The sequence below is a fragment of the Sphingobacterium sp. E70 genome (genome assembly GCF_019285695.1).
GTDB lineage: Bacteria > Bacteroidota > Bacteroidia > Sphingobacteriales > Sphingobacteriaceae > Sphingobacterium > Sphingobacterium detergens.
Genome location: NZ_CP079104.1, coordinates 5,337,326 through 5,394,996, shown reverse-complemented (window position 1 = coordinate 5,394,996; position 57,671 = coordinate 5,337,326). Strand labels below are relative to the sequence as shown.

Below are 57,671 nucleotides of genomic sequence, written 5' to 3'. Positions count from 1 at the left end.
AGGTTCCTTTTCTTCTGTAAGTCCTACGCATTTTGCATAACAACCACCTTCAAAGTTGAAAATCCCCTTCTCGCTCCAACCATGCTCGTCATCACCGATCAATTTCCTGTTTTTATCCGCAGATAATGTGGTCTTACCCGTTCCGGAAAGCCCGAAGAATAAGGCTGTTTTACCATCTTTGGACGTATTCGCCGAGCAGTGCATGGATAATACATTATGTTCATGCGGTAGAATAAAATTCAAAATGGAAAAGATACTTTTCTTGATTTCACCTGTATAACCCGTTCCCGCAATTAACACCATCTTTTTTGTAAAATCAATGGCTACAAAATTTTCGTTGCGAATACCGTAGTGTTGCGGATCCTCGATAAGTAATGTCGGCGCAGCGAGTATTGACCATTGCGGTTGACTATCGATATCACCCACAGATCTCAAAAACAGATTGTTGGCAAAAATACTCTGATAAGCTGTCTCTGTGATAACACGAATGGATAATTGATATGCTGGGTCAGCCCCTGCTGCACAATCCCGAACATAAATTGTTCTGTTACTCAAATGTGCAGCAACCTTTGAAAATAATGCATCAAAATTGGCCGAGGTCATCGGCTGATTGATTTCACCCCACCATACAGCATCCTTAGTTAAGGAATCCTCAACCAAAAACCGGTCTTTGGGGATCTTCCAGTAAATTTCCCTGTATCAGCGGCTAATGCTCCAGTGTCAGACAGTCTTCCCTCTTGATTCGCTAAAGCATGTTCGACCAACTCTGAAACAGGTAATTGATAAAATACATTTCCTGTATAATCAATTTTCAAATATTTCAAATCAGGCGCGTTTCCAATGTTACCCTTTTTCATATTTTTTGTTTGTTTTAAAATGTGCCCAAAGTTAAAGGCAAATTTCGCTAAAAACAAAACTTAATTATCTAAAAATCAGGCTTATTGTATAAAAAACACAAAACCAACAAGCTAACTATCAGTTATTTATAAAGGTAAAATAAATTAAACTTTTTAGCATATTTTTTTAGCACAATCCGTTCGTGTACCGTCCATATAATTTATATTTTTCGTAAATTGTTCCAAGCTTTACAAATATTAATAAGATGAAATTACATGCGATAGAAACAGGCTTCTTTAAATTGGATGGCGGTGCCATGTTTGGAGTGGTTCCCAAAAGTATCTGGAATAAAACAAATCCGGCTGATTCCAACAATATGTGCACATGGGGCAATCGTTTACTCCTCATTGAGGAAGGCAACAGATTACTGCTGGTGGACACAGGGCTTGGCGATAAACAAAACGAAAAATTCTTCAGTTATTACTATTTACACGGTGATGCTACCTTAGACAAATCTCTTAAAAATATTGGTTTTGACAGAAACGACATTACGGATGTTATCCTGACACATTTGCATTTTGACCATTGTGGTGGTGCGATTATCCGCGAAGGGGAAAATTATCTCCTGCTTTTAAAAATGCAGATTTTTGGAGCAATAGTGACCATTGGGCCTGGGCTACAGCCCCAATCCGAGAGAGAAAGCATCATTTCTAAAAGAGAATATCCTTCCTATTCAAGAAAGCGGCCGATTGAAATTCGTTGAAGATAGTGAAGATCCCTTTGGTAAGGAGATCAGCATCCGCTATGCCAACGGCCATACCGAAGCGATGATGTTACCACAGATTCAATATAAGGGAAAGACGGTGCTTTATATGGCAGATCTCTTGCCTTCTGTTGGTCATATCCCCATCCCCTATGTCATGGGCTATGATGTGAGGCCACTAGTCACGATGGAAGAACGTAATAGCTATTGGAATGAAATCGTCGAAAATGAATATATTCTCTTCTTTGAGCATGATCCGATTAATGAATGCTGTACCTTGCAACATACGGAGAAAGGAATCCGGGTAAAGGATATCTTTAAATTAAGTGATATTTAGGAAAACCTCGATTCGCTTATGAAATGATCTTGTTTCCCGATGGAAATATATCATAAGAAAGGGGCTGTTTTTGACAGCCCCTTTCCTATGATAGTATAAATTGAAATCGTTAGAATCTAAAGCCCAAGGCCCAATAGTTTTCAAAAAACCAGATTTGCTGTGTTGCTTTGTCAACACCTCTTCTACCGGTTGTGCGAATATTGTACAAATCTGTCCAACCTGTTTTAAAGTTTCCTTGTAAATAAAGTCCTTTATAAAAACGGTAGTGTAAACCAACTTTTGCCGAAGCACCATATCCGGCGATATTCCAGAAGTGGTTACCGCCTTCACCAAAAAGATGTACATCCGAACGCGGAATCAAAAGTCCTACGTCTACGCCAGACTCCATGGTGAGTACCTGTTGACCTTTACGGTTGTTGATAATATCATCGTATCGCTCCAACCCTACTGAGGCAAAGTTGTAGCCATCCGTATGTTCAAAAGTCAACATTGCAGAATCCACCGTGATCTTTTCGCCATTATATTGTCCCGCACGATTTCCGGTCGGTATGCCAGGTTTTGAGATTTCGTCACCAATATAACCTGTAATCTTAACCTGTTGTGGAATATCCACAACATATTTCATATGATCCCAGCCTAAGGAAATAGAGTAATTGTCCTTGATATAGTAACCGAAATGCAGATTAAATTGTGGAATAGTCAAACGCCCTGGATCAAAATAGGTCGATCCAAATTTCGTCGGGCGATCACCCGCTTTTACATCATGGAGGATGAAATCATAATTTGGACCTGTAAAATGTATATCAGATTTTGCGTAAGAAGAAAAGTTATACCCCAAAAAAAGAAAAAACTTCCCTTTATTACTTTCTGTCCTTAAATTCCTTGGTTTAAAAATGCTTTTTCCTATTTCTGGATTTTCCTGTGCAAATAAACTCGAAACACTTAATGCAAGTGCTCCAATCGTCAAAAATATTTTTCTCATATCGGCGCTAAAAACGTTGGGCAAAAGTACCCTCATTCTATTTTATAACCAAATAAATTATATGGAAATTAGGAAAATATGACGAAGATCACAGAAATGTTTCATCGCTTGAACTTGCATAAAAAAGCTGCTTTCGGATGAAAGCAGCTTTTTAACTAAATTTTTATGGAATCAATTTATTTCGCTTGATTCTTACGGATGATATTCAAAGCACCACCGGCTTTAAACCATTCGATCTGTTGTGCATTGTAGGTGTGGTTTGCCAAGATTTCCTCTTGCGTTCCATCTGCATGGTGCAAGACAAGAGTCAATGGTTTGCCAGGAGCAAACTCCGTCAAGCCAAGGATATCAATTGTATCATTTTCTTGAATTTTGTTATAGTCATCCTTGTTCGCAAAAGTTAAGCCCAACATACCTTGTTTTTTCAGGTTTGTCTCGTGGATACGGGCAAAAGATTTAACCAATACTGCGCGGACACCCAAATGACGAGGTTCCATCGCAGCATGCTCACGCGAAGACCCTTCACCATAGTTCTCATCCCCTACCACAATTGATCCGATGTTATGTGCTTTATAGTCACGTTGCGTTGCCGGAACAGGACCATATTCACCTGTCAATTGATTCTTCACATTATCGGTTTTCTCGTTGAAGAAATTAACCGCACCGATCAGCATATTATTGGAAATATTATCTAAGTGACCACGGTATTTCAACCAAGGACCAGCCATAGAAATATGATCCGTCGTACATTTACCTTTTGCTTTGATCAATAATTTCAAACCTTTTAAGTCTGTACCTTCCCAAGCTGCAAAAGGTTCCAACAATTGGAGACGGTCTGATGTCGGCGCTACGTCAACAACAACAGCACTTCCATCCGCTGCAGGGGCTTGATATCCCGGATCATCAACAGCAAATCCTTTTGTTGGTAATTCATCTCCCACAGGAGGATCCAACTTCACCTGCTCACCTTTATTGTTCGTTAATGTATCCGTAACAGGATTAAAGCCCAAATCACCGGAAATTGCAATTGCAGCAACCAATTCTGGAGAAGCAACAAATGCGTAAGTATTTGGATTCCCATCTGCGCGTTTTGCAAAGTTACGGTTGAACGAGTGAACAATCGTGTTTTTCTCTTGCTTGTCCGCACCCACACGATCCCACATACCGATACATGGACCACAAGCGTTTGTGAATATCGTTGCATTAAGATCTTCGAATGTTTTTAATAAACCATCGCGATCTGCAGTAAAACGAACCTGCTCAGAGCCTGGGTTGATACCAAATTCAGCTTTGGTGATCAATCCTTTGTCAACAGCTTGTTTGGCAATAGAAGCGGCGCGCGACAAATCCTCATACGAAGAGTTTGTACAGGATCCGATCAATCCCCACTCCACTTTCAATGGCCAGCCATTTTTATCAGCCTCTTCGCGCATGCGTGACACTGGCGTATATAAATCTGGCGTGAATGGGCCATTTAACGAAGGTTCTAGTTCCGAAAGATTGATTTCAATCAATTGATCAAAATATTGCTCCGGATTAGCATAAACTTCAGCATCGGCGGTCAAGTGTTGTTTGATGGCATTGGCAGCATCCGCAACTTCAGCACGACCTGTCGCACGAAGGTAACGCTCCATGGAGTCATCGTAACCAAATGTTGAAGTCGTGGCACCAATTTCGGCGCCCATATTACAGATTGTCCCTTTACCTGTACAAGATAAAGACTCTGCACCATCGCCAAAATATTCAACGATAGCGCCAGTTCCCCTTTTACAGTTAAAATACCAGCAACTTTTAGGATCACGTCTTTTGCAGCAGCCCAACCACTCAATTTACCGGTTAATTTAACACCGATCAATTTTGGAAATTTTAGCTCCCAAGGTAAACCTGCCATCACATCACAGGCATCAGCTCCACCCACACCGATGGCAACCATACCTAGACCGCCAGCATTTACAGTATGTGAATCCGTACCGATCATCATACCACCCGGGAAAGCATAGTTTTCCAATACAACTTGGTGGATAATACCTGCACCTGGTTTCCAGAAACCTATACCATATTTATTTGAAACAGAGCTCAAGAAGTTAAATACTTCCGAACTTTCGTTTTTAGCACGAGCTAAATCTTTATCTGCACCTTCTTTCGCCTGGATCAAGTGATCACAGTGAACGGTAGAAGGAACTGCTACCTTTGGACGTCCAGCCTGCATAAATTGCAATAAAGCCATTTGTGCAGTTGCGTCTTGCATCGCGACACGATCAGGGGCAAAATCAACGTATGAAACGCCACGTTTGTAATCTTCTGTCGCAGTACCATCCCAAAGGTGGGCATATAAAATTTTCTCAGATAAAGTCAAAGGTTTGTTCACCACCTGACGAGCCGCAGCAATGCGCTCATCATAACGGCTGTACACCTTTTTAATCATATCTACATCAAAAGCCATATCTCTCTTATTTATGTTATTTAATTAAGTTACTGAAATCCTGATAGCTTTTTACTTTGTCGGAATGGGTGCAAATTTAGTTAAGTTAATACCCTCGACAGCAGCTTTGTATTCTTCAATATTAGGAATACGTCCTAAAATAGCTGAAAGTACAACAACAGGTGTAGATGCTAATAGGGATTCTCCTTTTTTACCATCTCTATCCTCAACGACACGGCCTTGAAACAAACGTGTTGAAGTAGCCATCACCGTATCACCTTTAGCAGCTTTCTCTTGGTTACCCATACACAAGTTACAACCAGGACGCTCTAGGTACATAATATTTTCGTATTCCGTACGGGCCGTGCTTTTGGCAATGCATCACTGAACTCAAATCCAGAGTATTTTTGCAAGAATTCCCAATCGCCTTCAGCCTTCAACTCATCAATGATATTATAAGTCGGAGCCGCAACAACCAATGGTGCCTCAAAAGTAACAACACCTTTTTGCTGTTCGATATTCCGCAACATTTTCGAAACGATTTTCAAATCGTCCTTATGCACCATACATGAACCTACGAAACCTAGATCTACTTTTTTGTTTCCACCATAGTAAGAAAGATCACGAATGGTGTCGTGTGTATAACGCTTAGAAACGTCTGCGTTATTTACATCTGGATCCGCAATCATGGGTTCTTCGATAAGATCCAAGTCAACGACAACCTCAGCATAGTATTTCGCATTGTTATCTGGTGTCAACGCTGGTTTAGCGCCAGATCTGATTTCTTCGATACGCTTGTTCGCTTTATCGATCAAACCTTGCAAAACGTTGTTTTTATTTTCCATACCCTTATCAATCATGATTTGGATACGGTTTTTAGCAATTTCTAACGATTCAATTAATGTATCATCCTGTGAAATACAGATGGATGCTTTTGCTTTCATCTCCGCTGTCCAGTCCGTAAAAGTAAAGGCCTGATCGGCAAGTAATGTACCGATATGAACCTCAATGATTCTACCTTGGAAAACGTTTTCTCCAGCGAATTGTTGCAACATCTGTGCTTGTGTAGCATGTACAACATCACGGAAATCCATGTGTTCCTTCATGCTACCTTTGAACGTAACTTTTACAGATTCAGGAATCGGCATCGAAGCCTCACCTGTAGCCAATGCCAATGCAACAGTACCCGAGTCAGCTCCAAAAGCAACACCTTTAGACATACGTGTATGGGAGTCACCTCCAATGATGATTGCCCATTCATCAATCGTAATATCATTTAATACTTTGTGGATCACATCTGTCATGGAGTGATAAACTCCTTTTGGATCGCGTGCTGTAATCAAACCAAAATCGTTCATAAATTTCATCAATTTTGGAATGTTCGCTTGCGCTTTCTTATCCCAAACAGATGCCGTATGACAACCTGATTGATAAGCACCGTCAACCGTAGGAGCAATTACTGTAGCAGCCATTGCTTCCAACTCCTGTGCAGTCATTAAACCTGTCGTATCTTGAGAACCGACAATATTCACTTTCACGCGAACATCAGAACCAGCATGCAATACTTTACCTGGTGTTACACCTACTGCGTTTTTGTTGAAGATTTTTTACAGCAGTTAAACCTTGACCTTCAATGGTGATTTCTTTCGAAGGAGCAAATACTGTAGCTGCTTGTATACCTAGCGTTTGCGCTGCGAAAGTTTGGATTTTTTTACCAAATACGATAGCATAAGAACCACCCGCTTTGATAAATTCCATTTTTTGTGGTGTCAATGCCTTTGAAATATCAATTAGCTCCTGCTCACCATTATATAATTTTTTTGTTTTTGTATTGATCGTTAAAACAGTACCTGTAGCAACAGAATAAACCTCCTCTAAAACAGGCTCATTTTTGTCATTGCGAACTACATTTCCGTTTTCATCAACTTTCTTCACCCAGTTTTTAAGATCGATACCAATACCACCTGTCACATCCACTGTTGTCAAGAAAATTGGCGAAATGCCATTCGTACCACCTACAATTGGGGCGATGTTTACAAAAGGAACATAAGGGCTAGCTTGTTTACCAGTCCATAGAGCCACATTATTCACACCGGACATCCGTGAGGATCCCACACCCATTGTTCCTCTTTCGGCGATCAACATCACACTTTTACCTGGATGCTGCGCCTGTAGATCCTGGATTTGTTGTTGTGCTTCCGGCGTAATCATACATTTACCGTGCAATTCACGATCAGAACGCGAGTGTGCCTGGTTACCCGGAGATAGTAAATCTGTAGAGATATCACCTTCACCTGCGATAAAAGTAACCACCTGAATTTCTTCCGTTACTTCAGGAAGTTTCGTGAAAAATTCAGCTTTCGCGTAGCTTTCAAGATATCTTTTGCGATAGCATTGCCTTGTTCAAAAGCGTCCTTCAAGCGAGCAGTATCTGCATCATATAAGAAAACCTGTGTTTTAAGTACTTCCGCAGCTTGACTTGCGATCGCAGCATCAGCACCTAAAGCAAGATCCAATAATACGTTGATAGAAGGGCCTCCCTTCATATGAGACAATAGCTCAAAAGCAAAATCAGGTGTGATCTCAGCAACAACTGATTCACCCAGAATAATTTCTTTTAAGAACTGCGCTTTAACACCGGCTGCAGGGGTTGTGCCCGGCAAGGTATTATAGATAAACAATCTTAAAGATTCTGCTCTATTTTCATTATTTAAATCTTTAATCTGAGCAATTACTTCACTTAGTAATTCTGCTCCGTCAATAGGCTTAGGATGTAATCCTTGGCCTTCTCGTTCTACAACCTCTTGTACGTAATCGTTGTAAATACTCATAGATATCAATCTTTCTATTTTAAGGGTAGTTTAGCAGATATACTCCTATCTTCCTACACTACCGTGTCTGTAATATAATTAAGCGAATATATAACCTGTGTAGCCTTCCTACATTTAAATTATAAATTGCCCGTTCAGTTCGCATTTTTAAGTTGACTCATTTACCGTAAATCAACTATATTGACTAAATACAAAAATAGTGAAAATCCAACTTTAAACGCATGCATTCCATTTATTTAAATCAATTTGGAATTGTTCTAAACAGAACTTATGCAATCCAGCCATTTTTTTTGAAACTATTTTTTTCGTGTTATCCATCTAAAAAAAAAGAGGCGATTTATTTTACTAAATCACCTCTTCTTATCTTTATATATTTTCTATATTTATATCGATATCTTTCAGCGATTTAATGGTATCCAAAGGCGCCGCAGCATTGAATACAAAAGAACCTGCAACCAATACATCTGCACCAGCTTTTAATAGTTGAGCGGCGTTAGCAGTGGTAACTCCTCCATCAATTTCAATCAGCAAACCATCGTTGACACCTTTAGCCATTCCACGGAGTTCCTGTACTTTGGCATACGTATTTGTAATAAACTTCTGTCCACCGAACCCAGGATTGACAGACATCAGGCACACAAGATCTAGATCGGCCAAAACATCTTTCAAAAGTGCTACAGGTGTATGTGGGTTCAATGCAACACCAGCTTTACAGCCTAACTCTTTGATTGCCGCCAATGTACGGTGCAGATGCGTACAAGCCTCATAATGTACGGTAATTATTTCTGCTCCTGAATCCTTACATACCTGTAAATAACGATCAGGATCAACAATCATCAAATGTACATCCAATGGTTTGGTGGCATGTTTCGCAATAGCTTGCATAACCGGAAATCCAAACGAGATATTCGGCACAAAAACGCCGTCCATAATATCGATATGAAACCAATCAGCCTCACTATTGTTTACCATGATGATATCATCGTATAGTTTTGCGAAGTCTGCAGCAAGAACGGATGGTGCAATTAGATGTGATTTTGTTGACATGTTGTGTTTTTTTGCAAAGATAACAAGTATTTTCCGTTCAACACAGCATTCACTACATTTAACATGATTCAAATCGCATTCGGCAGAATCCACAAAAAAATAAATTATAACTACATTTGTATATTAACTTTATATAAAAACATCGTTCACTGTGGGAAGATTAAAAATAAAATATAAAAGAGAATTAAACACGACCGAAAATCTCATCCGAAAAATTGGACTAATATTGATCACCATCGTTCTGATCTGTATTTTTCTTCCCAAACAACCGCGATTCCGTTATGAATTCCAGAAAGGGAAAGTATGGAACCATGAAAATTTAATATCCCCTTACAATTTTGCGATCCTGAAGACGCAGGAGGAGCTCAATGCGGACAAAAAGGCATATTGAATACGATCCAGCCAATTTATAACGCCAATACAACAACAAGCAAAGAACAGATTGATCAGTTCAATACGGATCTGTCCGAAAAATGGCAAAGTAGCAAACTCGACACGACACATGAAAATATAAACGATTACCGCAGTGCCGGAAATGCGATATTAAACCATCTCTATGGAAAAGGGATACTCTCGTTGAATAATCGGTTTCAAAACCGCAACAACGAAAAATCTCCGGCTTCAAAACATTACAATTTTACCTTAATACAAGATAAAGTTGCCTCGCAAAAAAACACAGCGGATTGCTATACGATCGAAAGCTCCTATGGCTATATGGACGAATTAATGCCTAAGCTGACCAAAATAAAACAAAAAGGCTGGTTAGAGGAAACATTAAAAAACTATATCACGATTAATTATATTTATAACGACCAGCAGACCGAAGCCTTGGAACAAAATGCCATCGCCAATATATCCGCTACCCGGGGTTGTCCAAAAAGGTGAACTGATCGCTGAAAAAGAAAAGATTATATCCAATGAGACTTACCAAAAGCTAGAATCGCTACGCAAGGTATATGAAGACGAAGGGAAAATAAGTGGAAATCAAAACTATGTAACCCTAGGGCAATTTCTCATTATATCCCTTGCTCTTTCCATACTCATGGTATTTCTGTTTCTTTTCCGTAAAGACATCTATTTCAACAACAGGTTATTGATGATTATTATGATCGTCATCATCGGTATGCTTGCTGTGCTTTCCTGGGCTATCAAGATCAAAATACCAAACCTATACTATATTCCATTTTGTGCGGTCCCCATTATCATTCGTATCCTATTCGACACCAGAGTCGCATTGAACATCCATCTATTGATGGTCCTATTGGCGGGGCTATTTGTACCAAACAGTTTTGAGTTTGTCTTTTTACAATTTATGGCGGGCATCGTCGCGATATACAGCATCAAGACATTGGTCAAACGGGAACAGTTGTTCGTTTCATCAGCGATCATCCTGGGGACATACTGGATCGCTTACATTGGATTAGTGGTCACAAGAAATGGCTCTATTGATACCATTTACTGGACAGACCTCCTTCCTTTCCTGGTAAGTGTTATGATCACGCTGCTCGCCTATCCAATGATCTATGCCTTCGAGAAACTCTTTGGCATTGTTTCCGATTTAACTTTGATGGAACTTACCAATAGTAACTCCAAATTATTGCGGGAACTTTCTTTTAAAGCTCCAGGCACTTTTCAGCACTCCCTACAGGTAGCCAACCTGGCGGAAGCCGCAATTTATAAAATCGGGGTAATCCCTTATTGGTCCGTGCTGGTGCCTTGTACCATGACATCGGTAAATTGACCAATCCGCAATTTTTCATTGAGAATCAAAAAACAGAGAAAAATCCGCATGATGAACTCTCTCCCGAGCAAAGTGCACAGATCATCATCTCCCATGTCATCAAAGGTGTTGATGTCGCCAAGAAACATCAGCTTCCCGAGGTTATCCTTGACTTTATCCGAACACACCACGGTACCACACGTGTAGACTATTTTACAATTTATTTGTTAAAAATAATCCAGACAAACTCGTGGACGAATCTTTATTTACCTACCCCGGCCCCATCCCTTTCTCTAAAGAAACGGCAGTACTGATGATGGCCGACTCAGTTGAAGCAGCATCCAGAGCTTTAAAAGAACCCTCGGAGGAGTCTATCAATAATCTGGTTGATAAAATAATTGAACACAAATTGATGCGCGGACAGTTCAACAATAGTAATATCACATTGAAAGATATCACCGAATCGGCCGTTATTTTCAAGGCTATGCTCAAAAGTATCTACCATGTTCGGGTGGATTATGATTTGAGTAAAAAAACAATGTAATTTTAATTGCTAAACAACAAATTGAAATTCAAATGCTTATTGTAACGTTACGTTTTTTTGCATTTTTTTGATATTTAGGCTTTGCAGATTCAAATAATTGCCTTATGTTTGCAATGTCAAAACACGGAAGGGTGCCTGAGTGGCCGAAAGGAACAGTTTGCTAAACTGTCGTACTGGAAACGGTACCGCGGGTTCGAATCCCGCCTCTTCCGCCAAGACTACAAAAAGCTCAACTAATGTTGAGCTTTTTTTGTTTCTGCTGTAAGAAGCAAATGATCTGCTAAACCTCCTCTTCCTTTAACCTTTTTACAGCACATGATTCATGTTCAATCAGCGGTACTAGTTCAGCTTTCGATAAGGATGAGATGGCAGGGATAAATACAACTTTAGGATAAGCGATATATCGTTTGTAAAGAATTTGAGCCCTTTCAATATGAAAGTCAGACGTTATTATAATTAAGATGTCCGGGTTTTCCTCTACAATCAATTTCTTCGATAATTGAAAATCCGTTATGGTATTGGTCGAGGGACACCTGTGGCGATAGCATGATCCGGAATCCCTTTTTCGATAAGGAATTTTTGTGCATAAAAATAATGTGGTTTTTCCGTGGGATTAAAATGCGCTCCAAAACCTCCGGTGCATACAATCCGAAAACTACCATTTGCCTGATATAAATTGTAGGCACAATTCAGCCTGTCCTGAGCGATCTGAGATAGATTGCCCCTAGCATCATTTGGAGCACCAAGCACTATAATTATATTATTCATACCAGTAATCTACAGAAATTACTAAATTTTTGCAATGCCTTACCAAATCTGACATCGCCTGTGCAGTGGGAGTACCCAAAGACTTAACAACTTTATTCTTTAGATTTAGGTGGAAAAAAGAACGACTTGGGATTCATCTTAAAATAAATCCATACCGCTTTCGCCATTTTCGTCAGCTCTTTAGAAGACAGGTTTCTCGAACGGAATGCGAGTACCAACGACAGTCCAAAGCTCACCAAAAAATTAAAAAGTCCGATAATTCCTATACCCAGAATTCCCCATATCCAGATATCTGTGGATAATTCCATCTGATGCCCAAAAGACCAAGCGCCAAATTACCGCTTGCAAAAGTGATATGCCGAATATCCAAATTTAAACCGAGAAACATGCCTATGGAAGCTGTTGACCCCATAAAAACACCAAACCAAAGATTTGATACAATTCCGGCCCATTTCTTTTCATAAAAGGCGGCGATCTTATCGGTCTTTGTTTTTCCGAACAACTTCTTCAACCAGGGATGCTCCTGAATCCTATAGTAAACCGAATTATGTTTATCGCGATTTGAAATACTGCCGGCGATAATCCCCGACAGAAATAGAAATACGCCGGCAATGGAAGCATGCAAGATGACAGGTGTTTTGGCGGGATTTAAATCATCGACCAAATGCAACCATTTGGCACTTGCAATATTCACACCTGTGAGTTGCTGTATCCCCATACGAACAGCAGGCTGACGGGAAATGCCATAATCACGTTCCCTACAAAAGCGATAAACTGCGAGCGAAATAAACGCGCGAAATATTGCGCAAATATCAATACCGGTGCCTGTCGACACCTTGATCTGCCGCCCCCTGTTCGATAGCGCTCACCAGCGATGAGGCCGTCATCGCCGGTTGCTTGGTCGCTAAGGTAGCGCCAAAAAGATAAATAACCGTGAAGCCAATCGCATAATTCAGGCTATACAAAAATGCATGTCCGAATTCACTCGTACCGACTTTTCCCAACAGTAATTTCACAATACACATCCCACCAACAATTACGCCCCTCCACAGGCAGAGCGAAACATCTTCCAATATTCCTGGTTGGTTGAGGTAATATAATGTTCACCTGTCTGTGCGGTATGATGCGTAATTTCGTAAGCCAACAATTGAGTACTCTGCCCTATTAATTTACGTATATTGCTTTTTCTCGAATTATAACCAATAACCGTTTTCGCCAGATGAATCGTCTTCTCTACTTTTTGGGATTCCATATCAATCACCAAAAAGAGATCATCTCTTTGATACGCTCAAGTTGCTGACGGATCCGCAATAAGGACTGATTCACCTTAATAGAAATACCAAAACGGTGCGAATTACCAAATGCGGTTTCTATATAGGCCTCACATTGTCGATGAAGCACGAGTAACTGTTTATACGAAAGATCTTCTGAGCTGATGTATTTCCTCTCCGATTGCAAAATACGGTCATTTAACTCCGTAAACTCTCGCATAATTGCGATAAAGGGGCTATCGAAATTCTGAAACTCGGGCACCATTTTATTGACGTCAGTTTCCATTGCCCGGCCAGTAATACGTTGTACCAACAGCTCGATCCCATACAAGATCTCAATCATTTCAAAACCCGTTTGATCATCATAAATGGAATTAAACTCACATAGCCGAAATAGTTCATACAATTGCTCGGCTGAAATAGTGGATATCCAATCCGCATCTTTGGGGAGTAAAATACCTGATTCAGCAAATATTGTAAGGTTGATTTTGCTGGTTGATAGGGTAAATAACGTTCTGTTATCCGCTTCCTGAGCTCATAGATAAAATCTGCATAACTGATAATGCCCGTATCAGACACCAGTTGATCAAGATCTCTTTGCCTGAGAACCCGTTTAAGGTAGTAAATAAATTGATTCCTGCAATCCGCTGACTCCTGTAGAAAATCAAGAAAAAACTGGATATCAACCTGATAGAATAACTGAACTTTTTTGGGTCGAATTATCGCGACAATTAAAACCAAAAGTTCAATTTCTACATATTCGGGATTATCTAATTGATTCCTATAACGATCAAATAGCGCACTTACTTGCTGTTTTTGACCTTTTTTTTCTTTCATAAATTCCTATTATTCGTCTAAAATAGCATTTATTAGCTGTATAAACTTTCACGTCTTAAGATACCACATTTAAGACAAAATTGTTTTGAAAATCATAAAATCTATTTCCGCTGACCTGTTATCTTACAAGGCTTGCGATGCGTTATATCACTGGCAAGAAAATACCTGAAACCAGTGATAAGCATGCCCCTAAATTCTACTATTTTTGCAATAGTGAACAGAATAAAAATGAAAACGGCAAGTTTTGCGATACTATGTTTAGGTCTATTTCCCATGCTATTAAAAGCACAGGACGGCATCACATTTGAAGATGATTTTAACTTATGGAATATCGAAAAGGACAAACAGCTTCCATTTTTGTTGAAAAGGCCTACATACGCTCTGGGCCGGGACTCAACACGAAAGTGGTAGACTCACTGACACTTGGCAAAAATATCACCATTGCCAGTGCCCCTTTTAAAGGTAATACCATCAAAAATTTTTATGCTCCATGGTATCAGATCAGCTATCATAGCGATGGTCAGCTTAAACAGGGTTTCATCTGGCTCGGGTTATTGGCGCTCGGTAAGCAGACCAACAATGACGGCCTCCAGTATTTATTCGGCTTTGAACGTTTCATCAAACAACAAAATGAGGGACAACAGGACCACTATTTAACCACAGTTAAATTATTGGATGCACATGATTCATTAATCACCAGTCAATCTTACCCATTTGTATTCTCTGGTCAGCTAAGCTCACAAAGTAAGTTGCTACCAGCTATGGGACTAAATAACGTAAAGCAAATCTTACGCATGGAATTTTTATCCGGTGCCTGCGGAGTTCCCACCGAGTATAATTACATGGCCTGGACTGGTCAGAAATTGATCAACCTCCCCAATAGGTACTCCGTTAGTGATGCTGGCGTCTTTTATTACGATGAAAAAATCCTATTTCCCTCAGAACACAAAAAAGAAATAACCAATTGATCTATAAATACATCGAAGAAGGTGAAGCGAAAGATGATAGCACCCTTGACCCCGACTATCGCATTTTGAAAAGAGAAGAATATTTTCAATGGGATGGTGATAAGTTCGTAAAACTTACCCTATCGAAATAACTTTTCAATAAAATTTAACATATTAGTAAAAACAACAAAAGAAATAAGCAAATAATGGAAGAGAAAAATATTTACGATTTGTTCTACAGTGGTGACCTTGATCTGTTTATTATAGAAGGTGAAAATCAATTAAAGCAAAACGACCAGGATGTCCCACTCTGGACACATCTCGCGGTTGCCTATCATGACCAAGTATTTTACGATGGACACGAAGCTATTTTTGATATCATACAGGAGAAGATGATCCCCTACCTCCAAAAAGCACTCCAGGTAGAGCCAGAAAATGAAACAACGCTCTATCACATGCTCAATTACGTCTTAGGCAACCAAGCTAGCTTAGCGCAGATCAATCGTCCAAGAAAACACATCGACGAGAACAACAAAGACCAATTTATCGGTTACGCAAAAAAGTTGATCGAAATACCTAAAATGGCTCCCTATGGCTACGGCTTCCTTGCAGATATTTATGAGAGCCTTCAGGATGATACCGCCCTATTAGCTTTATTGGATGAGGGGATCGGTTATTTCAATGAAACTTTTAAGGACGATCGCGAAGCTGCCGATCAAAATTTCTCCATATTCTGGATAAAAAAATATACCTTCTAGACCGCAGCAAACAGATTTCAGGTGCAGCGCTAACGGCTTTAATAGGAGAGCAATTTGATCGTTTTGTCACTGGTAGTGAAATGCAATATGTGGACCTTGCAGAGATCGCTTATGAAAACAAAGATATAGATCTGGCCTTAAAAGCATTATTAAAACTTATTAAGGGCGATAATTCAGCGGCCCATATCCATAAGGAACTGGTCAAATGGCATGGTCGCTTTGAAGAGCTTATTGCCGACGGTTATGAAAATCCTGAGGTGTTCTATTACCAGCTTATCATTGAACGCAATTATTCAGAAGATATTGGGATACCGCTAGACTATTATTATCTACACGCACTAAAACTGATTGACGAATATCCCGACTTATACGTCGGCTATCATTTGCTGCCGCATACCTTTATGACGATGGACAACATCAAGCAGCCTTACCTTACCTCTATCAGTTGGGCGAAAGACATTGGAATGCAACATCTTGGCGCCGTCTTGTCGAATGTACGTACTTAGTAAAAGGCGAAGTATATACACAGGTTCCAACGTTCGATGACTTACCACGTGATCTCTATAATGAAGCGATTCACTTGTCTGACTTTGTCGATGAATTAGATACCCTGTCAGCTGAAGATACACTGGCGCTGAGACAGCTTTACCTTGCTGTTTACCGCCAAGCCTATGATGCCTTTGCAGCTTATTTCGAACAGGAAAATATGAAAGTGATTATTTCGGTGGAAACCACAATCGTGCAATGAATTGCAATAACCTGGCAATTGCATTAAAGAATGTGGATCTCCTCGAAGAGAGTTATCAAGTCGCAACTGAAGGGCTAAACTACTCAGACTTTGAAGAACTACATCAGACACGAACAGACGCATTGTCGAAATTGGAGGATTATGACCGTTTAAAAGACGCCCTCGTACTATATTTCGACACTTACCAAGTCACTTTGAGCGACCTTGATGAAATGCGTAATGAGCTAATGGAAGATCAATCTACTGAGGATGAATCAGATCTGGTATTCCCAAGTTGCTATCAAATGTTTGTGTATCAGCTTGAAGTAAATTATCATCTGGGACTTTCTTCTGATATACAGGGAGAAGCACAATATCTTCTGGAGCACATCTATCAGTTCTACATCAATCACCCTACGCTAAACGACTATCATTATAGGGATTTTGAGGCCGCTAAAAATGGAGTGGAGGGTATTATTTATGATATCCTTGAGCCTAACGATCGTGATTACCGTATCCAGTATTATTCAGATATGGCACAGCAATATCCGCATGAAGCACAACCGCAGTATATCCTCATGCAGCTTTACAATGAGATATCCGACTATAGCGCTATCGTTGCTGCAGCACAAACTTACCTCAAAAAAAAAGGAATTTATCATCGATGACTTTGACAAAGCAAAGACTTTATATCTGATTATCAAAGGGCACTATTTTCTCTCCGAATTTAGATCGGGTGCAGAAGTATTTCAACGTCATGATGCTTGGGTTGCCACCGTCATGGATCCCGAAGATTATGTACTTTGGTTAAAATTCGGAATCATGTTGCTTGCTGAACAGGAAAACCTGGCCGAAATCAATCGCAATGTAATGGTCTTTAACGGCATCTATGCACAAAATGAATGGGGCTATGATGACGACTGTGAATCCATAAAGTTGGCTGAAGCACTTGTTAATTACAAAACGGGGAACCTAAAAAAGCACACAGTTTACTCAATGAAGTACTGGCTTATTCAGACCATAGTGCACTGGCAGACGAATATAAAAAGACCTGGAAGAAACCGGGTTTCTTATCAAACTTTAAGTTCTAACGAATTCCTCGCCCAACTTAAATAATAAAAGAAGCGTAGTAAACCATTTGATCTGTTTACTACGCTTCTATGTAATATACCCCTCTCATTCCTACCCAGATTCTCCGCCCATAACATGCGTTTTCCATACTGCAACCACGAGCACTGCAAAGTCCGCACCTGGAATAAGAAACAGCCATCTCGATGGCGGATTTAATACTTATTCAAAAAAGCTATATTTGAACTGTGGTGGTACTAAAATATCTCATCGGACTAATTCTTTTTCTTGGCTTATGGGCCAAGCCGACTGCGGTATTTTCCTGCCATCAAAGCAAGGCAGAAACCTGTCCTATAGACAGTCGGGATCATGCAAGCAAAAAACTTGATTGCTGCCAAAAAGCGAAGAAAAAGCAGTTATGTCAGCACCACAAACAATGCCGGGATTGTAGTTGTCATTGCGCCTCAGCGACAAGTATATTAGCGATCTCTACTCCTCCCGTTCAGCTGCCAAAATTTCCTTTTCAATCTTTAAAAGATTATATAGCAGTCTATTGTCCGTCTATCTTTCAGATGGTTATTTTTACCCTTGGTTCCCCTAAAATAGCCTAGATAACACAGAGAATGCTTTTTTGGAAAAGTAAATCTCCTTATTAATTTAAAGAACCTGCCCTATCCCGATCAACGAAAACAGATCGCATTCCGCAGGGATCCATACACGTATTACAACATTCAGAACACATGAGACTTCTCAATAATATCATAACAGCCTGCCTTTTAGCTACCAGCATATACAGCTATGCACAGGATAATACGATGACAACCCAAACCGTCAAAATAAGCGGCAATTGTGGGATGTGTAAAAAAACAATAGAAAAAGCTGGAAACTCCGCGGACTCCAAAGTAGTTTGGAACGAGGATAACCAGACAGCAAATGTCTCCTTTAATGCCGAAAAAACCTCGCTGGATGCCATTTTGAAAAAGGTTGCATTGGCGGGTTATGACAATGAAAAATACCTGGCTCCGGCAACGACTTATGCCGACCTGCATGGCTGTTGTCAATATGACAGAACCTTAAGTGCTCCTCCCGCCAACCCTGAAAATACTCCTGAAAGCAAAGAAGAAAACATAGGATCCTCATCTGTCGCTAAGTCAGGCAACTTCCAGCCGATTTATGACCAGTATTTCCAATTAAAAGATGCACTGGTTGCCTCAGATCATAAGACAGTAGCGACAGGTGCTGCAAAACTTGCAGGCCTCCTGACGACGTTAAAATCGTCTGACTTAACTCCTGCCGAGCAACAAGCATGGAAAGCACAGGCAAACAGCATAACACAGCACAGCAAGGCGCTCCAGGAGGCGAATGATCTTGCAAAACAACGCGTGGCATTTGTATCGCTCTCCGAAGAGGTCTATAAGCTGGCAAAAACTCCAAACCTGCACTGCCAGTTTATCAACAAAAATGCCCCATGTTTAACGGTGGCAAAGGAGCAACTTGGTTGAGCCTCAATAAGGACGTCAAAAATCCATACTATGGCGCCCAGATGCTAACATGTGGAAGTACAATCCAAACGATACAATAAAAGAGACCAATATCTCGAAGAGATCGGTTTCCATACCAAAGGTTCGTCCGCAACGCAGACGGACCTTTTTATGACCTCTCCCATTTGGCCACTCTATCTTGACAGGGAAATATCAATTACCAACGAAATCCTTCAAAACTGTTTTTTTTGAAAGATAAACCTTAAATTATCCCTTCATTTATTGATTCAAAATAGTATATTAGGAGGAGCATCAGGCTAACCATACAAAAGATAATTAGGGAGAATAATAAAGATATCGAGATCAAATAAGTTGAGATTTAACCCATGGAAAAAGTAATCATTACAGGAGGAACAGGTGCCATTGGCCTTCATTTGACCAAATTACTGGTCGCCAACTTCTATGAAGTAATCATCTTCACACGGGATCCGAAGGCCTATCCTCCACAAGCTAACGTTCGATATGTTCATTGGAACCCCAGAAAACAAGTTATTGATATAAAGTCGATACAGGAAGCGGATTATATCATCAATCTAGCAGGCGCCCATCTCAATGGATCACGTTGGACCAAGGCCTATCAACAAGAAATTATATCGAGCAGAGTGGAAAGTGGACAACTGCTTTATCAGACATTAAAACAGGTCCCAAACCAAGTAAAAGCCGTTATATCAGCATCAGCAACCGGCTGGTATGGCGCCGATGACAGTTATCATAAAAAACCCTTTGAAGAGGAGATCCCCAAGGTGGTGATTTTTTATCCTGGGTCTGTAAGCTTTGGGAAGACAGCGTAAAGCCTATTGAAACCTTAGGAAAAGACTCGTTGTCTTCCGATTTGGTGTAGTGATCAGTAAAGACCAGGGATTATTGAAAGAAGTCAACCAACTGTTACGTTTTCGGGTCAACCCTATCCTGGGCTCAGGTAAACAGATGTTAAGTTGGATCCACATGGAAGACCTCACCCGAATGCTGCTATTTGCTATACAAAACAATGCCCTTGTTGGTGTATACAATGCCTGTTCCTCTGATCCGATGCCGCTTGGTCAATTCACCAGACGCATTGCAAGGCGGCGGTACGGAATATGCTACATACCTTTTCCTGCTCCTGCATTCTTGATTAAGCTGTTTCTTGGAAAAAAGGTCAGGAAATGATACTCAATGGCACATGGGTGAGTAATAAAAAGATACTTCAGGAAAAATTCCCCTTTAAATACCCGACTTTGGACAATAATTGTATAGATAATTTACACATCGGTTAACTGTTAATTCGCCTTAATTTCGACCCTTTTTGGGACAAAATCCGTATATTTGCGGCTTATGAAGATTTTTAGATATGGCGCAAAGGGCTCCGAAAAGGCGGGAGTCATTTTAAATGAAAAGAAATATGATGTTTCAGAAGGAAATTTTCAATATAACCGTGATTTCTTTGCAAATACGGCAAATTTGGAGAAACTTCAAGTATATGTAGAACAGAATCGTGAAAGTCTAAAAGAGATCGCTGCAGATGAACGTATCGGCACTCCTTTGGAGGCTCCTTCCAAAATTCTCTGTGTTGGACTCAACTTCGACGATCACGTTAAGGAAACCAAATTGCAGCAAGCAGCAGAACCTATTGTTTTCATGAAATCTGTTTCGGCATTTAACGGTCCTTTCGATGGTATTACACTACCTAAAAACTCCGTGAAATCCGATTGGGAAACAGAACTTGCTATCGTTATAGGTAAGAAAGCTTCCTATGTTAGTGAAGAAGAAGCCTTGGATTATGTTTTTGGCTATGTGCTGCATAACGATGTTACTGAACGGGAGTTTCAGATCGAAAGAGGCGGCACCTGGGACAAAGGTAAAGGTTGTGATACATTCGCTCCTATTGGTCCTTTTATCGCCACAAAAGATGAAATTCAAGATGTCGATAATATGAGAATTTGGCTTAAATTAAATGGCGACTTGATGCAAGATGGCAACACAAGCGATTTTATTTATCGTGTTCCAAAGCTTATATCGTATTTAAGTCAGTTCATGTCCCTACTTCCGGGTGACATCATCTCAACAGGCTCACCAGCCGGTTCGGGTATGGGAAAATCCCCACAACGCTTCCTTCGCGATGGCGATATTATTGAATATGGTATCGAAGGACTTGGATCTGGGAAACAAGTGATATCTGCTCACTCCCTATCCTAACATCCTGCTGCTATAGACCGATCTTTCCTGTTTTTATTTTTTGTCCGGAAAGATCGGTTTACGGCTATTTTTTTCGTCATTTCATTGTAATTTATCAACCGCATTTGTGTACATTTATATCGGCATCCACTTTGTTAACATAAATGCATAAATCCCTATAGGGTCAATGATTCAACTAAACAACATATCTAAATCATTCGAGGTTAAATCCAAACGAATAGATGCATTGAAGAGTCTCTCCTATCCATTGCCAAGGGAGAAATATTTGGCGTCATAGGGGCTTCAGGTGCCGGCAAAAGCACATTGATTCGTTGTGTCAATCTCTTGGAAAGACCGGACACAGGTCAAGTCATTATTGAGAATGAGGATCTGATGTCGATGTCTTCCAAAGATTTAATGATGAAACGAAGAATATCGGAATGATCTTCCAACATTTCAATCTCTTGTCATCACTAACAGTCTCTGAGAACATATCTTTTCCATTACAACTGGAACGTAAATCAAAGGCATTTATCCGTCAAAAAGTTTCAGAGCTGCTAAGCCTGGTTGGACTGGAAGATAAAGCGGAGAGTTATCCGGCAAATCTATCCGGAGGACAGAAACAACGGGTCGCTATAGCTCGTGCACTGGCAAATGCCCCCATATTCTACTCTGTGACGAGGCTACCAGCGCCCTGGATCCTGCAACAACAAAATCCATCCTCACCTTATTAAAAAAATCAATAAGCAACTTGGACTGACCATCTTATTGATTACCCATGAAATGGATGTGATCAAAGAATATGTGATCAAGTCGCAGTACTGGATCAGGGAATTTTAATTGAGAGCGGTTCTGTTGAAACCATTTTCGCAAATCCGCAGCAGGAAACTACCAAAAACTTTATCCAATCTTCTTTGCAGGTCGATATTCCCTTAGGTTTTCAGGAGCGGTTAAAAGACAGGGGCAATCCACTTGTCGAGATTTACATGACCTCCAGTGAAGATTCTATTCCGTTTATACAACATTTGGAACGCCAATATCAGGTTAAAACAAATATTATTACCGCACAGATCGATTACATTGGCGAAATGAAGTTTGGCGTTATATTAGCCGAATTGTCAGGTGATACCGACAACATAACGGCGAGTCTCTCCTATTTAAAAGAACAGCATCCGCAAACTAAAATATTAGGTTATGTCTGATCAAGTACTAGATTTACTATTATCAGGAACACTCGAAACATTAATGATGACTTTCCTGTCAGGTTTCTTTGGTTTTGTGCTCGGACTTCCGCTTGGAATCTACCTATTCTTGACCAGAAAACATCAGTTGTTGGAAAACAAAACCATGCACCAGATTGTTTCCTTGCTAGTGAACGTGTTCAGATCTATTCCATTCATTATTCTCATTGTATGGATGATTCCATTTACACGTCAGCTCGTAGGAACATCCATTGGTATGTCAGCAGCATTGGTCCCTTTAAGCATTGGCGCAGCTCCTTTTATTGCACGATTGGTAGAGAACAGCTTATTGAAATCCCCATGGATTAATTGAAGCTGCCAGAGCCATGGGCGCAAGTACACAGCAGGTGGTCTTTAAAGTGTTGCTTCCGGAGGCATTACCCTCACTGGTAAACAATGTGACAATAACGTTAATTACACTTGTAGGTTATTCGGCTATGGGTGGCGCTGTTGGGGCCGGCGGACTGGGACAGATTGGCTACCAATACGGCTATGTTGGTTATGATACCTTCATCATGAATGCTGTCCTTATTTTATTAATTTTAATTGTATTCCTGTTGCAATATACAGGCGATTACATAGCTAAAAAAGTAAACCATCGTTAACATTAATTGTATCATATGAAACCATCTTGATTTATTCGATCATACTGTAGAGTGAATAACCGAACAAAGCGAACTCATGAATCCCGCTTAAAACATACACTCGATGATTAAATCTGATAGCTTCATCACAACTGAAACCGCCGAAGGCAGCATGAATGCCTTAAAGGGAAAATTGATTAATGAATAAACAAATTAAACAGATGAAAAAAATTGAACTATGCATTTGCAATTCTAGCCTTTAGTCTGACGACTATTGTAGCTTGTAACAACAGGAAAAGAAAGAAAACACCCTTAAAGTTGGTGTGGTGACAGGTCCTGAAAAGGAACTTGCGGAGACGGCTAAGAAAGTTGCAAAAGAAAAGTTCAATCTAGATGTGGAACTGGTTGCCTTCAATGATTACGTCGTCCCCAATGAAGCCCTGAATCAAGGTGATATCGATGTCAATGTATTCCAGCATCAACCCTATCTTCAGGAACAATCCAAACAACGCGGTTTCACCAAACTGACCATTGTGGGAAATACATTTGTATTCCCGATTGTTGCCTATTCCAAAAGATCAAAACCATCACCGAACTTCAGCCCGGTGCGACTATCGCTATCCCAAATGACCCAACAAACGGCGGGCGTTCGTTATTACTTCTTCAGCGTGAGGGAATCATTGGTTTAAAGGAAAATGTTGGCATACAACCAAAAGTAACAGACATTGTAAGCAACCCAAAACAGGTTAAAATCATTGAAATGGAAGCCCCTCAGCTACCTCGTGTACTTGACGACCCTCAGGTTGTTGTTGCGATCATTAATAACAGCTTTGCCTCACAGGCCGGATTAGACCCCGAAAAACAAGGTTTATTTACAGAGGATAAAGAATCTCCTTATGTCAATTTAATTGTTGCTCGGGCAGATAATAAAAATGATGAAAAAGTACAGCAGTTTATACAATCCTATCAGTCACCTGAGGTAGAAGCAACAGCAAAGAAAGTATTTAAAAATGGTGCCATAAAAGGCTGGTAACCCAAAAAAGCATGATAGCAGCGACTCATTCATGCCCATGTGGCTCGGGTGCAACTTTTGGCGAATGCTGCCTACAAATTCACCATACCCATGCCAAGGCAACTACAGCCGAAGCGCTTATGCGAGCTCGTTACAGTGCTTTTGTTGTGGGAAACATTGACTTTTTGTACAACACATTCCACCCTACAACAAGAAGATTCCAAAATAAGAATGCTATTGAGCAATGGGCTAAAGAAAATAAATGGATGCAGTTAAGTATCCTGAAAGCTACCTTTTCAACCGTGGAATTTGAAGCCCATTATCTGGATGCAACAATGGAGGTACAGATCCATTACGAAAAATCGACATTTAAACAGCAAGGTAACCTTTGGTACTATGTAGATGGCCGATAAATTTCTGGCTTCAGTCTCCAAAAAAAGCTGCTCCAATACATTACGTATTGGAGCAGCTTTTTATAAGGTGATTGGCTGTATTAAACCAATTCTTCTGTATCTTCTCGGTAAGGTGCTTCTTCATCAAACTCACCCTCCCATTTGGCGACAACAACTGTTGCAAGACAGTTACCAACAACGTTGACAGAGGTGCGCGCCATGTCCATCAATTCGTCAATACCCAAAATAGCAGCGATAACGAAGGTTGGCAGACCGAACTGATCAGCTGTTGCTATTAGGATAATTAATGAAGCACGTGGCACTGCTGCCACCCCTTAGAGGTAATCATTAATGTGAAAGCAATCATGAGCTGCTGTCCAAACGTCAAGTGAATACCAGCTGCCTGCGCAACAAAAATTGCAGCTAATGATAAATAAAGGGATGTTCCGTCTAGATTGAAGCTATAACCAGTGGGGATAACAAATGAAACGATCTTACGCGGCACGCCAAATTTCTCCATTGCGCTCATGGCTTTAGGTAAAGCAGCATCCGAACTTGTCGTTGCAAAAGCAATAGAAACCGGCTCTTTGATAGCGTTGATAAAACGTTTGACAGGAATCTTTAAATAAAGTGCAACAGGAAGCAACACCAACGTCAAAAAAGCAAAACAAGGCAAAATACAACGTTGCCAACAGCATAAATAATTTTTCAAAATATCAACACCGAGATGCCCCACGGTGTATGCCATTGCTGCTCCTACCCCAACCGGAGCAAAATACATGATAATGTTCGTAAACTTAAACATCGTCTCAGACATACTCTCGGTAAAATCTACCAGTGGCTTCCGCTTCTTCTCATCGACCATCGCTAGGCCAATTCCGAATAACACCGAAAATACAACAATTTGTAATACCTGATTGTCAGCAACTGACTTTACAATATTCTCAGGAAAAAGATCACGGACGAATGCAGTGAATTTATAAACTGGATGTACATTATCCGGAAGGGATTTCAATACATGCTCGTCCAAACTTTCTTTAGGCACTGGCAGCTCTTCATGTGGCATATGGGCAACGTCTACACCTACCCCTGCCTTAGTCAGATTGATTGCACCTAAACCAATAAAAATAGCACAGGTAGTGGCACAAAAGAAATACAGCATGGACTTCCAGGCCATACGTCCTACTTGTTTCAAGTCAGAGTGGCCTGCGATACCATAGACAAGCGTTGCAAAAAGAATAGGCCCAACAATGGTCTTTACCAATTTGATGAAACCTTTACTCAGTGGTTGCAGGGAAATTGCCAGATTGGGAAAATCCAGTCCAACAAAAATGCCCAGGATCATACAGGTTAAAATCCATGTGGTCAAATTTTTCTTATAAAGCGCATTTACAACCAAAACGGTGGCAACTATCCAACGGACAGCCATTAGAAATTCATGCGAAAAGCCCACAACTTTAAATTCGTACAATACTGCAATGATACAAGCTAATGTAACTGTGATGAGGGTGATTAACCCTATTTTGGTTTTTAACATTTAAAAGATTTTAATGGTCAAAAGAACAAAAATAAAAAAATACTATGCTTTTGCAAATATTATTATTTAAATAGCCCAACTTTCGCAACAAAATACCGATTTTAACAAAAGCTATCGTACAAAAAAAAAAAAAAGCAGGATAATTTCTTACCCTGCTCTATATTTTAACGGAATAAAAAATTATTCCGCGTGTAACCAAGCTTTTTCGCTAGTAGTTCATCGTTGGATTCACGTACATCTTCGTCATCCACACAACAATCTACCGGACAAACAGCAGCACATTGTGGTTCATCATGAAAACCTACACATTCTGTACATTTATCCGAAACAATATAATAAACTTCATTTGAGATCGCTTCCTGTGATTCATTCGCGTCAAGCGTAACGCCATCGCCAAAATCAATAACACCGTCCAAAGCCGTCCCATCTGAGAATTTCCAAGTTACACCAGCATCGTATATTGCATTATTTGGGCATTCCGGTTCGCAAGCACCACAGTTAATGCATTCGTCTGTAATTTTAATCGCCATTTATAACCTCACAATTATGATAAATAAACTATTTTGCATTATCAATATGAAAACAAAGTCTGATTGTACAATAAGGCTAGTTGATTCACGTTGATTAATGTTAACAGCACAAATATAACACAAATTTGTGTATTCATCTTTTAAAAATTTAATATTTTGACAAAGCAACAACGAATAAATGCGTTTGTAAAACTGGGTGAACTGTTGAAAAAGCAGCCTGAAGATCTTACTCAGATCATTCAACTGGCGCAACATAAAAACCCTTGGTATACCGTAAAAAATGTTGAAAGTGCCCTTCTTGCAATCTCATCGAACTTAACACAAGAGCGGCTTAATCATTGGCTGCAAGCCTATCCAGATAGCGAGTCAGCTAAAACCGTAGGTTTAATTCTCGCTGGAAATATTCCACTTGTTGGTTTTCATGATATCCTTTGTGTCCTAATCAGTGGATTTAAAGCGAAAATTAAAGTATCCTCAGATGATGCCGGTTTAACGACTTGTGTACTCAATAGCTTAAAACAAATCGAACCCGCTTTTGAAGCAGCTTTTGAAATTGTTGATAAACTCAAAGACTTCGACTTGGTCATTGCCACTGGCTCAAACAATACAGCCCGTTATTTTGACTATTATTTTGGTTCTAAACCCCACATTATCCGGAGGAATAGAAATAGTGTTGCTGTCATTACAGGACAGGAATCTCCAGCACAACTGGAGGCCTTAGGTCACGATATCTTTGATTACTTCGGTCTCGGCTGTCGCTCGGTTTCCAAACTTTTCATTCCAAAAGATTATGCCGTAGCACATTTTTTCGAAGGAATAGCAGGTTTTAAAGATGTATCCGAACACTATAAATACAATAATAATTACGACTATAATAAATCGATCTATCTGATCAACGGAGACAAGCATTTTGATAATGGATTTCTTTTGCTCAAACAGGACCAACGTGCAGCCTCTCCACTATCCGTGGTTTATTACGAGGAGTACAACCGTCTTAAAGATGTCGAAAACGAGCTGAATCAGCAAGCTGAAAATATTCAGTGTGTTGTCTCCGAAGTCCAGTTGAACATACAGTCGCCAGTCTTTCATTTTGGTGAAAGTCAATGTCCGGCCCTGGATGATTATGCAGATGGCATAAATACGCTGGACTTTTTATTTGCAAACCAGTAAGCTTCCGTTAAATTCATAGTAAAGAAATTGCATTAAAAATACTAACTTTGAAATCATGTATATCATTAAAGTAAAAGGTGTCGCCAAAATTCCCGACTATGTTCAGCTGCGAGATGATGCCTTCACCTTGTTGGCATATTTTAGAGTGGATCGACCTGACAAATCCCTTGACAAAATCGGATTGGGAGAAAAGACGGAATATATCATGCAATTGGTAAGAGAAATGCCTTTTGGTCAAATTAAAAAATTAGAGTTTTAACGCCCATGATTGAAAATAAAGTAATTACATTAAAGAACGTTGATATCTTCCAACAGAAACATTTAGTATTATCCAATGTCAATTTAAACATCGGGAAGGGAGAATTTCTCTATCTTATCGGACAGTCTGGCAGCGGAAAAAGTAGTTTATTAAAAATCATCTATGGCGATTTATATATCGGTAATGGTGAGGGAATGATCGCTGGATTTGACCTCAAGAAACTTCACGAAAATGATGTTCCTTATTTACGCCGGAAATTGGGAATTGTTTTCAGGATTTTCATTTGCTATCCGACAGAACGATCGAGAAGAACCTCGAGTTTGCGTTAAAGGCGACGGGCTGGAAAGATAAAAAAATGATTGATGGACGTATTCTGGACGTGTTGGAAAAAGTTGGACTTCGTTCTAAATTAAAGAAAATGCCCCATGAGCTTTCCGGTGGTGAGCAACAGCGGATTGTTATTGCCCGTGCCCTACTGAATAACCCAGAGATTATTCTTGCGGATGAGCCTACCGGAAACTTGGATCCTGCCACCTCCGAGGAAATTGTCCTATTGTTGCGCGATATCGCCAATTCTGGAACAGCAATTTTAATGGCTACTCACGATTATACAATTATTCGCAATATGCCTTCCCGGATTATCAAAACTGGCGACGGCATTCTGCAGGATAATGTCAGCATCTAAACGAAAAACTGACAAGTAAAAGACATTTTTGCAAATTCCGACAAATTGTTAGGCTTTTTATTAAAATCTGACAAGCTGTCGGAATTTTATTGTTTGGCAAAAACTTTGAGAAAAGAAGATATAGAAAATTTTTGAATCTATTTTAGCATTGAAGATATGAATGAGCAAGATAATTATTATGATGAGAGTCAAGATCAAGTAGAAACTAATTCTTCTGATCAACAAGAGCAGCCTTCGGATAATCAGGTAGAATTGTCTACTGAAGAGAAGTTGGCAGCTGAATTGGCAGAGGCGAAGGATAAATACATTCGTCTTTCTGCTGAATTTGACAATTATAGAAAACGTACAAGCAAAGAACGTGTTGAATTGATTCAATCCGCAGGAAAAGATGTGATCAGTAAATTATTACCTACGTTAGATGATTTTGACCGTGCATTAAATGCGATGGAAACAGCTACAGACGTAGAATCCGTTAAAACAGGGATGGATATTGTCAACAACAAATTAAGACAAACCCTGTCTCAATTGGGATTAAAAGAAATGGAAACTGCCGGCCAGGCATTTGACCCTGAATTACAGGAAGCTATTACATCTATTCCGGCACCTACAGCAGATTTAAAAAACAAAGTAGTGGACGTAATCGAAAAGGGATACTATTTGGGTGACAAAGTGATTCGTCACGCTAAAGTAGTTATAGGTCAATAATATTAAGACGATGTCAAAAAGAGATTATTACGATATACTTGGTGTCGCGCGTTCAGCGGACGAGAAGGAGATTAAATCATCCTATCGCAAATTAGCGATTAAATATCACCCGGACAAAAACCCCGGTGATCATGAAGCGGAGGAAAAATTTAAGGAGGCTGCTGAGGCATACGATATCTTGAGCAATCCACAAAAACGTCAACGCTATGACCAATTTGGCCATGCTGGTAATTCAGCTAGTGGTGGCTACGGCGGTGGTGGTGGCATGAATATGGATGACATATTTAGCCAGTTTGGTGATATCTTTGGTGGCGGACACCCCTTCGAAAGTTTCTTCGGTGGTGGTGGCGGAGGTCAACGTGGTGGCCGTCGCGTAGCACGTGGAAGCAACTTGCGTATTAAAGTTAAATTAACTCTTGAAGAAATCGCTAAAGGTGTTGAGAAAAAGTCAAGGTCAACAAACAAGTTTCCTGTCATAGCTGTGATGGCTCAGGAGCGAAAGACAAATCTTCTTTCCATACCTGTAAAACCTGTGGTGGATCAGGATCAGTACGCAGAGTAACAAATACCATCCTGGGCCAAATGCAAACCACCAGCACCTGCCCTACCTGTAATGGTGAAGGTGTTGAAATTACCGCAAAATGTACAACCTGTAGAGGTGAAGGATTAGAGCGTGGTGAAGAAACAATCGCAATCAATATCCCCGCCGGCGTAAGCGAAGGAATGCAACTCTCTATGAGCGGCAAAGGAAATGCAGCTCCACGTGGCGGTATACCAGGGGATCTGATTATATTAATCGAAGAAGTTCCACACGAAAGCTTAAAACGTGACGGCCTTAATGTGATCTATGATCTGTACATTAATTTTGTCGATGCCACATTAGGTACAAGCGTAGAAGTTCCGACAATTGATGGAAAAGCTAAAATAAAAATCGAACCTGGAACACAAGGTGGTAAAATATTACGTCTGAAAGGAAAAGGTATTCCTGAAGTCAATTCTTACCATAAAGGTGATCAGCTTGTCTACGTGAATATCTGGACTCCAAAAGCGGTATCCAACGAAGAAAAAGAACTATTGAATAAACTCAAAGAATCACCAAACTTTAAACCACAACCTGGTAAAAGTGAAAAATCATTCTTTGAACGTATAAAAGAATATTTCGAATAAATTCGATTAACCCGATGTCAAAAGAGCCATTGATCCAATTGATCAATGGCTCTTTTTGCTTTCTTACATCAAACTGACAAATAATAACAAAAAGTCAATACAATATAGGCATTTAAAAATGAAAGGCCTATCGGTCAAAAAAATAGCAAAATTTAAACAATTGAACCACTATCAATTACGAGTTTGACAAAATATCTAGACAATCCAGTGACAATAAAATAAAATAACTTTCCGACATTTGACTAACAAATTAAAAAAGTCAGGAAGTAATTGCTGGCTTATTAGAACAAACTATTAAAATAAAAACACATGAAAAAAAGTTTTACTTACATTAGCTGCCATTGCAGGTTTAACAATCGCAGCAAACGCACAAACTGAAAAAGGTAAAATCATGGTTGGTGGTCAAGTTGGCTTCCAAACTTCTAAAGTTAAAGATACTGACTTCAAAAATAATTCATTCTCCATCAACCCCACTGTTGGTTACTTCGTTAGCGACAACTGGGCAGTAGGTACTGGTGTTGGTTACGATTGGAGTAAAAATGAAACGAACAAAGACAACAGCACAAAAACAGATGCTTTCCAAGTATCTCCATTCGTTAGAAAATATACCGCTGAAGGACCAGTGAGATTTTTCGCTCAATTGTCAGTTCCAATGGCATGGGGAAAAACAACCGTGGAATCAAATAACGTTGAGACAAAAACAAATTTGAAAGATACGGTGTTGAATTGGCTCCAGGTTTGGCGTACTTTCCTACGAGCAAAATCGGTATCGAACTAAAAGTTAGAGGTTTATACTACAACTACAACAAAGACAAAACTAACGATATTACAACAAACACATTCGGTTTGAACGTAAACTCTTTAGCGCCGACTTTAGGCGTGCAATTCCACTTCTAGTCAGTAGTTAATAACAAAAAAGGCTATAAGTATGAATACTTATAGCCTTTTTTATGGCTAGCGATAACGCTTCACAATACGTAGTTTATGCGAATATTTATTCAATTCCCGATTAAAGATCCCTTCATTATCCATTCGATCAATACGCACTTTAGCTGAAGCATGAATAATGGTATCCCTATCCAACATGATACCCACATGTGTAATGCGTCCATCCGCGTTGTCAAAATAAGCTAAATCTCCCGTCTTAATTTCCGAAATAAAATCAACAGTCTCCCCGATTTCCGCCTGCTGATATGCATCTCTTGGCAGGTTGATCCCAAAGCAACTATAAATCAGTTGAGAAAAACCTGAGCAGTCTATTCCCCATTGCGAGCGTCCACCCCACAAGTAGGGTGTATTCTTATAACTCATGGCGAGTTCAGCAACCTCAGTCTCAAAATCAGATCTGGAAAAGGGATTGACATGGCCTTGGTAAGCTAGATCCAGCTCACCTAAAGTAAACCTATTAGCCTTATCCATATAAAGTTTTGTGCCGTGGCATAGATGAAGTTGATTCTCATCATTAAAAAGCAATCCGCCTTCCCTTCCGACCAAACTTGGCGTTCCTGCAAAATAGTGCTCAATTTCTTCTGGATCAACGACTATAAACTGACCATTCTGGATCCAGCCCTCATAGTTTGTTTCCAACATCCTTATCGCTGTCCAGTCAGTCTCAACTTCCATAATTTCAAATAATTCACCAAATAACACCTGAGAAACCATCTCGCTCCGATGTGCCTGCTCCGAACGCAAAGGAACCAAAGCAAGTGTACAAATGCCATATTTCATAGGCCAAATAAAAACAAAATTGTCAAATCTATGATTATATATTATAAAACGAAGATAAATTAATTATAGTAGATATGGAGAATACAAATTTAAAATTCAAAAGAATACTCGTTGCAGTCGATGATGCTCCATGTTCTGAGAAAGCCATTCTATATGCTAGAGAAATGGCTCAGGTATTTGGTGCCTCTGTTGCCCTTGTCACTGTTATTCCCCCGACCTCCCCAACAAATTTCGGAGCAGATCCACTATTGGGTCAGCAGCCTATTATTGTGCCGGAAGTATCCGAAATGGAGCAGGAAAATGCGCAAAAATATCTTGAAAAATTAAGTCGGGAATTTACCGATTACGGTGAAGTATATCTTTTCAACCGAATTGGGTCCATCAAAGAAGAAATTCTTGCAGCCTCCCATGAATGGTCGGCAGACCTGATCATTATGGGATCAAATGGGAGAACCGGATTTGATCATTTCATTTCGGGTTCCGTATCTGAATCTGTGATTCGCAAAGCAACCTGTCCAGTATTGGTCATACCAAGCAAATGTGATTAATGGATATGCGATGATGAAATAGCTGGCACTAAAATAAAGCGCCTATTCTTTTTCTAAGAATAGGCGCTTCTATATTTTTAGGCCAATCTGGCTATTTTTGATCAACCGAGCAACAAACATGCTATCTGCTCTTTCTGTATAACCATCCAGACAACGCATACTTTCCAGTTCAAATCCCAAATTGTTTAAGATATAGTCCACAACATCCTCGTTCTCCGCTTTAAATACAGAGCATGTAATATAAACCAGCGGCTTACCTACTTTCACATATCCCGCAACATGGCTAGCGATAGTTTTCTGCAATGCACTAAATTCTTCAATCTTAGCCGTTTTAAATTCCCGGATCATCTCTGGTGTACGTCCCCAGGTACCCGAGCCTGTACAAGGTGCATCCAATAGTACCCCATCAAATTTCTCGTTCCCCAATATTGGATAAGGGTCTTTTGTCAGATCCAATATTTTCTTACGGTAATGTTTAATACCAGCATGATCAAATCGCTCATCCAGGTTACGAAGGATACTCATGCGAAGATCAGATACCAATAAATTAACAGAAGGGCATACATCCATTAATAAAAGAGATTTACCTCCCGATGCAGCACAAGCATCCCACCAGGATTCTCTATCCTCGGGTTTCATAAATTCAAGCGTACGCTGTGAGGATAAATCTTGTACTTCAATCAGTCCTTCCAATGTTGAAAAGCGCTGTAAAGAGGTACCATTGGCCAAAGAGATGGTCTGATCACTCAATTCACTATAAGGAATCTGATTTTCGTCCAAAATTGCGCGAACGATCTTAGTCTTACCTCGTTTTACCCGAATATACAGATGAGGCTGAACCAGTTGGCTCTTCAAAAATAGTTTGGTATCAATCTGAGGCGAAATAGGCTGTGAAAGGAAATAGGTCCTCACGTTTTAGCAGTCCTTCAGATTCAAGAAAAGCAATCTTCTTATCTAAAGATAGGCCCAGCTTATCACTATAAGCAGGTTCAAGTAGATTGACCAAAGGGCTCTCGTTTTCACATAAAAACTCCGCAAGCATCAATCGTCGTTGCTGTGACAACTGTGAAGCTGCTAGCCCCAAGCGGAAATAGTTATAACACAGACGGGAAGTGGACCGACGATCCGAAGACCCCATCTGTTTATTCTCCTTAAAAAAGTTGTTAAATACCGCGAAAACGGTTGATCTCCTTCGAAACCATCCATCGCCCGCTCAAAATTACGTATTTGTTGGTAAACACGTTTTTCACTGAATTCAGCCATTCAAAGATTATTTTCTTTCAAATTTCTTGTTGTGATAAACCATGATCCCCAAAGCTCTATTGGCATACCCCACTTCGGATAGAACTCAAACCTATAATCGCTATTGAGTCCAGAGAATTTCTCCTGAGTCATATGGCTTACATAATCAACACCGTATTTATGAAGTAGACGGCCAAAATAAACTGCTGCATCATAACCCTTATAAGAAAACTCAGAAGGATCTACTTTATACAGTGATTTGTAATTTGATATGAACTTTTTCGTATCACCATCGGAATCACTAGCTAAGCTCGAAGAAGTAACCGTCAAACTATAAAAATCCATGTTTTCAAAATTTTCAAAAGAAAGTTTTGAAAGATTTGGATGACCATACAACTTAAATTGGTTGCCAGAACTCAAAAACGCTCATCCATAGCATCCAACAATCCTTTTACCAAGTTCTTATTAGCGGTTCCGGATACAACATGATTTGTTCCAGTCTGCACGAGACTATTATTGAGCTCATTAACGCTCATAACCGTTTTTACTTTTGCTTGTGTATTCGCTTTTGTGACCTCGCTGGCAAAATTGACCAGGAATTGTTTGCTTTCATCATCTCCGGCATCATAGATCAAGATCTGATCTCCATTATAATACTGATCAGCGACATATTTCGCCATTGTTTCGGAATGCGTCCGTATCGATGGTGTCATGGACACCAAGTTAGGAACACTAAATTCCGAAGCCATGGTAGCTGCTAATGGAGACACCTGGAGAACATTTTTATTCGCAAAGGTCTGTGCAAAACTTCTGATTTCCCGTGGGTAAACGGGACCAACAACAAGTACAGCATCTTTTACCGTTGCTGCTGTCCCCAAAGACGCGTTATAAGCTACATTATCGCGCGAGTCGATGACCTGCAGATCAAACAGCATTCCATCTTTAGCAATCTTGTCTAGACCTGCTTGAAAACCTTGGTAAAAGTCCAATGCCAAAGCAGATCGCTCGACATCTTCAGTAGTCACCGTTTTAGCAATGCTATTTAGTTCAAACGGTAAAAGAAGTGCAATTTTATTGTTTTTAACCGAATGGCCGTTTACATCTTGCACATCGCCTACTTTGACAGCAGGCTTATCTTTCTCACTGTTTGGTTTGGTGACAGCAGTTTGCTGTTCGCCCCGACTAGAAGAGGGCGAACGCAATACCGTGCTCCTTTTGGTTGTACAGCTGGCAAGGCATAATGCCACGACTGCTGCAACCCATATTTTATTCCCACTCAATCGTAGCGGGTGGTTTTGAACTGATATCATATACAACTCTGTTTATTCCTTTCACATGGTTGATAATTTCATTTGAAATTTTTGCCAACAGGTCATATGGTAGATGTATCCAATCTGCAGTCATTCCATCAAGAGATCCTACAGCTCTTAAGCTCACAACATGCTCGTAAGTACGTTCGTCACCCATTACCCCTACCGAACGCACAGGTAAAAAGATTGTACCAGCTTGCCATACTTTATCATACCATCCTGATTCCTTCAAGTTACTGATAAAGATTGCATCTGCTTCCTGAACAATTCTTACTCTTTCGGCTGTAATATCACCTAAAATACGAATGGCCAAACCAGGACCTGGAAATGGATGTCTACCTAAAATCGCCTGATCTACCTCTAATGCCTTCCCAACTCTTCTGACTTCGTCTTTAAATAAAGTCTTTAATGGTTCAACAACTTTCAGTTTCATAAAATCAGGCAAACCGCCGACATTATGATGTGATTTTATTGTTGCGGAAGGTCCTTTAACCGAAACTGATTCTATGATATCGGGATAGATTGTACCTTGTCCCAACCATTTCGCTTCGATGCCCTCTGGCAATTCTTTTTGAATTTCCTTCGCAGCTTCGTCAAACACATCAATAAAGGAATTACCAATGATCTTACGTTTTTCCTCAGGTTCAGAAACCCCTGCCAAGCGACCATAGAATAGGTCTTTTGCGTTAATTCCCTTAATATTTAAACCCATATTTTTGTAAGAATCCAATACTTGCTCATATTCATCTTTACGAAGCAAACCATGATCCACAAAAATACAATGTAATTTTTGTCCAATTGCATGGTGTAACAATACTGCGGCAACAGTAGAATCCACACCTCCAGATAAAGCCATGATCACATGGTCATTACCCAACTGCTCTTTCAGTGATGCTACAGTAGTCTCCACAAATGCATCTGGAGTCCAGTCTTGCACACAACCACAGATACCAACAACAAAGTTTTTTAACAAGATAGCACCATCTGTACTATGTGTTACCTCTGGGTGAAACTGTATACCAAAAGTACGTGTTCCTTTAACCTGATATGCTGCAACACGCACTTTGTCTGTGCTAGCAATGATATCAAAATTTGCCGGCACCTCTTTGATCGTATCACCATGCGACATCCATACCTGAGACTGCACAGGTACACCTGCCAATAATTCATTTTCACTATTGACAAATTGCAGATTTGCACGACCATACTCACGGATTTCAGATGGTAATACATCTCCGCCCGATTGTTGAGCGATGTATTGTGCTCCATAACAAACTCCTAAAAGTGGAAAACGCTTCTGAATAGCGACAAAATCAATTTGAGGTGCATCCTCTTGTCGAACGGAAAAGGGACTTCCTGAGAATATAACACCTTTCACAGATTCGTCAAAATCTGGCAATTTATTAAACGGGTGTATCTCACAATACACATTTAGTTCTCTGACACGTCTTGCAATTAATTGCGTGTACTGAGACCCGAAGTCTAGAATGATAATTTTTTCTGGCATGCTGCAAAGGTAAGTATTACGAATGAATTATTAAATGTCAAATCAGGAAATAATACCGGCTTTTAACAGTTCAATTTCCATTTCTTTTTGTAGTTTTAGGGCCTCTTCACGTGCGCGTTCCGCAAAATCACGTCCTTTTGAAGCATATATAATTCCTCTAGTGCTATTGACCAAGAGTCCACAGTCTTTATTCATCCCATATTTGCAAACATCTTCTAATGAACCACCCTGTGCACCGACGCCCGGCACCAATAGGAAATGTTCTGGAGCATGCTCACGAATTTTAATAAAGCCCTCGCCTCTGGTTGCACCAACCACATACATTAAATTGTCGATATTGCCCCAGGTATTTACTTTATCAATGACTTGTTCAAATAACTGAAGACCTTTCTTATTTTCAAAATTCTGAAAATCTAAACTTCCCTCATTAGAGGTCAATGCTAATACAATGGCCCATTTATCTTTGAACTCCAAAAAGGTGTAACGGAATCTTTTCCCATGTAAGGAGCAATGGTTATACTATCGAATCCTAGACCGGAGTTTGACTCATCAAAAAAGCCATGGCATAACGACCTGAGGTATTTCCGATATCACCACGTTTGGCGTCAGCAATACTAAAACAATCTTTAGGTAATGCTGCCCAAGTTTTTTGAAGCGACTGCCATCCCTTTAATCCGTAACATTCATAAAAGGCAATATTAGGCTTATAAGCGACACATAAATCAGCTGTAGCATCAATAATAGCTTTATTGAAACTATAGATCGGATCCTCATCATCCAAAAGATGCTCAGGAATCTTAGTAAGGTCTGTGTCCAGTCCGACACATAAAAACGAACGTTTCTCTTTAATTTGATGAATAAGTTCTGCTCTGGTCATGCTAATGTATAGATCGTAATTATTTATTGATTAAATCTTGAATAAAGGTTGCCACATCGGGTGTAGAATAATCGGCCATACCCTCGTGCCGTGTAGCAAGGTTACCTCCCTTGTCCAAAATCACGGTACTTGGAATAGACTCTGAAAGCCATTCTTTGGGAATATCGCTGTTTGGATAACTGATCGGCAAGGTTAACTTCTCATTCTTGACAAAAGCAGCAGCTTTTTCCTTGTCACCCTCTATCTCCACAATCAGAAATACAATATTCGGATTGTCCTTAAATTTATCGTAAAGCACATTAATAGAAGGCATCTCAGCTCGGCATGGCCCACACCAGGTTGCCCAAAAATTGATAAAAACGACCTTGCCCTTTAAGTCTGCTACCTGAACGGTTTCGCCCAGATGGTTAACAAAAGAAACGGTATTGCTGGCAGATTTCCTCCAGCATCAATCGGCTCAGCAGCCTTTTTGGCACTTCCAATGTCGGTTTAAATAAACCAATTTTCATCAGCATCTGTTGAAAATAGCTCCTACTCGTTGGCCATATTAATAAACCAATAAGTATCACAAATACAACATTCCCGATTATCTTTTTTGTTTTTGGATTCATAAAGAATAATTACGGCAGGTTAAGCGTCAAATTTATCCAACAACTTGAGCAAAGTCGCGAAGTCTTTTGGATAAGGTGCCTCGAACACCATCTTCTCACCGTTCAATTCAAACTCCACATGTTTGGCATGTAGGGCAAAACGTTTCATGATCGGTTGCTCCTCTTCATCTTTGGATAAGGTATAGCCTCTTTTCTTTATTTGCGACAAATAAACAGGTTTACCACGGTACATACTATCTCCTACAATGGCAGCGTGCTGCGTTGCCAAGTGGATACGGATCTGGTGCATACGTCCAGTGATCGGTTTACACTCGACTAAGGTGTAATTCTTATAATATTTAAGCGAATTAAAGATAGTTTCAGCAGGTTTACCATTGGCACGGTCAATAGAAACACTTTTGTTACCCTGATTCAAAATAGGCAAATCAACCACGAGATCCTGAAAGGTGTGTGTACCACCAATGATTGCATGGTAGATTTTGTTGACTCTCCTCTTTTCGAATGCGATGGAAATCGAGCGGTAAGTTTCCGGATTTTTCGCAATCAACAAAATACCTGAAGTCTCCTTATCCAAACGATGGCAGACTTGAGCATCAGCATGATATTTCTTTGCCAAACGGAGAATGTTAATCTCTCCGCCTTCCCTCTCGTCCAAAGAAGCAACAAAAGGTGGTTTATTTATAACAATCAAATTTTCATCCTCATGGATTATTAATTCTGAAAATTTAGGAAATTTAAATAGACGGGTTTCATTCTGTATCATTTTACAAAAATACAAAACACAAGGCAGAATATTGGCCAATGTATGATAAAAACCTTACTTTTGGGCATATAATATAAGTTAAGATGTCTGTAAACAAAGAAATAAAACGAGTAAGCACAGCGATGCTACAAGCAATGAAAGATCGTAAAGAGAAGATTTCTATGCTGACGAGCTATGATTACTCCATGGCCAAAATGGTGGATAGCGCTGGCGTGGATGTCATTCTGATCGGAGATTCTGCAGCCAATGTATTCGCTGGTTATGAAACTACCCTGCCGATTACCCTCGACAATATGATCTATCACGCAGCAGCAGTGACCCGGGGTACCGAACGCGCCATGGTCTTAGCAGACTTACCTTTTGGTAGCTATCAAGGATCAGCCAACGAGGCTTATAATGCTGCTGTTCGCATGATGAAAGAATCCGGTGCCCATGCATTGAAATTAGAAGGTGGCCTGGAGATCATCGAAAATATCAGAAAAATTATTTCTGGTGGAATCCCTGTTTGTGGACATCTGGGCCTAACGCCACAATCCATTAATAAGTTTGGAAATTTTGGTGTACGTGCCAAAGAGGAACAAGAAGCCGCTAAACTTATTGAAGATGCCCTAGCTTTGCAAGAAGCAGGTTGTTTTGCCATCGTATTGAGAAAATCCCAGCTGCTCTGGCAAAGACAGTAACCGAAAAATTGGCCATTCCAACCATTGGAATCGGTGCTGGCGCCGATTGTGATGGACAAGTGCTTGTGATCAATGACATGCTGGGCATGAATGCTGACTTTAAACCTAAGTTTATGCGGCATTTCGCCAATCTACATGAGCAGATCACTACGGCAGTAAGCAATTATGTTGCTGAAGTCAAGGCAGTGCAATATCCTAACTCTGAAGAACAATACTAAGTAAAGCGCCATGAGATTGTTGATCATAGGACTAATTCTCCTTGTCGCCTACCTGATGCTTCGAAAAAGTTTAATTTTTTCGAAGCATCAGATACGAATTCCAAAAACTTAAAATCGGGTTTTCAATTGATAGAAGCACCAGCTGCGCTTATTCAATCCACCTTAAAGAAAACAATCTCCAATGTCATTATGGGCCTGGTGCTGATTCTCATCACGGTATTACTCTTTGTCAAAATTAAAATCGTGTTGCTTCTCCTCCCAATTGCCTTCTTTTTAATTGGGTACCTTTTTCTTTTCAACAATCACTTCAGCAAGATCAAAAGCCAACAAATTTGGTTTAACGCCAAAACAAATGAAGTTTTTGTTGAACAGCTTAAAGCGGAAAACTATGCTTTTAACATTTTCCAGGATGTACAGGCAGTGCAAAAAATCGAATCTGTTCAAACAACAAGAGGCTTGCTCTATGGCTATTATCGGATAAAACTAAAAGATCAGCTTTTGAAATCCCCTATTTGCTGGCTGAAAACAAACCGGCCAACAAGCTGTTTTTTGATACCCTCTCCCAAAACTTTAAAATTGAAACACAGAAAAGAATTTTCCCAATCATTTAACAGTTAGCTGATTGCAGATACAAAAGAAAAATGGTATATTTAGGTTAATCAAAAGTACATTGTTAAAACCAAAATATTTTATACTATGGGAAAAGGTGATATCAAAACCAGAAGAGGAAAAATATCAAATGGTTCTTTTGGAAAAAGAAGACCACATTTATCGAAAGCTTCCATCAAGCCAAAAGTAGGTGATGCCGCGCCAAAAGAAGTTGAAAAGAAAGCAACTAAAGCGAAAAAATAGTAAGCATAAAGCTAGAACATGTTTCTAGCTTTTTTTTTTTTTTTTGTTCTATGTAGTCCCGTTAACGGATATGCGGGCAAATTCATTGTTATCTTGCAGTCTGTATTGTAAAATCCTTTTGACAACCGGTATCATCATTAGAATAAACCTATCTTTATCCGTCAAATCAAAAAACCACATAAGGACTATACCGCATGAATAAAAAAACGACCCTCTACATCATTTTAGCCTGTGCTGTCATTGGAGGGGATATTTCCTCTTAAATCCAAAAAAGATAAGAAAGAAAGCGATAAATCTGCTGTCAAAAAGGATGCTCCTATCCCTGCACAGGCGATTATTGCAAAGTCATCTGTAGCGGATCGTTCCATCAATTTATCTGGAAGTATTGATGCCGAAGAAAAGGTGGAGATCAGAAGCGAAGTTAGTGGTCGAATTACAAAAATCTACTTTTCTGAGGGGCAGCGGATCCAACAGGGACAGCCCTTGATCAAGATTGATGATATCGAGTTACAGGCACAGCTTAAACAGGCGCAAACAACAAATCAGCTAAATGCTGAGAATGAGCGGCGCGCAAAACTGTTGCTTCAAAAAGGCGCGATCAGCCAGGAAGAATTTGATATCGCCAGTGCTGCACTTAAAACTTCACAGGCGCAGATCCAGCTGATTCAGGCGCAGATTTCCAAAACAACCGTACGTGCACCATTTAGTGGAATGATCGGCTTAAGGAATATTTCTGTTGGTGCTATCGTCTCATCCAATACACTGATTGCAAATTTAGTCAAGGACAATTCAGTTAAGATTACCTTCGCTATTCCAGAGAAATACAGCAACGTAATCAAACTAAACACCCCATCGAATTTAGTGTTGCCAATGACCCTACAGTCATCAAAGCGAATATCTATGCCATAGAACCCGAGGTATCCCTGAATACGCGTACCCTGACTGTCCGTGCACGGGCAGCAAACGAACAAGGTCGACTTCGGGTAGGCTCTTTTGTCAATGTCATCCTTCCGATAGAAGTAGAAAATGACGCCATTGCTATCCCAACAGAAGCGATAGTTCCAGTTCAAGATGGCAAAAAGTCTTTATATTACAGAATGGGCTGGCTAAAGAAACCAAAGTTGAAACTGGTGCCCGTACCGATAAGGAGATTGTTATCCTATCGGGTATAAGTGCTGGAGATACTGTATTGACAACAGGTGTTCTCGCATTAAAAGATGGAGTGAAAGTTAAAGTATCATTAGCTAACTAACTGTACATGAATTTATCTGCCGTTTTTATTAAGCGCCCTGTGCTAACCATTGTCGTCAATATTACGATTATTCTATTTGGCTACATTGGCTTTAGCTTTTTGGGTGTACGTGAATACCCTTCTATTGATCCGGCGATCGTATCGGTGCGCACCAATTATGCTGGCGCCAATCCCGATATTATCGAATCCCAGATCACCGAACCTTTAGAGAAAGCAATCAACTCCATCGATGGAATCCGCAACATATCATCCTCCAGCAATCAGGGATCCAGCAATATCACCATCGAATTTGATTTAAAGAAAAATCTGGAAGAGGCTGCCAATGACGTCCGCGATAAGGTATCCCAGGCAGTGAGAAGTTTGCCGCAGGATATCGATGCTCCGCCCGTAGTCTCAAAAGCAGATGCAGATTCCGACCCCATCATTACGCTCACCCTGCAAAGCGAAACGAGAGATAAACTTTCCTTGAGTGACTATGCCGAAAATGTTATCTCCGAAAGATTACAGACCATCCCTGGCGTCAGTAGCACGCAAATCTATGGCCAAAAACGATATGCCATGCGGCTCTGGCTCAATCCTGACCGGATGGCGGCCTATGGTATTACCGCCTCGGATATCCGTACCGCATTGAATAACCAAAATGTCGAATTACCTTCCGGTAAAATTGTTGGTAATACCACTGAATTAACCGTAAAAACCGTAGGTAACCTTTCCACACCCGAGCAGTTTAACAATATTGTCCTAAAAGCAGATAGCACGCGCTTGGTTAAGTTTATAGACATTGGCCGTGCAGAAATTGACGCCGAAAACTTGGAGACCAAAATGGTCAGTAATGGCAAACAACTGGTCGGCGTTGCCATTATTCCACAGCCCGGTACAAATTACCTTGATATCGCCGACAATTTTTACAAGATGCTCGATCAGATGAAAGAAGATATTCCACAAGATATCAGTATCAATATCGCATCTGATAACACCAAATTCATCAAAAAATCCGTTGTAGAGGTTGCTGAGACCTTACTGATTTCCATCATCCTGGTTACGCTGATCATCTATTTCTTCTTTCGCGATTGGGGAATAGCCTTGCGACCGCTATTGGATATCCCGGTTTCATTGATCGCAACTTTTTTATCATGTACATTTTTGGGTTTTCAATCAATGTACTTACCCTGCTTGCGATTGTATTGGCAACTGGACTCGTAGTCGATGATGGGATTGTCGTTACCGAAAACATTTTTAAGAAAGTTGAGGAAGGCATGTCCCCTATCGAAGCTGCGTTAAAGGGTTCAAAGGAGATTTTCTTTGCTGTTATTTCCATTTCCATCACACTAGCTTCTGTTTTCTTACCTGTCATATTTCTGGAGGGATTCGTCGGGCGACTGTTTCGGGAATTCGGTGTGGTCATCGCGTCGGCCGTACTGGTATCAGCCTTTGTTTCACTGACGTTAACTCCTATGCTAAATGCTTATCTGATTAAGGGCGGCGGCCACAAAAAGACCCGCTTTTATGAATGGACTGAGCCGATGTTTGTAAAAATGAACAAAGGTTACGCCAATTCCCTGGATAAATTCATGAGATTCAAATGGATAAGCTTTCCGATCTTATTGATCTGTTTTGTCATCATTGCGGTGATTTTCTCCTCGATCAAAAAAGAAACAGCTCCTTATGACGACCGGAGTGCCATCATGGTCAATGTTACTGGCCCCGAGGGCGCAACCTATGAATACATGGATCGCTATATGCAGGAATTAGATAAACTGGTTTACGATTCGATTCCCGAAAATAAGATCAGTTTGAATATCACCTCTCCAGGTTTTGGAGCCAGTTCGGTCAACTCTGGACGTATTCGGATGACCCTGGTCGATCCTGAAGAACGTACAAGGTCACAAGATGATGTGGCGAAAGAGCTGACCAAATGGACAAAAAAATACGATGGTGTTCGTGTCAATGTATCGCAAACACCAACCATTTCGATGAACCGTCGAGGCGGCTTACCTGTGCAATATATTATTCAGGCACAAAATTTTGAAAAGCTTCAGGAAAAAATACCGGAATTTATGAATGAGGTGAATAATGATCCAACATTCTCAACAACGGATATCAACCTGAAGTTTAACAAACCCGAACTTCATGTCGAGATCGATCGCTTAAAAGCCTTGAGTATGGGTGTATCTGTACTCGATGTATCGCAATCCCTTCAATTGTTGTTAAGTGGTCAGCGTTTTGCTTATTTTATGCGCGATGGCAAGCAATATCAGGTGATTGGACAGGTTGATAACAATAGACGGGCAACGCCAACAGATCTGACCTCAATTTATGTACGCAATAATATCGGACAGCTCATACAACTCGATAACGTTGTCAATGTCAAAGAGGAAAGTAGTCCACCCCAACTATACCACAATAATCGGTATATGTCAGCGACAGTTTCTGCAGGTCTGGCTCCGGGCATGAGTATGAGTGACGGTATTGCGGCGATGGACCGTATCAAGGAGAAAGTATTGGATCAAAGTTTTACCACTGACCTCAGTGGCGAATCCCGATTTTGTCGAAAGTAGTTCCAATACCCTATTTGCTTTTGGATTGGCCCTACTGTTGATCTATTTGATATTAGCCGCTCAGTTTGAAAGCTTCCTGGATCCTTTTATCATCATCCTTACCGTTCCAATGGCCGTAGCTGGTGCACTGATCAGTCTATGGTTATTTGATCAGACCTGGAATATATTCAGCCAGATCGGAACCATCATGCTGATAGGTCTGGTGACGAAAAACGGGATTTTGATTGTTGAATTTGCCAACCAGATGCGTGAAGAAGGAATGGAAAAATTTGAAGCAATCATGCATTCGGCCGAATCACGCCTGCGGCCGATCTTAATGACCAGTCTAGCCATTGCGCTGGGTGCATTACCCATTGCGATGTCCCTGGGTGCAGCTTCTACGAGCCGTATCGGCATGGGGGTTGTCATCGTCGGTGGCACCATATTCTCACTGATATTGACCTTGTTTATTATCCCGGCAATTTATTACATGTGGTCAAGACCAAAGAAACACAGACCTGAATTTGATAACATTAAAAGCTACGAATAGATCAGACATGAAGAGAAATGTAATCATAACACTGCTGCTTAGTTTCATCCTAATTCAAGCTCGTGCACAACAAATGTTGACGCTAGAAGAAGCATTAACAACAACTTTGAGCAACAACTTTAATATCCTTTTGGCGAAAAATGACAACAAAATAGACATTGAAAACACAAGCCTCGGTAGTGCCGGCATGCTTCCAGCGGTTACGGGTAATTTCAGTCGGAGCAACTCGATTCAAAACTCCCGACAGGTACGGGCTGATGGTCAGGTACAACAGATTTCCAATGCGAAAAACGACAATATGTCCTATGGTGTAAATCTCAACTGGACTGTCTTCGACGGGTTCGGTATGTTTGCCCGTCGGGATAGATTCAAAGAAATACAGCGCCAGGGTGAAGCCGAAATCAAATTTGAGGTAATCAGCCAATTGAGTGAAGTTATCGCTACCTATTACAGTCTAGTGCAACAAAAACGTTTATTGAATGCTTTAGACACGACCATTACCCTGTCTCAATATCGCGTTACCCTAGCCGAGAACCGTTTGGAGATCGGAAAAGGATCTAAATTAGATTTACTGAATGCAAAAGTAGATCTAAATACCGATCAGACGAATTTATTGCGTCAACGGGAAAGTTTTCAAAATACGAAGACCTACCTAAACCAGCTCATGACCCGTGATCTGGGCATAGATTTTCAGGTTGAAGACGAAATGAAACTGGATACCGACCTTAAGCTGGGCGATCTGATCCAGATTGCTGACCAACAAAATCCGCAGGTACAGCTCGCTCTTATCAATAGACGGGTTGCCGAACTGAACCTAAAATCTGTAAAGGCGGAACGTTATCCCAAAATAGGCCTGACTACAGGCTATAATTGGAATGAATCCCACTCCTCACTGGGTTTCTCCACCGAAAATAAAAATAAAGGTCTCAACTATGGCGTCACCGCTTCCCTGAATATCTTTAATGGATTTATTCAAAACAGGAATGAACGGATTGCCAAATTTCAGGTACAAAGCACCGAAATACAGATTCAACAACAAAAACAAAGTATACAGGCACAAGTTAGGACCCTATTTCAAACCTATATCACCAACATCGAATTAGCGGATGTAGAAAAAAGAATGAGGAGCTCGCCAAAGAAAATCTAAATATCACCATGGATAAATTTCGCATCGGAACAATCACGACACTCGAGGTTAGAACAGCGCAATTAAATTACATCAATGCCATGACGCGGAGCTATACCGCGCAATACGATGCAAAGGTTTCGGAAATACGTTTGAAAGAATTAACAGGCGAAACCTATTAATTCGCCTGAATTATTAGGCCGCCACCGGCCTGCAAAACCAATCCGTTCGCATTGAAATTAGGCAAGAAAAAAGCTCCTGAGAATTTCAGGAGCTTTTTTTATCGGAAGTCGTTCTTATTAATTAATAGTCAATTGCAATAATAGACCGAAGTGGGATCAATACGCCACTTTTGATCTGAATATATCTATCGGTTAATGACCACGGTGGTTTCGATACGCTTTGGTCCAGAATCTGTTTGAAAGGCTATTTCAGTTTTGGATTTAAATTCATTTCCCAACCGAAGGGCCCCTTTCAATTTATCCATAAAACTCGCTGACTTATCTTCACTCGCAGGGATAAATTTAAATTGAGGAATTTCCTCTTTAGCTATTAGTTCTCCAACCATAATATTAGCATTTAATGTGTAAATTTAATATTTCGCGCTATACTAGATATAACGTGATAAAACCAATCTTATTTTATTATTTTATGCCATTGGCTTATTTAAATCTACCTAATCTGATGATAATAATCAATTAAATAATTGAAAACTATCATTTATTTTACAATAAAAAAACGATTGGCAGCTTTCCGTTTTTTTGTCTATTTATGCCCAAAAACAGCCCAACAGTTCATATTATCTGAATATCTTAAAATTATGTCATTTCATTTTGAATTTAAGGCACAAATCAGTCATATTGCCTAATTTTGCAAAAAACTAAACAACAGATGGAAAAATCAGTCTTTGAGAAAAACTGGGAAATTTATTTCACACAATGTTACTCAATGGTCGTATCCGTTTCTCCGACTTGTCAAATATTCTTCAACTTACTGCGGGTGAACATGCAACCAATGTTGGTTTCGGTTTTAAAGAAATGGCCAAACACAACCAAACTTGGGTGCTCAGCCGAATGCGTATTGAAATCAACAGACTGCCCAAATGGATGGACATTGTTCAGGTAAGAACATGGATACAGGAACTGGAAGGTGCGCGCTCTACACGTAATTTTGAAATTTTGGTGAATGGACAGGTGTATGTTACGGCCACAAGCTATTGGGCGGTAATCAATACCGTAAAAAGAAGTTCCGAAGATCTGGCCATTTCAGCAGCAGGTTTTACAACTTACCCCGATCGCCCTGCGACACAACGACCATTCTCAAAACTGGATATTTCTCAGCTTGTCAAAAATATAGATCAATATATCGTCAAGTTATCTGATCTTGATATTGTTAATCATGCCAATAATGTCAAATACCTGGACTGGTGTATGGATAGACTCCCGATCGAACTCGTTCTGACCAATCAGATCAAGTCGTTGGAGATGAACTACCTCAGAGAACTGCGTTACAATGACACTGTGGACATTAACGGTGATTCGACGGATAAAGGCTATTTTATGACTGTGACGAAACAACAACGTATTCATTTTGCCCTCGAAGTAGAAACTAAATAACGATAAAATAACAAAGGAGGCTTGAGCCTCCTTTGTTATTTTCCGCAGCGCATAGTTACTATGCAAATGCTTTGTCTCCTTTTTGTAAGGAAAGTTCCCGTCATATTTTCCAGGAATTTTGACAAAACGTAGTGCTTTTGTACAACCCAATTCGGAGTTAAAGAAACCTGTCAATGTCAATTGCTTAAACATCGTGAACCAGTGTGGTGGATCATTTTCTACATAATTATACAATTGATTTTGTTTTTCTTTGTTTTCTCCAGGATGTCCTTTTGATCTTCAGCTTGTTTCTTATTGAACTCATTTGCTTCTTTATCCAAAGCTGCTGCTACTGCTGTACGATCTGCAGCCGAAAGCTCAAGGAAAGGTTTTCCTTTGACTTCTTTTGCTTTACTATCCAAGCTTGCAAGACCAGTTACAAATGCTTTCTGTTGTTTTTCAGTGTAACAGTCACGGACCATCACAGGAATAAAGCTTCCTACACCAGCTTCTTTAGCTCCAGGAGTAGCGGTTGCAGGTAAAATAGCCTCAGCTAAATCGCCCAACAAATCTGTCGTTTTTGCTTCAAATAAGCCTTCCACATCCTTTGTAGCCGAACGCGTACAGCCTTCCAAAAATAAATTGGCGCCGATAACGGTACCTCCTAAAATCAAGGCAACTCGTTGTAATGCTTCTCTTCTATTCATACTACTAAATATCTTAATTTTAGAAATTATATTTCATTTCCCAACCTTGTCTGTAATTACGTTTGACATATTGATTCACATGATCAAAGTTTGTCACACGCATATTGTCATTATCCCATAACAATTTTAGATTACGTCCTGGATATTTTCCATCTAAACGTAAATCAGCACCTCTGATCGCAAGGTTCGCCATCAACAAAGCTTCAGTCAATGGACCAGCAATTTCAAATGGTGAACTCACTTCTTTTTACCATAACCAGCTTGACAAGCTTCCACCCATTGTGCATAGTGACCAGATTCTTGTCCCGGTACACGTGCATATTTCTGCGCCACTTGATCTTTTCTTGATGTTGGTAACAAACGTGCATTTTGACCGTAGGTATCCGCAAGGATCTTACCTTTGGTACCGACTAGCAAAATACCATTACCACCATCACCGAAGATTTCATTTGGACCCAATTCATCCGGACGTGCAGGTTGAATACCACCATCCATCCAATGTAACGTTACAGGACCATTTGTACGTGGTGTTTTAGGGAATGTCAATGTCGCGTGACTCGATGGAGGGCAGCTCTCAGGGAAATAACCACGTTTGAACTCATCCACATAAACAGAACCTACAGTTGCCTGTACATCTTGTACGTAAGTCAGACCTAAAGTACTAAAAGGAACTTCCAGCAAGTGACAACCCATGTCACCCAATGCACCAGTACCATAATCCCACCAGCCACGCCAGTTGAACGGCACCAATTTATCTACATACTCCTTGTGAGGAGCAGTTCCCAACCAAAGATCCCAATCCAATTCTTTCGGAATTTCAGCTTTACCTGTAGGCCATGCAATACCAGAAGGCCATACCGGACGGTCAGTCCAACAATATACCGTATGTACATCACCGATTAAACCAGCTTCATACCATTCACGAACAAAACGTGGTCCATCATTGGAAGCCCCTTGGTTTCCCATCTGGGTGACAACTTTATATTTCTTCGCTGCATGTGTCAGTGCTCTTGCTTCCCAAACATCATGAGTCAATGGTTTCTGAACATAGACGTGCTTGCCAAGTTGCATGGCAGCCAACGCTTGAATTGCATGTTGATGATCTGGAGTAGAAACAGAAACAGCTTCTATGCGTTTATGCTCTTTGTCCAACATCTCACGATAATCTTTATAATATTTTGCTTTTGGGTAACGTTTCAACGCACCTGCAGCACGACGATCATCCACGTCACATAGGAAAGCAAGATCCGCTTTACCTGAATCATGAAACGAGTTAATGTCGCTGAACCCTTTACCCCCTACACCAATACCAGCTATTTGTAACTTATCACTAGGAGCGATGAAACCATTTCCTCCTAATACATGACGAGGAACGATCATAAAAGCTGCCGCAGCGGTTGCCGCAGTCTTTAAGAAATCTCTTCTGCTCGACTTATTTGAGTTATTTTCCATTGTTATCAATCTTTAGCTATTAGATATTACCTTTTTCAATTCACTAACCGCATAATCGACCGCACGTGCAGTAAGTGCCATATAAGTAAGTGAAGGGTTGACACAACCAGCAGAAGTCATACATGCACCGTCTGTAACAAATACATTCAATGCATCCCAAACCTGGTTATTACCGTTCAATACCGATGTTTTAGGATCGAGACCCATACGCGCTGTTCCCATCTCGTGGATACCTTGGCCAAGTCCATATACATTGTCATATGTATAGGTATCTTTTACGCCAATACTTTCCAGCATTTCCTTCATTTCATTTTGCATGTCAGCACGCATCTTCAATTCATTATCTTTGATTTCGGCATCAAATGATAATACAGGTAAGCCCCATTTATCCTTTTTGCTTTTATCAAGCGTAATTTTATTTTCATGGTACGGTAAGGTTTCTCCGAAAGCCGTGAAGCCCACGTTCCAGTCACCTGGTTCACAGATCGCATCTTTCCATGCGCCACCAACTTCCATCTCTGCGACAGCACCAGACCAACGGCCTCTGCCTGCAGCACCTTGATAGCCAAATCCACGGACATAATCACGTTTCTTTGTATCGCCATCAACGTTTACAAACGTGGCACATATAAACCTGTTGGACGACGACCAAATACATAACTGTCCAGGTAGCCCTCGACCTTACCACCGGCACCACAACGGAAGTGGTGATCCATTAGGTTGTGACCAAGCTCACCGCTGCTGCTTCCAAGACCACCCTCCCATACGTCGGTAGCAGAGTTCATCAATACCCAAGTCGAATTTAGTGCTGATGCGCACACAAAAATGACCTTCGCAAAGAACTCATAGGTTTTGTTTGTTTCAGCATCAACAATTTCAACACCCTTCGCCTTTTTCGTATTTTTATCGTAGATAATCTTTGTAACAATAGAAAACGGACGTAGTGTTAGGTTGTTCGTTTTCTTTGCTGCTGGTAAAGTTGCTGATTGCGTACTGAAATAAGCACCAAAGTTACAACCCAACCAACATTGATTTTGGTATTGACAGTTGACACGGCCCTCATGTGGCACGGTGATATTCGCAGTCCGTCCCATAATGAAATGACGCTTGCCACCATATTGTTTTTTCAATCGTTCAGCCAAATCCTTCTCGACAATATTCATTGGCATCGGTGGCATATAATCCCCGTCAGGAAGCGAAGCAACCCCGTCTCTATTTCCAGAGATACCAGCAAATTTTTCCGCGTAGCTATACCAAGGTGCAATATCTTTATAACGGATTGGCCAATCTACCCCATGCCCATCTTTCAAGTTAGCTTCGAAATCAAGGTCACCAAGGCGATAAGATTGTCTACCCCACATTAATGATCTACCACCTACATGATACCCACGGTACCAATCAAAACGCTTCACTTCTGTATAAGGACTGTCCTTCTCATTCACCCAAAAGTCAAGGTTCTTTTCGTTCAATGGATAATCTCTGCGCAATACTGGATAATCCTCAATCATCTGCTGGGTACGACCACCAGCATGAGGCCATTCCCATGGCATTTTGTTTGGCGCAGTATAATCCTTAATGTGTTCGATGTTACGACCACGCTCTAGCATAATTGTTTTCAGTCCTTTTTCTGTCAATTCTTTCGCAGCCCATCCACCACTTATCCCAGAACCGATTACAATCGCGTCATAAGTATTTGTTGCCATCTCTCTTCTAATTATTTGTTTTTAAATAGTTATTTTTTCTGTTTAGTGTGCAGCGTTGGCATTATCTACCTTCTCATCTTTAAAGAGCGCTAAAAAGATAAAAACACCACTGCGGCAATAATTGCGGAACGACCCAAGTATGATTCCAAAATGCAGCTAAATCTGTTGCTTTCAAATCTTTGTATTTATCACCTACATAACTTGCTACCCAGAAGCCGATCAACTGACCAACACCGTATGTTGCCAGTGTAATCAATCCTTGTGCTGCAGATTTGTATTTAATACCAGCTTTGCTATCTGTATAAATCTGTCCTGAAACAAAGAAAAAGTCATAACAGATTCCGTGTAATGCGATACCGATAAGCAACATGAACGAAAGTTCACCGGCATTGCCATAAGCAAACAATAGATAACGGATCACCCATGCCAACATTCCTACTAGGATCGTTTTCTTGAATCCGAATTTTGTAAAGAAAACCGGAAGAGCCAATAAGAACAAGACCTCTGAAGCCTGACCGATCGTCATCTTACCAGTTGGGTTTTCCAAACCAATTTCTGTAAGGAATAGATTCGCGTTTGAATAATAGAATGCTAAAGGAATACAGATTAGAACGGAGGATACAAAAAGATCAAAAAGTTTTTGTCTTTCAACAATTTGATGGCATCTAAGCCAATGATTGATGCAAATGATGGTTTCTCACCTTCATCCAGTTTAACTGGAGGTGTTTTTGGTAAAGCAAAGGAAAATACCCCTAATACCAAAGAAGCTACACCCGACATCAAGAATGTATTCTTCAGCGCGCCATCAGAAGCTGCCGCATCCCATTTGAAGATATAGCTAATTGCTAGACCTGCCACAATCCAACCAATTGTTCCCCAGATACGTATAGCCGAAAACTGCTTTTCTGGATTTGTTAATTGGCGAAATGAAACCGAGCTTGCTAAAGCTAATGTAGGCATATATAAAACCATATAGGCCAATACATAGGGATAAAAAGTAGACATATCGGCCGCACCGTACATCTGATACATTAATACGGCACCGACCAAGTGCAAAACACCCAAAATACGCTCGGCATTAAAATAACGATCGGCAATCATTCCTACGATAAAGGGAGCGATGATCGCACCCAATGACTGCGTCGAAAATACATTAGCCATTTCGAAATCCGTTGCGTGCAGATTTTTGCTCAAAAAAGTGCCTAATGTGACAAACCATCCCCCAAATAAAAAAATTCAAGGAACATCATGAAGGATAGTTTAAATTTTATTGTTGATGAAATCATAAATAAATGGTGTTTTACAATACTACTAATTGGTTTTACCTGCTCAATTTAAGAAATTAAATCTAATTGTCAATAGTACACTATTAAAATATTACAAAAAGCTATCGACCTCACGGTAGGCTGTTACCAATCTATCTTCACCCTCTTTACCAGGCTTAGAATTACCATGCTCCATACCCATTATACCCTTATATCCTTTACTATGAATATGTTTGAATACGTTTTTATAATTGATCTCTCCTGTAGTTGGTTCTTTACGGCCCGGATTATCACCAATTTGAATATACGCAATTTCATCCCAACAACGGTTCATGTTAGCAATCAAATCTCCTTCTGTACGTTGCATATGGTAGATATCGTACAATATCTTACACGAAGGACTGTTGACAGCCTTACACATGGCATAGGTTTCATGCGTTTGCTGTAAAAATAATTCCGGTGTATCACTTAAAGTCTCCAGTACCATCACCAGACCATGTGGTTCGAAGATCTCTGCTCCTCTACGCATCGCCTCAAGGATATTGCTGAATTGATTTCCCCAAGGTAATCTCCGCTCATAGAATCCGGGAACCACCGTAAGCCATTTTGCGTTACAGCGTTTGGCCGCTTCCACCGACTTATGACAGGTTTCACAAATTTATCTAAGAACTCCTTTTTGCCTGTTGCTAAGGAAGGCATCCAGTTTTGACCACCATCAACGACAAATACGCCCATCGTCATTCCCAACTTGGCCAGTAGGTCCCCTACTTTCTTTTGCTCATCCAATGTGCGGCCGAGGTAACCGTTATCTTCAATTCCCCGGAAACCCAAATCATGCATATAACGGATTTCGTCCAGGAAGTTGTCCCCTGCATGATTCTTGAACATCCCCTGATGTGGTGCATAATTTAGATTGAATGTCTTTCCTTTATCCATCATATTGGTTGCATTTTGGTTTGTTGAGGCAAATGTATGCCCAGATAATCCGGCTCCAGCGGCCAAAAGGCCACCTTTGATAAAATCAGATCTTTTCATTTTGTTTATAGTTGATTAATTTTTAAATAATTTACCAAATCCTTCTGAATAAATCGTCTGAATGGCTTGGTTTTTATTTTTATAAATGACAAAAACTTCCACGTCTTTCATTTTTTGGCCTTCGCGATAATCTCTGTCGGTTCCATTCCCATAAAGTAGTTGTCCAAAGCATCAGCATCCATGGCGGTTCTGGTATATACTGTAACACTTAATACACTAGTTGTATAAGGAAAACCTGTCACCGGATTGATATGATGCCCCATTTTTTTATCCTTATATTTAATAAATTTCTCAAAACTACCTGCTGTGGTTAGTGCACCGGTTTTGAGTTGGACAACCGCTGTCATGATATCCTCCTGCTTACTTTCGTCGGGTTGGACAATCCCGATGGAAAAGCCCTTTGTCCCGGCGGAGTTCCAGAAGTTCTAATTTCACCACCTACTTCCACCATATAATTGGAAATTCCTTTATGTCCGAGATAATCAGCCAGTACATCGACAGTATACCCTTGTGCGATACCATTGACATCAATCTTAACCCCTGCTTTTTTTTGATTAGCTGCTTGCGCTTGACTTTAAGATAATGCATACCTACAAATTGCTTGGCGGCATAAACTGTTGCCGAATCCGGAGCAACCGCGCTTTTTTAATACCAAAGCCCCAAAGGTTGACCAATGGGGCAATAGTAATATCGAATTGGCCTTTAGATAGTTTGTTGTATCGGAATGAAGCCGCAATGACATGAGCCATATGCTTATCCATTTCAATCTGCATAACGCTGTCTTGATTAAACAAGGATATTTTTGAATCCTTGCGATAGATCGACATGGATAGATCGATAACTTTTAAGATGCTATCAATCTCCGAGCGCCTAACAAGACTATCCGAGGCGAAATAAGTAACGTGAAATTGCGTGCCTTGTGCAGGGCCTTCCAGGCGAATCTTGCTTAACTCTTTTGAACCAGTCTGTGCCTGTAAACCAAGCGCTCCAATAATAAAAAGAATATACAGCAGATTTCCCTATTTAGCCCCATCACTGCACTGCTATTAAATATAAAGGCTTGTATTTTGACCAGGGTTTGCCACGGCATAAAAACCCTCTGTATCAGGAAGCAACTTTGGTTTAGCATCCCAAGCCAGTACATCTGGTCCCAATTTGATTGTTGATTTCAATGCCTCATCCCATTTGATAACCTTGCCTGTATAACAAGCAATACGCCCAATGATCCCCGTTAAAGTACTATAAGCGCCATACTCTGCGTTGTCAAACTTGTACTCGCCTTTCGTGATCGCTTCAAAAAGTTCCTTGTGCTCTTGTTGATATGGATTTGGATTACCTTTCGCGTCATGGCGATAGATCTCTTTACCTTTCCAATCATACAATACAGCCTGTCCACCAGCCGAAAGATATACGCGGCCTTTTGTTGCCTGAAACTGCTCATCAACACGGTTTTGTATCCCTTCAAAATGTCGACATTGGCTATACACCACACTGTTGTCCGCATAAGTCAGTTCAAGTGCAAAATTATCATAGATTTCGCCGTATTCTTTACCAGTACGGTGTGCTCTACTTCCTGTCCCCTGGATGGATACCGGATAAGAACCTTTCACCCAGTTAGCAATATCGATATTGTGTACGTGCTGTTCTACGATATGGTCACCACACAGCCAGTTGAAATAATACCAGTTGCGCATCTGATATTCCATTTCTGTTTGCTCCGGTTTACGTGGACGTACCCATACACCACCTGAATTCCAATACACCTGTCCAGAAGTAATATCACCGATTGCACCATCGTGAATACGCTTGATCGCTTCACGATAGTTGGTCTGATAACGACGTTGCAAACCGACGACAACATTTAATTTTTTGCGCTTAGCTTCAGCAGCGGCACGTATAACTTGTTGTACACCTGGAATATCAACAGCGACAGGTTTCTCCATAAAAACATGTTTTCCTGACGAATTGCCTCTTCAAAATGTGTTGGTCTAAACCCTGGAGGCGTTGCTAAAATAACAACATCTGCTAATTTGATCGCCTCTTTATAAGCGTCAAACCCTACAAATTTATGATTATCGCTGACATCGATTTTATCTTGCCATTTCTCTTTAAGCGTTTTATATGTACTATCTAAATTATCTTTAAATGCATCAGCCAATGCAACAACTTTAATATTTGCTCCTGAGCTTAAGGCGTCAAATGTAGCACCGGTACCTCTACCCCCACAGCCTACTAAAGCGACTTTGATAACATCAGAACCAGCAGCATAGGCTCCGGATAAAGGCAGCGAGCTTAACATGGCACCGCCAGCAACCACGGCAGAAGTTTTAATAAAATCTCTTCTTTCTAGATTTTCCATAACAGTTTTATATTGATTATTTTATTTTTTAAAAATCTTTAATTGGTTTTTTATCATAATAAGCCATTATTTCCTCATGGCTAGGTGGATTCAATGGTCGTACTAAACGCATACCGACAAATGGTGCCTCCGGAAACCACCAATTACTTTTTGGAACCTGAGGGTCCAATTGTTTCCAAACCGGGTCTGAGGCGTTCCGGGCAGCTGAACGGAGATCAGCTGCAACGTTATCGAAAGCTCCCCACGGACAACATGCGGATATAAGGTTGTTGGAACGACAACAGGATTCGTTAACACCTTATCCTTACCTTCATTATAGCTATCGGCTTTGTATTGATCATAGGTCCATTCACCCACATTACCATAAATATCATAAAGGCCCCATGGATTAGGTTTCTTCTCTCCTACAGCATGTGTTTTTTGCTCCGAATTATCTTTATACCAGGCATACTCACCCAGTTGAGCTTCTTTATCGCCAAAAAAGTAAGCAGTCTTAGCACCGGCGCGTGCAGCATACTCCCATTCCGCCTCAGTTGGCAGACGATAGAACACACCTGTACGTACATATAACCATTTACAAAATTGGATCGCATTATAGTGCGTCATGGCAAGTGCTGGATGCCCTTCTTTACCAAAACCAAAGGTCATATCAAGGTAGGGCTTCGTAGGTCTGGTTACAGCGTCTATTTCCGGCGCAACCTTCCCGTCCTTGCTTTTTGCGATTTCATAATCTTTGTACAGAAAGGGCTCAAACAAGTCCCAGGTCACTTCATACTGCCCCATCCAGAACGGATCGAGTTTAACCTCATGTACTGGCTTTTCATCATCCTTCCTCCAGTAACAGACCCCATTTTGAAGCTTCCGCCCGGAATTGCCACCATTTTAAACGAAAGATTGGTCCCTTCAATGGTTTGCTCA

61 protein-coding genes, 1 tRNA gene and 19 pseudogenes (2 of these 81 running past the window's edge) are annotated in these 57,671 nt (G+C 40.4%); 41 read left to right on the top strand and 40 right to left on the bottom strand.

The genetic code is table 11. The features are described 5' to 3' along the window. Window positions 1-857, bottom strand: a pseudogene (pckA, locus tag KUH03_RS38550) (phosphoenolpyruvate carboxykinase (ATP)) (it extends 759 nt beyond the left edge of the window). Between the two features lie 245 nt (window positions 858-1,102). Between pckA and KUH03_RS38545 the strand changes: the two are divergent. Further along, window positions 1,103-1,937: pseudogene (locus KUH03_RS38545) on the top strand (MBL fold metallo-hydrolase). 109 nt (window positions 1,938-2,046) lie between these two features. Here the strand turns inward: KUH03_RS38545 and KUH03_RS38540 are convergent. The 7 genes and pseudogenes from KUH03_RS38540 to rpe form a co-directional block, all read right to left on the bottom strand. Next, a complete protein-coding gene (locus tag KUH03_RS38540) occupies window positions 2,047-2,919 on the bottom strand; it encodes a hypothetical protein (protein ID WP_257089942.1) in 873 nt (290 codons plus the stop codon). A 176-nt stretch (window positions 2,920-3,095) separates the two neighbouring features. Then, a pseudogene (locus KUH03_RS38535) lies at window positions 3,096-5,362 on the bottom strand (aconitate hydratase). Window positions 5,363-5,413: 51 nt separating this feature from the next. Next, a complete protein-coding gene (locus tag KUH03_RS38530; RefSeq protein WP_257089941.1) occupies window positions 5,414-5,680 on the bottom strand; it encodes an aconitase family protein in 267 nt (88 codons plus the stop codon). Beyond that, the gene (locus KUH03_RS38525; protein WP_257089940.1) at window positions 5,671-6,903 is read right to left on the bottom strand and encodes an aconitase family protein; all 1,233 of its coding nucleotides are present in this window, start codon (window positions 6,901-6,903) and stop codon (window positions 5,671-5,673) included. Before KUH03_RS38525 ends, KUH03_RS38530 begins: the two co-directional genes overlap by 10 nt. 4 nt (window positions 6,904-6,907) lie before the next feature. Further along, entirely contained in the window at window positions 6,908-7,654 is a 747-nt protein-coding gene (locus tag KUH03_RS38520) for a hypothetical protein (RefSeq protein WP_257089939.1), read from the bottom strand. A gap of 14 nt (window positions 7,655-7,668) precedes the next feature. Continuing rightward, window positions 7,669-8,172 carry a hypothetical protein gene (locus tag KUH03_RS38515; RefSeq protein WP_257089938.1) on the bottom strand — a complete coding sequence of 168 codons (504 nt, stop codon included), beginning with the start codon at window positions 8,170-8,172 and terminating at the stop codon, window positions 7,669-7,671. Window positions 8,173-8,538: 366 nt separating this feature from the next. Next, entirely contained in the window at window positions 8,539-9,219 is a 681-nt protein-coding gene (rpe, locus tag KUH03_RS38510) for a ribulose-phosphate 3-epimerase (RefSeq protein ID WP_257089937.1), read from the bottom strand. 151 nt (window positions 9,220-9,370) lie between these two features. Here rpe and KUH03_RS38505 point away from each other — a divergent pair, with 151 nt between their 5' ends. The 6 genes from KUH03_RS38505 (at window position 9,371) to KUH03_RS38480 (ending at window position 11,698) form a co-directional block, all read left to right on the top strand. Beyond that, window positions 9,371-9,610, top strand: a complete 240-nt coding sequence (locus KUH03_RS38505; RefSeq protein ID WP_257089936.1) for a hypothetical protein — start codon at window positions 9,371-9,373, stop codon at window positions 9,608-9,610. After that, the gene (locus KUH03_RS38500; RefSeq protein WP_257089935.1) at window positions 9,607-10,104 is read left to right on the top strand and encodes a hypothetical protein; all 498 of its coding nucleotides are present in this window, start codon (window positions 9,607-9,609) and stop codon (window positions 10,102-10,104) included. Before KUH03_RS38505 ends, KUH03_RS38500 begins: the two co-directional genes overlap by 4 nt. Further along, window positions 10,058-10,960, top strand: a complete 903-nt coding sequence (locus KUH03_RS38495; RefSeq protein WP_257089934.1) for a hypothetical protein — start codon at window positions 10,058-10,060, stop codon at window positions 10,958-10,960. The genes KUH03_RS38500 and KUH03_RS38495 overlap by 47 nt, the downstream gene beginning before the upstream one ends. Further along, window positions 10,918-11,253 carry an HDIG domain-containing metalloprotein gene (locus KUH03_RS38490; protein WP_257089933.1) on the top strand — a complete coding sequence of 112 codons (336 nt, stop codon included), beginning with the start codon at window positions 10,918-10,920 and terminating at the stop codon, window positions 11,251-11,253. The genes KUH03_RS38495 and KUH03_RS38490 overlap by 43 nt, the downstream gene beginning before the upstream one ends. Next, window positions 11,253-11,483 carry a hypothetical protein gene (locus KUH03_RS38485; protein ID WP_257089932.1) on the top strand — a complete coding sequence of 77 codons (231 nt, stop codon included), beginning with the start codon at window positions 11,253-11,255 and terminating at the stop codon, window positions 11,481-11,483. The genes KUH03_RS38490 and KUH03_RS38485 overlap by 1 nt, the downstream gene beginning before the upstream one ends. A gap of 125 nt (window positions 11,484-11,608) precedes the next feature. Beyond that, a tRNA-Ser gene (locus KUH03_RS38480) sits at window positions 11,609-11,698 on the top strand. Window positions 11,699-11,763: 65 nt separating this feature from the next. Here the strand turns inward: KUH03_RS38480 and KUH03_RS49815 are convergent. The 6 genes and pseudogenes from KUH03_RS49815 to KUH03_RS38460 form a co-directional block, all read right to left on the bottom strand. Further along, window positions 11,764-11,970 carry a hypothetical protein gene (locus KUH03_RS49815; RefSeq protein ID WP_373564564.1) on the bottom strand — a complete coding sequence of 69 codons (207 nt, stop codon included), beginning with the start codon at window positions 11,968-11,970 and terminating at the stop codon, window positions 11,764-11,766. 23 nt (window positions 11,971-11,993) lie between these two features. Then, window positions 11,994-12,251: an ElyC/SanA/YdcF family protein gene (locus KUH03_RS38475; protein WP_257089931.1), complete on the bottom strand. Its 258-nt coding sequence runs from the start codon at window positions 12,249-12,251 to the stop codon at window positions 11,994-11,996. A 92-nt stretch (window positions 12,252-12,343) separates the two neighbouring features. Then, complete coding sequence (locus KUH03_RS49810) at window positions 12,344-12,559, bottom strand: hypothetical protein (RefSeq protein WP_373564563.1); 216 nt, start codon at window positions 12,557-12,559, stop codon at window positions 12,344-12,346. Next, window positions 12,514-13,067 (bottom strand): annotated as a pseudogene (locus KUH03_RS38470) (hypothetical protein). The gene KUH03_RS49810 and the pseudogene KUH03_RS38470 overlap by 46 nt, the downstream one beginning before the upstream one ends. Continuing rightward, window positions 13,064-13,503, bottom strand: a pseudogene (locus KUH03_RS38465) (hypothetical protein). The pseudogenes KUH03_RS38470 and KUH03_RS38465 overlap by 4 nt, the downstream one beginning before the upstream one ends. A gap of 5 nt (window positions 13,504-13,508) precedes the next feature. Next, window positions 13,509-14,359: pseudogene (locus KUH03_RS38460) on the bottom strand (hypothetical protein). Window positions 14,360-14,682: 323 nt separating this feature from the next. Here KUH03_RS38460 and KUH03_RS38455 point away from each other — a divergent pair. The 19 genes and pseudogenes from KUH03_RS38455 (at window position 14,683) to KUH03_RS38380 (ending at window position 24,804) form a co-directional block, all read left to right on the top strand. Further along, a complete protein-coding gene (locus KUH03_RS38455) occupies window positions 14,683-15,327 on the top strand; it encodes a hypothetical protein (protein ID WP_257089929.1) in 645 nt (214 codons plus the stop codon). After that, complete coding sequence (locus tag KUH03_RS38450) at window positions 15,324-15,458, top strand: hypothetical protein (RefSeq protein WP_257089928.1); 135 nt, start codon at window positions 15,324-15,326, stop codon at window positions 15,456-15,458. Before KUH03_RS38455 ends, KUH03_RS38450 begins: the two co-directional genes overlap by 4 nt. A 54-nt stretch (window positions 15,459-15,512) precedes the next feature. Beyond that, complete coding sequence (locus KUH03_RS38445) at window positions 15,513-16,064, top strand: hypothetical protein (RefSeq protein WP_257089927.1); 552 nt, start codon at window positions 15,513-15,515, stop codon at window positions 16,062-16,064. 80 nt (window positions 16,065-16,144) lie between these two features. Then, window positions 16,145-16,570 (top strand): hypothetical protein, encoded by a 426-nt coding sequence (locus tag KUH03_RS38440; protein WP_257089926.1) that lies wholly within the window; start codon window positions 16,145-16,147, stop codon window positions 16,568-16,570. Next, window positions 16,510-16,812, top strand: coding sequence for a hypothetical protein (locus tag KUH03_RS38435; protein WP_257089925.1), 303 nt, complete (start codon window positions 16,510-16,512; stop codon window positions 16,810-16,812). Before KUH03_RS38440 ends, KUH03_RS38435 begins: the two co-directional genes overlap by 61 nt. After that, the gene (locus KUH03_RS38430) at window positions 16,809-17,459 is read left to right on the top strand and encodes a hypothetical protein (protein ID WP_257089924.1); all 651 of its coding nucleotides are present in this window, start codon (window positions 16,809-16,811) and stop codon (window positions 17,457-17,459) included. The genes KUH03_RS38435 and KUH03_RS38430 overlap by 4 nt, the downstream gene beginning before the upstream one ends. Beyond that, window positions 17,410-17,907 (top strand): hypothetical protein, encoded by a 498-nt coding sequence (locus KUH03_RS38425; protein WP_257089923.1) that lies wholly within the window; start codon window positions 17,410-17,412, stop codon window positions 17,905-17,907. The genes KUH03_RS38430 and KUH03_RS38425 overlap by 50 nt, the downstream gene beginning before the upstream one ends. Window positions 17,908-18,674: 767 nt before the next feature. Next, window positions 18,675-19,361 carry a DUF3347 domain-containing protein gene (locus KUH03_RS38420; RefSeq protein WP_257089922.1) on the top strand — a complete coding sequence of 229 codons (687 nt, stop codon included), beginning with the start codon at window positions 18,675-18,677 and terminating at the stop codon, window positions 19,359-19,361. A 365-nt stretch (window positions 19,362-19,726) separates the two neighbouring features. Further along, window positions 19,727-20,191: an NAD-dependent epimerase/dehydratase family protein gene (locus KUH03_RS38415; RefSeq protein ID WP_257089921.1), complete on the top strand. Its 465-nt coding sequence runs from the start codon at window positions 19,727-19,729 to the stop codon at window positions 20,189-20,191. A 49-nt stretch (window positions 20,192-20,240) separates the two neighbouring features. After that, window positions 20,241-20,549 carry a hypothetical protein gene (locus KUH03_RS38410; RefSeq protein WP_257089920.1) on the top strand — a complete coding sequence of 103 codons (309 nt, stop codon included), beginning with the start codon at window positions 20,241-20,243 and terminating at the stop codon, window positions 20,547-20,549. Next, window positions 20,546-20,656 carry a DUF1731 domain-containing protein gene (locus KUH03_RS49805; protein WP_373564562.1) on the top strand — a complete coding sequence of 37 codons (111 nt, stop codon included), beginning with the start codon at window positions 20,546-20,548 and terminating at the stop codon, window positions 20,654-20,656. Before KUH03_RS38410 ends, KUH03_RS49805 begins: the two co-directional genes overlap by 4 nt. A 58-nt stretch (window positions 20,657-20,714) precedes the next feature. Beyond that, entirely contained in the window at window positions 20,715-21,575 is an 861-nt protein-coding gene (locus KUH03_RS38405; RefSeq protein ID WP_257089919.1) for a fumarylacetoacetate hydrolase family protein, read from the top strand. Window positions 21,576-21,782: 207 nt separating this feature from the next. After that, a complete protein-coding gene (locus KUH03_RS47400) occupies window positions 21,783-21,998 on the top strand; it encodes an ATP-binding cassette domain-containing protein (protein WP_306429874.1) in 216 nt (71 codons plus the stop codon). Beyond that, a complete protein-coding gene (locus KUH03_RS47395; RefSeq protein ID WP_306429307.1) occupies window positions 21,995-22,288 on the top strand; it encodes an ATP-binding cassette domain-containing protein in 294 nt (97 codons plus the stop codon). The genes KUH03_RS47400 and KUH03_RS47395 overlap by 4 nt, the downstream gene beginning before the upstream one ends. Before the next feature lie 180 nt (window positions 22,289-22,468). Continuing rightward, complete coding sequence (locus tag KUH03_RS47390) at window positions 22,469-22,756, top strand: NIL domain-containing protein (RefSeq protein ID WP_306429306.1); 288 nt, start codon at window positions 22,469-22,471, stop codon at window positions 22,754-22,756. After that, window positions 22,749-23,108, top strand: coding sequence for a methionine ABC transporter permease (locus KUH03_RS38395; protein ID WP_257089918.1), 360 nt, complete (start codon window positions 22,749-22,751; stop codon window positions 23,106-23,108). The genes KUH03_RS47390 and KUH03_RS38395 overlap by 8 nt, the downstream gene beginning before the upstream one ends. Before the next feature lie 13 nt (window positions 23,109-23,121). Then, complete coding sequence (locus KUH03_RS38390; protein ID WP_257089917.1) at window positions 23,122-23,400, top strand: ABC transporter permease subunit; 279 nt, start codon at window positions 23,122-23,124, stop codon at window positions 23,398-23,400. A 302-nt stretch (window positions 23,401-23,702) separates the two neighbouring features. Further along, a pseudogene (locus tag KUH03_RS49800) lies at window positions 23,703-24,412 on the top strand (MetQ/NlpA family lipoprotein). A gap of 11 nt (window positions 24,413-24,423) precedes the next feature. Beyond that, window positions 24,424-24,804: a YchJ family protein gene (locus tag KUH03_RS38380; RefSeq protein WP_257089916.1), complete on the top strand. Its 381-nt coding sequence runs from the start codon at window positions 24,424-24,426 to the stop codon at window positions 24,802-24,804. Between the two features lie 80 nt (window positions 24,805-24,884). Here the strand turns inward: KUH03_RS38380 and KUH03_RS38370 are convergent. Both KUH03_RS38370 and KUH03_RS38365 read right to left on the bottom strand, forming a co-directional pair. Continuing rightward, a pseudogene (locus KUH03_RS38370) lies at window positions 24,885-26,128 on the bottom strand (dicarboxylate/amino acid:cation symporter). Window positions 26,129-26,500: 372 nt separating this feature from the next. Further along, a pseudogene (locus KUH03_RS38365) lies at window positions 26,501-26,850 on the bottom strand (4Fe-4S dicluster domain-containing protein). A 156-nt stretch (window positions 26,851-27,006) separates the two neighbouring features. On the opposite strand from KUH03_RS38365, the gene KUH03_RS38360 reads away from it, so the two are divergent. The 6 genes and pseudogenes from KUH03_RS38360 (at window position 27,007) to KUH03_RS38335 (ending at window position 31,614) form a co-directional block, all read left to right on the top strand. Then, window positions 27,007-28,020 carry an acyl-CoA reductase gene (locus KUH03_RS38360; RefSeq protein WP_257089913.1) on the top strand — a complete coding sequence of 338 codons (1,014 nt, stop codon included), beginning with the start codon at window positions 27,007-27,009 and terminating at the stop codon, window positions 28,018-28,020. A gap of 55 nt (window positions 28,021-28,075) precedes the next feature. Next, window positions 28,076-28,279 carry a fructose-6-phosphate aldolase gene (locus KUH03_RS38355; protein ID WP_120258058.1) on the top strand — a complete coding sequence of 68 codons (204 nt, stop codon included), beginning with the start codon at window positions 28,076-28,078 and terminating at the stop codon, window positions 28,277-28,279. Between the two features lie 5 nt (window positions 28,280-28,284). Then, a pseudogene (locus tag KUH03_RS38350) lies at window positions 28,285-28,964 on the top strand (cell division ATP-binding protein FtsE). A gap of 156 nt (window positions 28,965-29,120) precedes the next feature. After that, a complete protein-coding gene (locus KUH03_RS38345) occupies window positions 29,121-29,669 on the top strand; it encodes a nucleotide exchange factor GrpE (protein ID WP_120258060.1) in 549 nt (182 codons plus the stop codon). A 10-nt stretch (window positions 29,670-29,679) separates the two neighbouring features. Beyond that, window positions 29,680-30,836: pseudogene (dnaJ, locus tag KUH03_RS38340) on the top strand (molecular chaperone DnaJ). Window positions 30,837-31,176: 340 nt separating this feature from the next. After that, window positions 31,177-31,614, top strand: coding sequence for an outer membrane beta-barrel protein (locus KUH03_RS38335; protein WP_306429872.1), 438 nt, complete (start codon window positions 31,177-31,179; stop codon window positions 31,612-31,614). A gap of 176 nt (window positions 31,615-31,790) precedes the next feature. On the opposite strand, the gene KUH03_RS38330 is transcribed toward KUH03_RS38335, so the two are convergent. Then, window positions 31,791-32,564: a C40 family peptidase gene (locus KUH03_RS38330; protein ID WP_257089912.1), complete on the bottom strand. Its 774-nt coding sequence runs from the start codon at window positions 32,562-32,564 to the stop codon at window positions 31,791-31,793. Window positions 32,565-32,638: 74 nt separating this feature from the next. Between KUH03_RS38330 and KUH03_RS38325 the strand changes: the two genes are divergently transcribed. Continuing rightward, complete coding sequence (locus KUH03_RS38325; protein ID WP_120258064.1) at window positions 32,639-33,112, top strand: universal stress protein; 474 nt, start codon at window positions 32,639-32,641, stop codon at window positions 33,110-33,112. 69 nt (window positions 33,113-33,181) lie between these two features. Here the strand turns inward: KUH03_RS38325 and KUH03_RS38320 are convergent, their stop codons facing one another. From KUH03_RS38320 to KUH03_RS38280, 9 genes and pseudogenes are all read right to left on the bottom strand, one after another. After that, window positions 33,182-33,967: an RsmB/NOP family class I SAM-dependent RNA methyltransferase gene (locus KUH03_RS38320; protein ID WP_257089911.1), complete on the bottom strand. Its 786-nt coding sequence runs from the start codon at window positions 33,965-33,967 to the stop codon at window positions 33,182-33,184. A gap of 13 nt (window positions 33,968-33,980) precedes the next feature. Then, the gene (locus tag KUH03_RS38315; protein ID WP_257089910.1) at window positions 33,981-34,250 is read right to left on the bottom strand and encodes a hypothetical protein; all 270 of its coding nucleotides are present in this window, start codon (window positions 34,248-34,250) and stop codon (window positions 33,981-33,983) included. Between the two features lie 125 nt (window positions 34,251-34,375). Continuing rightward, entirely contained in the window at window positions 34,376-34,750 is a 375-nt protein-coding gene (locus KUH03_RS38310; protein ID WP_257089909.1) for a hypothetical protein, read from the bottom strand. A gap of 20 nt (window positions 34,751-34,770) precedes the next feature. Then, entirely contained in the window at window positions 34,771-35,634 is an 864-nt protein-coding gene (locus KUH03_RS38305) for a hypothetical protein (protein WP_257089908.1), read from the bottom strand. Next, on the bottom strand, window positions 35,621-37,171 hold the full coding sequence (gene guaA, locus KUH03_RS38300) for a glutamine-hydrolyzing GMP synthase (protein WP_257089907.1): 1,551 nt from the start codon (window positions 37,169-37,171) through the stop codon (window positions 35,621-35,623). Before guaA ends, KUH03_RS38305 begins: the two co-directional genes overlap by 14 nt. Before the next feature lie 42 nt (window positions 37,172-37,213). Next, window positions 37,214-38,048 (bottom strand): annotated as a pseudogene (gene pyrF, locus KUH03_RS38295) (orotidine-5'-phosphate decarboxylase). Window positions 38,049-38,067: 19 nt separating this feature from the next. Continuing rightward, entirely contained in the window at window positions 38,068-38,451 is a 384-nt protein-coding gene (locus KUH03_RS38290; protein WP_373564889.1) for a TlpA family protein disulfide reductase, read from the bottom strand. Window positions 38,452-38,455: 4 nt separating this feature from the next. Further along, window positions 38,456-38,659, bottom strand: coding sequence for a hypothetical protein (locus KUH03_RS38285; protein WP_257089906.1), 204 nt, complete (start codon window positions 38,657-38,659; stop codon window positions 38,456-38,458). A 19-nt stretch (window positions 38,660-38,678) separates the two neighbouring features. Further along, window positions 38,679-39,422 carry an RluA family pseudouridine synthase gene (locus tag KUH03_RS38280; protein ID WP_120258070.1) on the bottom strand — a complete coding sequence of 248 codons (744 nt, stop codon included), beginning with the start codon at window positions 39,420-39,422 and terminating at the stop codon, window positions 38,679-38,681. An 83-nt stretch (window positions 39,423-39,505) separates the two neighbouring features. On the opposite strand from KUH03_RS38280, the pseudogene panB reads away from it, so the two are divergent. The 4 genes and pseudogenes from panB to KUH03_RS38260 all read left to right on the top strand — a co-directional run bounded on the left by panB (window position 39,506) and on the right by KUH03_RS38260 (window position 42,081). Further along, a pseudogene (panB, locus tag KUH03_RS38275) lies at window positions 39,506-40,320 on the top strand (3-methyl-2-oxobutanoate hydroxymethyltransferase). A 126-nt stretch (window positions 40,321-40,446) separates the two neighbouring features. Beyond that, entirely contained in the window at window positions 40,447-40,938 is a 492-nt protein-coding gene (locus tag KUH03_RS38270) for a hypothetical protein (RefSeq protein WP_257089905.1), read from the top strand. 78 nt (window positions 40,939-41,016) lie between these two features. Further along, the gene (locus tag KUH03_RS38265) at window positions 41,017-41,172 is read left to right on the top strand and encodes a 30S ribosomal protein THX (RefSeq protein ID WP_257089904.1); all 156 of its coding nucleotides are present in this window, start codon (window positions 41,017-41,019) and stop codon (window positions 41,170-41,172) included. Window positions 41,173-41,403: 231 nt separating this feature from the next. After that, entirely contained in the window at window positions 41,404-42,081 is a 678-nt protein-coding gene (locus KUH03_RS38260) for an efflux RND transporter periplasmic adaptor subunit (protein ID WP_257089903.1), read from the top strand. On the opposite strand, the gene KUH03_RS38255 is transcribed toward KUH03_RS38260, so the two are convergent. Continuing rightward, entirely contained in the window at window positions 42,071-42,208 is a 138-nt protein-coding gene (locus KUH03_RS38255; protein WP_257089902.1) for a hypothetical protein, read from the bottom strand. The genes KUH03_RS38260 and KUH03_RS38255 overlap by 11 nt on opposite strands. A gap of 222 nt (window positions 42,209-42,430) precedes the next feature. On the opposite strand from KUH03_RS38255, the pseudogene KUH03_RS38250 reads away from it, so the two are divergent. The 3 genes and pseudogenes from KUH03_RS38250 to KUH03_RS38245 all read left to right on the top strand — a co-directional run bounded on the left by KUH03_RS38250 (window position 42,431) and on the right by KUH03_RS38245 (window position 46,819). Then, a pseudogene (locus KUH03_RS38250) lies at window positions 42,431-44,982 on the top strand (efflux RND transporter permease subunit). Further along, window positions 44,954-45,511 (top strand): efflux RND transporter permease subunit, encoded by a 558-nt coding sequence (locus KUH03_RS49795; RefSeq protein ID WP_373564561.1) that lies wholly within the window; start codon window positions 44,954-44,956, stop codon window positions 45,509-45,511. The pseudogene KUH03_RS38250 and the gene KUH03_RS49795 overlap by 29 nt, the downstream one beginning before the upstream one ends. Window positions 45,512-45,518: 7 nt before the next feature. Further along, window positions 45,519-46,819, top strand: a pseudogene (locus tag KUH03_RS38245) (TolC family protein). Window positions 46,820-47,004: 185 nt separating this feature from the next. On the opposite strand, the gene KUH03_RS38235 reads toward KUH03_RS38245, so the two are convergent. Next, entirely contained in the window at window positions 47,005-47,205 is a 201-nt protein-coding gene (locus KUH03_RS38235) for a hypothetical protein (protein WP_257089899.1), read from the bottom strand. A gap of 370 nt (window positions 47,206-47,575) precedes the next feature. Here KUH03_RS38235 and KUH03_RS38230 point away from each other — a divergent pair, with 370 nt between their 5' ends. Further along, on the top strand, window positions 47,576-48,253 hold the full coding sequence (locus tag KUH03_RS38230; RefSeq protein WP_257089898.1) for an acyl-[acyl-carrier-protein] thioesterase: 678 nt from the start codon (window positions 47,576-47,578) through the stop codon (window positions 48,251-48,253). A gap of 218 nt (window positions 48,254-48,471) precedes the next feature. On the opposite strand, the gene KUH03_RS38225 is transcribed toward KUH03_RS38230, so the two are convergent. From KUH03_RS38225 to KUH03_RS38170, 12 genes and pseudogenes are all read right to left on the bottom strand, one after another. Continuing rightward, window positions 48,472-48,939, bottom strand: a complete 468-nt coding sequence (locus KUH03_RS38225) for a gluconate 2-dehydrogenase subunit 3 family protein (protein WP_257089897.1) — start codon at window positions 48,937-48,939, stop codon at window positions 48,472-48,474. A 19-nt stretch (window positions 48,940-48,958) separates the two neighbouring features. After that, window positions 48,959-50,391: pseudogene (locus KUH03_RS38220) on the bottom strand (Gfo/Idh/MocA family protein). Window positions 50,392-50,403: 12 nt separating this feature from the next. Then, window positions 50,404-52,094 (bottom strand): annotated as a pseudogene (locus KUH03_RS38215) (GMC oxidoreductase). Window positions 52,095-52,173: 79 nt separating this feature from the next. Next, window positions 52,174-53,255 (bottom strand): annotated as a pseudogene (locus tag KUH03_RS38210) (MFS transporter). A 216-nt stretch (window positions 53,256-53,471) separates the two neighbouring features. Further along, window positions 53,472-53,954: a TIM barrel protein gene (locus KUH03_RS38205; RefSeq protein ID WP_257089896.1), complete on the bottom strand. Its 483-nt coding sequence runs from the start codon at window positions 53,952-53,954 to the stop codon at window positions 53,472-53,474. Then, entirely contained in the window at window positions 53,846-54,394 is a 549-nt protein-coding gene (locus KUH03_RS38200) for a hypothetical protein (protein ID WP_257089895.1), read from the bottom strand. Before KUH03_RS38200 ends, KUH03_RS38205 begins: the two co-directional genes overlap by 109 nt. A gap of 107 nt (window positions 54,395-54,501) precedes the next feature. After that, window positions 54,502-54,911 (bottom strand): annotated as a pseudogene (locus tag KUH03_RS38195) (FAD:protein FMN transferase). A 73-nt stretch (window positions 54,912-54,984) separates the two neighbouring features. After that, entirely contained in the window at window positions 54,985-55,329 is a 345-nt protein-coding gene (locus KUH03_RS38190) for an FAD:protein FMN transferase (protein ID WP_257097730.1), read from the bottom strand. A gap of 111 nt (window positions 55,330-55,440) precedes the next feature. Further along, entirely contained in the window at window positions 55,441-56,337 is an 897-nt protein-coding gene (locus KUH03_RS38185; RefSeq protein WP_257089894.1) for a Gfo/Idh/MocA family protein, read from the bottom strand. Then, complete coding sequence (locus tag KUH03_RS38180) at window positions 56,256-56,753, bottom strand: twin-arginine translocation signal domain-containing protein (protein ID WP_257089893.1); 498 nt, start codon at window positions 56,751-56,753, stop codon at window positions 56,256-56,258. The genes KUH03_RS38185 and KUH03_RS38180 overlap by 82 nt, the downstream gene beginning before the upstream one ends. Window positions 56,754-56,855: 102 nt before the next feature. Further along, a complete protein-coding gene (locus KUH03_RS38175) occupies window positions 56,856-57,536 on the bottom strand; it encodes a formylglycine-generating enzyme family protein (protein ID WP_257089892.1) in 681 nt (226 codons plus the stop codon). Continuing rightward, window positions 57,518-57,671, bottom strand: the 3' portion of a protein-coding gene (locus tag KUH03_RS38170; protein ID WP_257089891.1) for a hypothetical protein. Its footprint extends 50 nt past the window's final position; only the last 154 of its 204 coding nucleotides appear in the window; the start codon falls outside the window, past its right edge — the gene reads right to left on this strand; it ends in the stop codon at window positions 57,518-57,520. Before KUH03_RS38170 ends, KUH03_RS38175 begins: the two co-directional genes overlap by 19 nt.

Bases quoted from the DNA above. Each gene is read 5' to 3' on its own strand.
- KUH03_RS38540 (WP_257089942.1), bottom strand. From the start codon at position 2,919: ATGAGAAAAATATTTTTGACGATTGGAGCACTTGCATTAAGTGTTTCG.
- KUH03_RS38530 (WP_257089941.1), bottom strand. From the start codon at position 5,680: ATGTACCTAGAGCGTCCTGGTTGTAACTTGTGTATGGGTAACCAAGAG.
- KUH03_RS38515 (WP_257089938.1), bottom strand. From the start codon at position 8,172: ATGAGTATTTACAACGATTACGTACAAGAGGTTGTAGAACGAGAAGGC.
- rpe (WP_257089937.1), bottom strand. From the start codon at position 9,219: ATGTCAACAAAATCACATCTAATTGCACCATCCGTTCTTGCTGCAGAC.
- KUH03_RS38495 (WP_257089934.1), top strand. From the start codon at position 10,058: ATGCCATCGCCAATATATCCGCTACCCGGGGTTGTCCAAAAAGGTGAA.
- KUH03_RS38485 (WP_257089932.1), top strand. From the start codon at position 11,253: ATGATGGCCGACTCAGTTGAAGCAGCATCCAGAGCTTTAAAAGAACCC.
- KUH03_RS38475 (WP_257089931.1), bottom strand. From the start codon at position 12,251: ATGAATAATATAATTATAGTGCTTGGTGCTCCAAATGATGCTAGGGGC.
- KUH03_RS49810 (WP_373564563.1), bottom strand. From the start codon at position 12,559: ATGGAATTATCCACAGATATCTGGATATGGGGAATTCTGGGTATAGGA.
- KUH03_RS38455 (WP_257089929.1), top strand. From the start codon at position 14,683: ATGGAATATCGAAAAGGACAAACAGCTTCCATTTTTGTTGAAAAGGCC.
- KUH03_RS38445 (WP_257089927.1), top strand. From the start codon at position 15,513: ATGGAAGAGAAAAATATTTACGATTTGTTCTACAGTGGTGACCTTGAT.
- KUH03_RS38440 (WP_257089926.1), top strand. From the start codon at position 16,145: ATGCAATATGTGGACCTTGCAGAGATCGCTTATGAAAACAAAGATATA.
- KUH03_RS38430 (WP_257089924.1), top strand. From the start codon at position 16,809: ATGAATTGCAATAACCTGGCAATTGCATTAAAGAATGTGGATCTCCTC.
- KUH03_RS38420 (WP_257089922.1), top strand. From the start codon at position 18,675: ATGACAACCCAAACCGTCAAAATAAGCGGCAATTGTGGGATGTGTAAA.
- KUH03_RS38415 (WP_257089921.1), top strand. From the start codon at position 19,727: ATGGAAAAAGTAATCATTACAGGAGGAACAGGTGCCATTGGCCTTCAT.
- KUH03_RS49805 (WP_373564562.1), top strand. From the start codon at position 20,546: ATGATACTCAATGGCACATGGGTGAGTAATAAAAAGATACTTCAGGAA.
- KUH03_RS38405 (WP_257089919.1), top strand. From the start codon at position 20,715: ATGAAGATTTTTAGATATGGCGCAAAGGGCTCCGAAAAGGCGGGAGTC.
- KUH03_RS47395 (WP_306429307.1), top strand. From the start codon at position 21,995: ATGATCTTCCAACATTTCAATCTCTTGTCATCACTAACAGTCTCTGAG.
- KUH03_RS38395 (WP_257089918.1), top strand. From the start codon at position 22,749: ATGTCTGATCAAGTACTAGATTTACTATTATCAGGAACACTCGAAACA.
- KUH03_RS38390 (WP_257089917.1), top strand. From the start codon at position 23,122: ATGGGCGCAAGTACACAGCAGGTGGTCTTTAAAGTGTTGCTTCCGGAG.
- KUH03_RS38380 (WP_257089916.1), top strand. From the start codon at position 24,424: ATGATAGCAGCGACTCATTCATGCCCATGTGGCTCGGGTGCAACTTTT.
- KUH03_RS38355 (WP_120258058.1), top strand. From the start codon at position 28,076: ATGTATATCATTAAAGTAAAAGGTGTCGCCAAAATTCCCGACTATGTT.
- KUH03_RS38345 (WP_120258060.1), top strand. From the start codon at position 29,121: ATGAATGAGCAAGATAATTATTATGATGAGAGTCAAGATCAAGTAGAA.
- KUH03_RS38330 (WP_257089912.1), bottom strand. From the start codon at position 32,564: ATGAAATATGGCATTTGTACACTTGCTTTGGTTCCTTTGCGTTCGGAG.
- KUH03_RS38325 (WP_120258064.1), top strand. From the start codon at position 32,639: ATGGAGAATACAAATTTAAAATTCAAAAGAATACTCGTTGCAGTCGAT.
- KUH03_RS38315 (WP_257089910.1), bottom strand. From the start codon at position 34,250: ATGGGGTCTTCGGATCGTCGGTCCACTTCCCGTCTGTGTTATAACTAT.
- guaA (WP_257089907.1), bottom strand. From the start codon at position 37,171: ATGCCAGAAAAAATTATCATTCTAGACTTCGGGTCTCAGTACACGCAA.
- KUH03_RS38285 (WP_257089906.1), bottom strand. From the start codon at position 38,659: ATGAATCCAAAAACAAAAAAGATAATCGGGAATGTTGTATTTGTGATA.
- KUH03_RS38280 (WP_120258070.1), bottom strand. From the start codon at position 39,422: ATGATACAGAATGAAACCCGTCTATTTAAATTTCCTAAATTTTCAGAA.
- KUH03_RS38265 (WP_257089904.1), top strand. From the start codon at position 41,017: ATGGGAAAAGGTGATATCAAAACCAGAAGAGGAAAAATATCAAATGGT.
- KUH03_RS38255 (WP_257089902.1), bottom strand. From the start codon at position 42,208: ATGGCGTCATTTTCTACTTCTATCGGAAGGATGACATTGACAAAAGAG.
- KUH03_RS38235 (WP_257089899.1), bottom strand. From the start codon at position 47,205: ATGGTTGGAGAACTAATAGCTAAAGAGGAAATTCCTCAATTTAAATTT.
- KUH03_RS38230 (WP_257089898.1), top strand. From the start codon at position 47,576: ATGTTACTCAATGGTCGTATCCGTTTCTCCGACTTGTCAAATATTCTT.
- KUH03_RS38225 (WP_257089897.1), bottom strand. From the start codon at position 48,939: ATGAATAGAAGAGAAGCATTACAACGAGTTGCCTTGATTTTAGGAGGT.
- KUH03_RS38200 (WP_257089895.1), bottom strand. From the start codon at position 54,394: ATGAAAAGATCTGATTTTATCAAAGGTGGCCTTTTGGCCGCTGGAGCC.
- KUH03_RS38185 (WP_257089894.1), bottom strand. From the start codon at position 56,337: ATGGAGAAACCTGTCGCTGTTGATATTCCAGGTGTACAACAAGTTATA.
- KUH03_RS38180 (WP_257089893.1), bottom strand. From the start codon at position 56,753: ATGGAAAATCTAGAAAGAAGAGATTTTATTAAAACTTCTGCCGTGGTT.
- KUH03_RS38175 (WP_257089892.1), bottom strand. From the start codon at position 57,536: ATGGGGCAGTATGAAGTGACCTGGGACTTGTTTGAGCCCTTTCTGTAC.